Annotated in this window: 49 protein-coding genes, 1 tRNA gene and 7 pseudogenes (2 of these 57 only partly in view); 22 read left to right on the top strand and 35 right to left on the bottom strand. The window is 41.1% G+C overall.

Going from position 1 to position 57671, the window contains the following annotated elements; all coding sequences use genetic code 11:
* The 3 genes in view from AC4MDD_RS02915 to AC4MDD_RS02905 are tightly spaced (at most 35 nt apart) and all read right to left on the bottom strand, a layout consistent with a single transcriptional unit that may run on beyond the window.
* Positions 1-150 carry the beginning of a glycosyltransferase family 25 protein gene (locus AC4MDD_RS02915; protein ID WP_004697713.1) on the bottom strand. Its footprint begins 609 nt before the window's first position, so the window shows 150 of its 759 coding nt (coding positions 1-150); the start codon lies at positions 148-150; the stop codon falls past the left edge of the window.
* A 14-nt stretch (positions 151-164) separates the two neighbouring features.
* A complete protein-coding gene (locus AC4MDD_RS02910; protein WP_004697711.1) occupies positions 165-1148 on the bottom strand; it encodes a Stealth CR1 domain-containing protein in 984 nt (327 codons plus the stop codon).
* A gap of 35 nt (positions 1149-1183) precedes the next feature.
* Positions 1184-1954, bottom strand: coding sequence for a glycosyltransferase (locus AC4MDD_RS02905; protein WP_201952490.1), 771 nt, complete (start codon positions 1952-1954; stop codon positions 1184-1186).
* 174 nt (positions 1955-2128) lie between these two features.
* On the opposite strand from AC4MDD_RS02905, the gene AC4MDD_RS02900 reads away from it, so the two are divergent.
* The 4 genes and pseudogenes from AC4MDD_RS02900 to AC4MDD_RS02885 all read left to right on the top strand — a co-directional run bounded on the left by AC4MDD_RS02900 (position 2129) and on the right by AC4MDD_RS02885 (position 4524).
* The gene (locus tag AC4MDD_RS02900; protein WP_491882262.1) at positions 2129-3298 is read left to right on the top strand and encodes a nucleotide sugar dehydrogenase; all 1170 of its coding nucleotides are present in this window, start codon (positions 2129-2131) and stop codon (positions 3296-3298) included.
* 104 nt (positions 3299-3402) lie between these two features.
* Positions 3403-3651 (top strand): annotated as a pseudogene (locus AC4MDD_RS02895) (transposase domain-containing protein); the annotation flags it as partial.
* 91 nt (positions 3652-3742) lie between these two features.
* Positions 3743-3991 carry a transposase gene (locus AC4MDD_RS02890; protein ID WP_248115011.1) on the top strand — a complete coding sequence of 83 codons (249 nt, stop codon included), beginning with the start codon at positions 3743-3745 and terminating at the stop codon, positions 3989-3991.
* 44 nt (positions 3992-4035) lie between these two features.
* Entirely contained in the window at positions 4036-4524 is a 489-nt protein-coding gene (locus tag AC4MDD_RS02885; protein ID WP_490753591.1) for a transposase, read from the top strand.
* A 78-nt stretch (positions 4525-4602) separates the two neighbouring features.
* Here the strand turns inward: AC4MDD_RS02885 and AC4MDD_RS02880 are convergent.
* From AC4MDD_RS02880 to AC4MDD_RS02865, 4 genes and pseudogenes are all read right to left on the bottom strand, one after another.
* Positions 4603-4962, bottom strand: a pseudogene (locus AC4MDD_RS02880) (transposase); the annotation flags it as partial.
* Positions 4963-4985: 23 nt separating this feature from the next.
* A pseudogene (locus AC4MDD_RS02875) lies at positions 4986-5729 on the bottom strand (IS5 family transposase); the annotation flags it as partial.
* Positions 5730-5794: 65 nt separating this feature from the next.
* A protein-coding gene (locus AC4MDD_RS02870) for an IS4-like element ISAba33 family transposase (protein WP_491882591.1) occupies positions 5795-6885 on the bottom strand; the annotation gives its coding sequence in 2 pieces (ribosomal slippage) (positions 5795-6345 and positions 6345-6885; 1092 coding nt in all).
* 111 nt (positions 6886-6996) lie between these two features.
* A pseudogene (locus AC4MDD_RS02865) lies at positions 6997-7796 on the bottom strand (IS3 family transposase); the annotation flags it as partial.
* 74 nt (positions 7797-7870) lie between these two features.
* On the opposite strand from AC4MDD_RS02865, the pseudogene AC4MDD_RS02860 reads away from it, so the two are divergent.
* Positions 7871-8842: pseudogene (locus AC4MDD_RS02860) on the top strand (IS4 family transposase); the annotation flags it as partial.
* A gap of 44 nt (positions 8843-8886) precedes the next feature.
* On the opposite strand, the gene AC4MDD_RS02855 reads toward AC4MDD_RS02860, so the two are convergent.
* From AC4MDD_RS02855 to AC4MDD_RS02840, 4 genes are all read right to left on the bottom strand, one after another.
* A complete protein-coding gene (locus AC4MDD_RS02855; protein ID WP_004983545.1) occupies positions 8887-9813 on the bottom strand; it encodes a branched-chain amino acid transaminase in 927 nt (308 codons plus the stop codon).
* 33 nt (positions 9814-9846) lie between these two features.
* A complete protein-coding gene (glnE, locus tag AC4MDD_RS02850; RefSeq protein ID WP_491882261.1) occupies positions 9847-12591 on the bottom strand; it encodes a bifunctional [glutamate--ammonia ligase]-adenylyl-L-tyrosine phosphorylase/[glutamate--ammonia-ligase] adenylyltransferase in 2745 nt (914 codons plus the stop codon).
* 123 nt (positions 12592-12714) lie between these two features.
* Entirely contained in the window at positions 12715-13941 is a 1227-nt protein-coding gene (locus AC4MDD_RS02845; protein WP_201953721.1) for a sensor histidine kinase, read from the bottom strand.
* A 358-nt stretch (positions 13942-14299) separates the two neighbouring features.
* Positions 14300-14386 (bottom strand) — tRNA-Leu (locus tag AC4MDD_RS02840).
* Between the two features lie 184 nt (positions 14387-14570).
* Here AC4MDD_RS02840 and queA point away from each other — a divergent pair.
* Both queA and AC4MDD_RS02830 read left to right on the top strand, forming a co-directional pair.
* Complete coding sequence (gene queA / locus AC4MDD_RS02835) at positions 14571-15611, top strand: tRNA preQ1(34) S-adenosylmethionine ribosyltransferase-isomerase QueA (RefSeq protein WP_348959765.1); 1041 nt, start codon at positions 14571-14573, stop codon at positions 15609-15611.
* A gap of 9 nt (positions 15612-15620) precedes the next feature.
* Positions 15621-15797: a hypothetical protein gene (locus AC4MDD_RS02830; protein ID WP_348959800.1), complete on the top strand. Its 177-nt coding sequence runs from the start codon at positions 15621-15623 to the stop codon at positions 15795-15797.
* Positions 15798-15815: 18 nt separating this feature from the next.
* On the opposite strand, the gene tnpA (AC4MDD_RS02825) is transcribed toward AC4MDD_RS02830, so the two are convergent.
* Positions 15816-16283: an IS200/IS605 family transposase gene (tnpA, locus tag AC4MDD_RS02825; RefSeq protein ID WP_010327522.1), complete on the bottom strand. Its 468-nt coding sequence runs from the start codon at positions 16281-16283 to the stop codon at positions 15816-15818.
* Positions 16284-16365: 82 nt separating this feature from the next.
* On the opposite strand from tnpA (AC4MDD_RS02825), the gene AC4MDD_RS02820 reads away from it, so the two are divergent.
* From AC4MDD_RS02820 to secF, 6 genes and pseudogenes are all read left to right on the top strand, one after another.
* Positions 16366-17766, top strand: a complete 1401-nt coding sequence (locus AC4MDD_RS02820; protein WP_058951639.1) for an RNA-guided endonuclease InsQ/TnpB family protein — start codon at positions 16366-16368, stop codon at positions 17764-17766.
* A gap of 36 nt (positions 17767-17802) precedes the next feature.
* Positions 17803-17994 (top strand): annotated as a pseudogene (locus tag AC4MDD_RS02815) (LemA family protein); the annotation flags it as partial.
* A gap of 315 nt (positions 17995-18309) precedes the next feature.
* Positions 18310-19440, top strand: a complete 1131-nt coding sequence (gene tgt / locus AC4MDD_RS02810; protein WP_348959764.1) for a tRNA guanosine(34) transglycosylase Tgt — start codon at positions 18310-18312, stop codon at positions 19438-19440.
* Positions 19441-19544: 104 nt separating this feature from the next.
* Positions 19545-19874 carry a preprotein translocase subunit YajC gene (yajC, locus tag AC4MDD_RS02805; protein WP_004697692.1) on the top strand — a complete coding sequence of 110 codons (330 nt, stop codon included), beginning with the start codon at positions 19545-19547 and terminating at the stop codon, positions 19872-19874.
* 55 nt (positions 19875-19929) lie between these two features.
* Complete coding sequence (gene secD / locus AC4MDD_RS02800) at positions 19930-21831, top strand: protein translocase subunit SecD (protein ID WP_348959763.1); 1902 nt, start codon at positions 19930-19932, stop codon at positions 21829-21831.
* A gap of 8 nt (positions 21832-21839) precedes the next feature.
* Positions 21840-22814: a protein translocase subunit SecF gene (secF, locus tag AC4MDD_RS02795; RefSeq protein ID WP_234304491.1), complete on the top strand. Its 975-nt coding sequence runs from the start codon at positions 21840-21842 to the stop codon at positions 22812-22814.
* Positions 22815-22846: 32 nt separating this feature from the next.
* Here the strand turns inward: secF and AC4MDD_RS02790 are convergent, their stop codons facing one another.
* On the bottom strand, positions 22847-23521 hold the full coding sequence (locus AC4MDD_RS02790; RefSeq protein ID WP_005401701.1) for a 4'-phosphopantetheinyl transferase family protein: 675 nt from the start codon (positions 23519-23521) through the stop codon (positions 22847-22849).
* 46 nt (positions 23522-23567) lie between these two features.
* Positions 23568-24626, bottom strand: a complete 1059-nt coding sequence (locus AC4MDD_RS02785; protein WP_058951462.1) for an RNA-guided endonuclease InsQ/TnpB family protein — start codon at positions 24624-24626, stop codon at positions 23568-23570.
* A 20-nt stretch (positions 24627-24646) separates the two neighbouring features.
* Here AC4MDD_RS02785 and tnpA (AC4MDD_RS02780) point away from each other — a divergent pair, with 20 nt between their 5' ends.
* Both tnpA (AC4MDD_RS02780) and AC4MDD_RS02775 read left to right on the top strand, forming a co-directional pair.
* Positions 24647-25060, top strand: a complete 414-nt coding sequence (tnpA, locus tag AC4MDD_RS02780; RefSeq protein ID WP_005402021.1) for an IS200/IS605 family transposase — start codon at positions 24647-24649, stop codon at positions 25058-25060.
* 157 nt (positions 25061-25217) lie between these two features.
* Positions 25218-26498 carry a transposase gene (locus AC4MDD_RS02775; protein ID WP_490747393.1) on the top strand — a complete coding sequence of 427 codons (1281 nt, stop codon included), beginning with the start codon at positions 25218-25220 and terminating at the stop codon, positions 26496-26498.
* 57 nt (positions 26499-26555) lie between these two features.
* Here the strand turns inward: AC4MDD_RS02775 and der are convergent, their stop codons facing one another.
* The 19 genes from der to AC4MDD_RS02680 form a co-directional block, all read right to left on the bottom strand.
* On the bottom strand, positions 26556-27965 hold the full coding sequence (gene der, locus AC4MDD_RS02770) for a ribosome biogenesis GTPase Der (RefSeq protein ID WP_491882260.1): 1410 nt from the start codon (positions 27963-27965) through the stop codon (positions 26556-26558).
* 168 nt (positions 27966-28133) lie between these two features.
* Entirely contained in the window at positions 28134-29279 is a 1146-nt protein-coding gene (gene bamB / locus AC4MDD_RS02765; RefSeq protein ID WP_058870298.1) for an outer membrane protein assembly factor BamB, read from the bottom strand.
* Entirely contained in the window at positions 29276-29974 is a 699-nt protein-coding gene (locus AC4MDD_RS02760; protein ID WP_005401704.1) for a YfgM family protein, read from the bottom strand. The genes bamB and AC4MDD_RS02760 overlap by 4 nt, the downstream gene beginning before the upstream one ends.
* 27 nt (positions 29975-30001) lie before the next feature.
* Positions 30002-31297, bottom strand: a complete 1296-nt coding sequence (gene hisS / locus AC4MDD_RS02755) for a histidine--tRNA ligase (protein WP_201701617.1) — start codon at positions 31295-31297, stop codon at positions 30002-30004.
* Positions 31294-32409 (bottom strand): flavodoxin-dependent (E)-4-hydroxy-3-methylbut-2-enyl-diphosphate synthase, encoded by a 1116-nt coding sequence (ispG, locus tag AC4MDD_RS02750; RefSeq protein WP_004697677.1) that lies wholly within the window; start codon positions 32407-32409, stop codon positions 31294-31296. Before ispG ends, hisS begins: the two co-directional genes overlap by 4 nt.
* An 18-nt stretch (positions 32410-32427) precedes the next feature.
* Positions 32428-33204 (bottom strand): helix-turn-helix domain-containing protein, encoded by a 777-nt coding sequence (locus AC4MDD_RS02745; RefSeq protein ID WP_004697676.1) that lies wholly within the window; start codon positions 33202-33204, stop codon positions 32428-32430.
* Entirely contained in the window at positions 33195-33995 is an 801-nt protein-coding gene (gene pilW / locus AC4MDD_RS02740; RefSeq protein WP_004983514.1) for a type IV pilus biogenesis/stability protein PilW, read from the bottom strand. The genes AC4MDD_RS02745 and pilW overlap by 10 nt, the downstream gene beginning before the upstream one ends.
* Before the next feature lie 16 nt (positions 33996-34011).
* Positions 34012-35247 (bottom strand): dual-specificity RNA methyltransferase RlmN, encoded by a 1236-nt coding sequence (gene rlmN / locus AC4MDD_RS02735; protein ID WP_004697671.1) that lies wholly within the window; start codon positions 35245-35247, stop codon positions 34012-34014.
* Positions 35248-35369: 122 nt separating this feature from the next.
* Positions 35370-35801, bottom strand: a complete 432-nt coding sequence (gene ndk, locus AC4MDD_RS02730) for a nucleoside-diphosphate kinase (RefSeq protein WP_004983508.1) — start codon at positions 35799-35801, stop codon at positions 35370-35372.
* 110 nt (positions 35802-35911) lie between these two features.
* Entirely contained in the window at positions 35912-36112 is a 201-nt protein-coding gene (iscX, locus tag AC4MDD_RS02725) for a Fe-S cluster assembly protein IscX (RefSeq protein WP_004697668.1), read from the bottom strand.
* Between the two features lie 90 nt (positions 36113-36202).
* The gene (locus AC4MDD_RS02720) at positions 36203-36754 is read right to left on the bottom strand and encodes a phosphatase PAP2 family protein (protein WP_279745521.1); all 552 of its coding nucleotides are present in this window, start codon (positions 36752-36754) and stop codon (positions 36203-36205) included.
* 192 nt (positions 36755-36946) lie between these two features.
* Positions 36947-38227, bottom strand: a complete 1281-nt coding sequence (locus tag AC4MDD_RS02715) for a glycosyltransferase family 4 protein (protein WP_491882259.1) — start codon at positions 38225-38227, stop codon at positions 36947-36949.
* A gap of 140 nt (positions 38228-38367) precedes the next feature.
* Positions 38368-38784, bottom strand: a complete 417-nt coding sequence (locus AC4MDD_RS02710; RefSeq protein WP_004983505.1) for a hypothetical protein — start codon at positions 38782-38784, stop codon at positions 38368-38370.
* Between the two features lie 13 nt (positions 38785-38797).
* Complete coding sequence (locus AC4MDD_RS02705; RefSeq protein ID WP_491882258.1) at positions 38798-41101, bottom strand: fimbria/pilus outer membrane usher protein; 2304 nt, start codon at positions 41099-41101, stop codon at positions 38798-38800.
* Positions 41102-41121: 20 nt separating this feature from the next.
* On the bottom strand, positions 41122-41826 hold the full coding sequence (locus AC4MDD_RS02700) for a fimbrial biogenesis chaperone (RefSeq protein ID WP_029575114.1): 705 nt from the start codon (positions 41824-41826) through the stop codon (positions 41122-41124).
* A gap of 72 nt (positions 41827-41898) precedes the next feature.
* The gene (locus AC4MDD_RS02695; protein ID WP_491882257.1) at positions 41899-42411 is read right to left on the bottom strand and encodes a hypothetical protein; all 513 of its coding nucleotides are present in this window, start codon (positions 42409-42411) and stop codon (positions 41899-41901) included.
* Positions 42412-43585: 1174 nt separating this feature from the next.
* Positions 43586-44602 (bottom strand): ketol-acid reductoisomerase, encoded by a 1017-nt coding sequence (gene ilvC / locus AC4MDD_RS02690; RefSeq protein WP_078425667.1) that lies wholly within the window; start codon positions 44600-44602, stop codon positions 43586-43588.
* Positions 44603-44707: 105 nt separating this feature from the next.
* Positions 44708-45199, bottom strand: a complete 492-nt coding sequence (gene ilvN / locus AC4MDD_RS02685) for an acetolactate synthase small subunit (protein WP_004697653.1) — start codon at positions 45197-45199, stop codon at positions 44708-44710.
* The gene (locus AC4MDD_RS02680; RefSeq protein ID WP_010327538.1) at positions 45196-46923 is read right to left on the bottom strand and encodes an acetolactate synthase 3 large subunit; all 1728 of its coding nucleotides are present in this window, start codon (positions 46921-46923) and stop codon (positions 45196-45198) included. The genes ilvN and AC4MDD_RS02680 overlap by 4 nt, the downstream gene beginning before the upstream one ends.
* A 789-nt stretch (positions 46924-47712) precedes the next feature.
* On the opposite strand from AC4MDD_RS02680, the gene AC4MDD_RS02675 reads away from it, so the two are divergent.
* The 4 genes from AC4MDD_RS02675 (at position 47713) to holA (ending at position 52500) form a co-directional block, all read left to right on the top strand.
* Entirely contained in the window at positions 47713-48057 is a 345-nt protein-coding gene (locus AC4MDD_RS02675; RefSeq protein ID WP_407079386.1) for a DUF4124 domain-containing protein, read from the top strand.
* Positions 48058-48191: 134 nt separating this feature from the next.
* The gene (leuS, locus tag AC4MDD_RS02670; protein WP_491882256.1) at positions 48192-50813 is read left to right on the top strand and encodes a leucine--tRNA ligase; all 2622 of its coding nucleotides are present in this window, start codon (positions 48192-48194) and stop codon (positions 50811-50813) included.
* 178 nt (positions 50814-50991) lie between these two features.
* Complete coding sequence (locus AC4MDD_RS02665; RefSeq protein ID WP_058870310.1) at positions 50992-51501, top strand: LPS-assembly lipoprotein LptE; 510 nt, start codon at positions 50992-50994, stop codon at positions 51499-51501.
* Positions 51502-51510: 9 nt separating this feature from the next.
* On the top strand, positions 51511-52500 hold the full coding sequence (gene holA, locus AC4MDD_RS02660; protein WP_491882255.1) for a DNA polymerase III subunit delta: 990 nt from the start codon (positions 51511-51513) through the stop codon (positions 52498-52500).
* A 169-nt stretch (positions 52501-52669) separates the two neighbouring features.
* Here the strand turns inward: holA and AC4MDD_RS02655 are convergent.
* Together AC4MDD_RS02655 and AC4MDD_RS02650 are read right to left on the bottom strand one after the other, a co-directional pair.
* Positions 52670-53143: pseudogene (locus tag AC4MDD_RS02655) on the bottom strand (IS630 family transposase); the annotation flags it as partial.
* 17 nt (positions 53144-53160) lie between these two features.
* Positions 53161-53508, bottom strand: a complete 348-nt coding sequence (locus AC4MDD_RS02650) for an IS630 transposase-related protein (RefSeq protein WP_039890557.1) — start codon at positions 53506-53508, stop codon at positions 53161-53163.
* A 25-nt stretch (positions 53509-53533) separates the two neighbouring features.
* Here AC4MDD_RS02650 and AC4MDD_RS02645 point away from each other — a divergent pair, with 25 nt between their 5' ends.
* The 3 genes in view from AC4MDD_RS02645 to AC4MDD_RS02635 are tightly spaced (at most 9 nt apart) and all read left to right on the top strand, a layout consistent with a single transcriptional unit that may run on beyond the window.
* A complete protein-coding gene (locus AC4MDD_RS02645; RefSeq protein ID WP_491882254.1) occupies positions 53534-54838 on the top strand; it encodes a MacA family efflux pump subunit in 1305 nt (434 codons plus the stop codon).
* Positions 54839-54840: 2 nt separating this feature from the next.
* Positions 54841-56832 carry a MacB family efflux pump subunit gene (locus AC4MDD_RS02640; RefSeq protein ID WP_491882253.1) on the top strand — a complete coding sequence of 664 codons (1992 nt, stop codon included), beginning with the start codon at positions 54841-54843 and terminating at the stop codon, positions 56830-56832.
* Positions 56833-56841: 9 nt separating this feature from the next.
* Positions 56842-57671 carry the 5' portion of an efflux transporter outer membrane subunit gene (locus tag AC4MDD_RS02635; protein ID WP_491882252.1) on the top strand. 580 nt of this gene lie beyond the right edge of the window, so only the first 830 of its 1410 coding nucleotides appear in the window; it begins with the start codon at positions 56842-56844; its stop codon lies beyond the right edge, outside the window.

The raw sequence follows: 57671 nt of genomic DNA, 5'->3' as shown, positions 1-57671 counted from the left end.
GTAGTTTTCAAATTCAGATAAGGCTTTACCTCGCCCATCATAAGCAGAGAATCGGCTAAAATCCCATCCCGCTTGATTGAGCTGAGCTGTCGCACTTGCTAAACGTTGATCACTGCCGTCTAAATTAATAAGATAAGTCACAACTTTCATTTGCTTTCCTTCGTTTAGACCACAGTAGTCGGTTGAATTTGGCTGGGTAAAAACCCTGTAAATTTTTGAATCAGTGCGGCTCGGATGCGTCCTTCAGCTAATGATTCCAATTGATCTAGACTTTGTATACAGCCAAATTTAATCTCAGAATTAGATAAAGCTAATATAAATTTTTCCAAATCACGACCATCTTTTAAATAAGCAATATCAATATCATCTTTTAAAATGGCTTGATCAGATTGAATTGCTAAATGATTAGACAATCCCACTGGTAACAGTTGATCAATGTTCCTAAATTTGAACTGAATTTGCTGCTCTAAAAGCTCTTTATTATTCTTAAAGTAAGTACTGAGCAAATCACGACTGAGAATATGAGGGCGATGATGAATTTCGTAATATCTAGTCATTCCCACACGATCTGCACTCAGCATTTGAGCCGTTGAATATTTCGCTTCAGCTACCATTCCAAAATTCTGCTGTAAGAATTTTCGGAAAATATATTTCATTTTCTTGATGAGTGTTGCTTGCCAATGTCCATATATCACCATCTGACCATCAATAAGAAAATCACTTAAATCAGACTGTTGATTGAAAAAGAAATCATCATTCAGATAAATAAAATGATTTGAAATCCCTTTAATATTCCACAACATACTTTCAATACTTAATGAATTGAAAGTAGGTAAATACTGTTGGTAATTTCTAAATATTTCTTGATGATCAACCACTTGAATTTGACCAGAGCGACATAGCCCCTGCGCTTCAAACTCCCCAACAAAACTCGGCTGTTGGTGATCAGTTATAATGTAAATCGTTCCACAATACGGAACATATTTCAGAATTGAAGCAATCGAAAAATAGATTTCATCATTATGGGCAAATCGAGTGTCTTCCGCTGCACCTTTTACAACATTTTCAGGTTGAAATTGTTGACGTTTCAATCGATGATTTTCATCACTTCCATCAACCCAAGCAATAACAAAATCTAGTTTTTTCATAATTTTCTAATCAAAAGTAAACCAACATTGGGTTTTTAATGCCAAGCCTCTTTAATCCAATCTGATGGCAACACATAGCGATACCATTTACCACCACCACCATTTACTGCATCAGGTGGATTAATTTCCCCATGGAAAACAATAATTTTTGCACCTTCGGGTTTTACTGGTGGTTTAAAGTACGCCAAAGGTATTTTTTGCAAGCAATGATACTTATAACTTTTACACCAACTGTCAGGCCAGTAAGAGAGCTTTTTCTCTTGATCGATATACCAAGACAAATAAGCTTGCTCATTGCGGAACTTTTGACGAATTTCATCAAAATGCTCACGGAAATAGGGCATCAATCCAGGAAAAGCACCCAACTTAAAACGGTAAACTGAACTATTTCCCGTAATACGCCAAGGGCGCTTCCAGTCATGAATAATCAGAAAATCCCCAGAATGGGTAAAGAAACTATCGATGTTATCAACAATCACTACATCTAAGTCTAAAAAGAGCGCATTGCCTTTTAAACCATACAGATCAGGTTCAAAAGTTGAGAGTTTATTCCATCCGCGCTCTGGACTTCCTGCAGGCAAATCTAATGGAGGAATCGGAAAGCATTGTACATTCGGATCAATACCTTCTGTACGATCCGTTAAGCACACCATTTTAAAGTCAACAGTAGTGTGGCGTTTTACCATGTTATACAAACGATTAACGTAGTCCGAACCATATTTGGTCCCCCACTTCATACACAGCACAATATTCTGATTTTGTTGCTCTGTCGTATTTAAAACGTCATCATTTTCAGGTACAGACATGCTTGAAACTACCAATCTACATAGTATTTTGCATCATAACATAGTCTAGGTTTGATTGAAGATTAGAGCCATAAAATCCCAAGTAATTACACGGTAATTAAACTGAAATGTATTGTTCATTTACATGACATCTTGTTCCTGCACCGTAATAAAAAATAATTCAGAATCAACAGAATGAAAATTACAGTGGTCGGTTTAGGCTATGTTGGACTCTCTAATGCTTTGATTTTAGCGCAGCAGCACTGTGTCACTGCATTTGATCTCGATGAAAATCGTATTCATCAGTTAAATCAAAGAATCTCCCCAATTCAAGATAAAGACATCTCATTATTCCTAGAAAATGACAAGCTTCATTTTAAAGCAACATCAAATAAAATAGACAGTTACATCAATGCTGAGGTTATTCTCATTGCAACGCCCACCAATTACGACACCATTACCAATCAATTTGATACTTCAAGTGTGGAGCAAGTCATTCACGACATCCAACACACCAACCCGCTTGCGACCATCATCATTAAATCAACAGTGCCTGTCGGTTTTACACAAAGAATGCGACTGCGATTTAACACAAACAATATTATTTTTTCACCAGAATTCTTACGTGAGGGCAAAGCACTTCAGGATAATCTTTACCCTTCTCGAATTATTATAGGAGAGCAATCGGAACGTGCTGAAACATTGGCACAACTCTTTCTTAATAGTGCTATTAAAAAAGACTGCCCTGTACTATTTACTCACTCGACTGAAGCAGAGGCTATCAAATTATTTGCCAATACTTATCTCGCCATGCGTGTCGCTTATTTCAATGAACTTGACACCTATGCACAAGTTTTTGATTTAGATACTCGTCAAATTATTGATGGCGTGTGCCTTGATCCGCGTATTGGAAAGTTTTACAACAACCCTTCTTTTGGCTATGGTGGATATTGTCTCCCTAAAGACACTAAACAACTTTTAGCAAATTATGAGCAAGTCCCAAGTAACTTAATTCAAGCGGTTGTAGATGCAAATAGGACCCGTAAGGATTTCATTGCTGAAACGATTATTCATAAAAATCCCAAAGTGGTTGGTATCTACCGGTTGGTCATGAAATCAGGATCTGATAATTTCCGCTCATCCGCAATTTTAGGGATTATGCGCCGAATTAAGGCGCAAGGCATTAAGGTGATTATTTACGAGCCAAATATTTCAGAAAAAAAATTTGCCAATAGTAAAATTATTCGCGATCTAAAAAAATTTAAGCAAGTAGCTGACTTAATTATTAGCAATCGTCAAACATCAGAACTAAATGACGTCCAAAATAAACTCTACACTCGAGATATTTTCGGTATCGATGACTAAACTGAAGACCAACAAAAAAAGGCTCCAAAGAGCTAATGCCAGTCAGTTAAGCAAAAAAAGTTAAAATACTGTAAAAAGAGCGTATGTAAATACGCTCTTTTTTTATGAATTTATCTCAGAATTTAGATTTAACATTAAAACAAACCCTACCTTCACTTTCACAATTCAGTGAATTGATTGATTTAAACTGGATTGAAGATTGCTTAAACCAAACAGGTAAAGCATCAATTCGAAAAAGAAAACTGCCTGCTGAACATGTTGTTTGGCTGGTGATCGGACTTGCTCTATTTCGAAATCAACCGATTTGGTATGTGGTTCAACAATTGCAACTTGTTTTCGGTACGGCAGAATATAGCCAAATACTTAAAAATATAGAACAATAGAAACATGGGATATTCAAAAGATTTTAAAGACAAAGTCATAGAAATTATGACTAGAGATAAAATGTCTGTGCGAAAAGCAGCACAGCATTTTAACGTCTGTATACAGACGATTCAGAATTGGAAAAAGTCCACTGTAACTAAACCTATTCCTGGTCGCCCAGCTAAAATTAGCAAAGAGCAAATATTGAATGATGTTGAACAATATCCCGATGATTACATCAGTGAACGGGCAGAACGTTTTGGTGTCAGTACACATGCAGTATTTAATGCGCTACATGCTGCAGGAATATCGCGTAAAAAAAGACGTTAAAGCACCCTAAAGCAGATCAAAATCAACGTCGGCAATTTCAGAACTTGATTGAATGTTTAGAACAACAATTACCACTGGTTTATATCGATGAAAGTGGTTTTCAAAGCGAAAGTACGAGATCGCATAGTTATAGCCCTAAAGGAGCGCGAGCTGAAGCTGAATTTAACTGGCAGTTAAAAAATTGTAGCAATGCGATTGGCGCATTAATCGAAAATAGATTGCTTACAGTTGGAGTATTTGATTGTTCAGTGAATACCGAGGTATTTGAATGCTGGATTGAACAGGATTTATTGCCAAAGCTGAAAAAAACCAGTGTATTGATTATGGATAATGCCACCTTTCACAAAGGAACAAGGCTTCAGGAGTTGATATGTTGTGCAGGCCATTACATTGTGTGGCTTCCTAAATATAGCCCGGACTTAAATCCTATAGAAAAAATGTGGTCACGAGTAAAAATGATTCGCAATAAATTTAGAGTTAAAGATATTGATAAATTGTTTAAAGATTACTGTAATGATTTATTTAGTATTTAGCTATACTGTGTACCGAGAGAGGTGGTCCCACATGTTTGAACAACTAAAAGCTTATTTATAAGTGATACTCTGCTCTAGTTAAGCTACCTTATTTTGTTGTGGTAGCTGGTCATAGTAAAACTCATCTGGAGTCATTTTGTCCAGACTCGAATGAGGTCGTTTCAAATTATAAAATTCAAAATATGCGTTTAATTGCTTCTTCGCATCCAAAACATTGCTGTAGGCTTTGAGATACACCTCTTCATATTTAACGCTCCGCCATAATCGTTCAACCATCACATTATCAACCCATCGACCTTTACCATCCATACTGATTTGAATGCCATTTGATTTCAATACATCAATAAATGCATCACTGGTAAACTGACTGCCTTGGTCTGTATTAAATATTTCAGGTCGACCATATTTTTCAATAGCTTCATTTAGGGTCTGTTGACATTTACTGTTCATAATTAACCCTATAAAGGTAGCCATAAAAATATACAGGCTAAAGCAACAGAACTTTGATAATTTCTTTTGAGCTTGTCATATCGAGTAGCTATTCCTCTAAATTGCTTTAATCTACAAAACATATTTTCAACTAAATGCCTGATTTTATATAAATACCAGTCCATATGGTCATTGTTCGATTGGCTATTTGTTTTCTTTGGTATATTCGCTTTAGTCCCTGTTTTCCTGATCTGTTCACGCAGTGGTTCTGAATCATAGCCTTTATCTGCACATACCACTTTTGTCTCTTTTAAATCTAATGTTGATATTAAATCAGGTGCAACTTTAACATCATGTGTGGTTCCATCGGTAATCATGAAATCAATAGGATTGCCATGTGCATCAACAATCAAATGTATTTTTGAGGAGTTTCCTCCTACACTTTTAGAAATAGATTGATTCGCTATGCCGGCAGAATGTTGATGAGCACGTACATGAGAGCCATCAATAAAAATCCACTCCATATCGGGGCATGAGGCTAATAATTTGAATAATCTAAGTAACTTACCGCTGCTTGACCAACGATTAAAACGTTTGAAAATAGAGTTTGAATGACCAAAACAACAAGGAATATCTCGCCACGGACAGCCTGTTCTAATTCTATAGAGAATAGCTTCAATAAAATTGCGTAAATTTGAGTTGTGGTGAATGGATAAATTACGCAGAATAACTTTCAACTTTTGCCAGTGTTGATCTGTCAGCATGGTACGAGGCATAGCGAATAGTAAAATTGGGTTTGGCGATTTGATTTTACTACTTCGCTCTCTGTACACGACAAATTTCATAGGATCCTTGTCCTATCAGGCTTTTTCTTTCTTAAAATTGCTAGAATTTTCTTAAATTCCTCTTTTTTTCCAAAACCAATCAAACGTAGAATAGCCATTTGAACATAGTCCAAACCGTAGCGAAATAAACTTACTGAAAGTCGTCCATGCTTCTTTATTTTTATCGCTTTTTTTCGATCATGTTGCCATTCACCTGTTAAATAGCACCAACAGAAACCGATAGCTAGCACTGCTATCAATTTCTTGACTCGTCTAGGGTCTGTTAAACGAGTATTTTCAAGATTGAATCCACGTCCTTTGAGACAACTAAATAAGGTTTCGATTTCCCAGCGTAATGCATAATCACGAATAGCAGAAGCATTAAACATAGGAGAAACAACAAGTAAAAGTTCTCCATCTTCTAATCGTAGCGCACTAATATACAGTTTCACTCGACCAACCCAAATACGTCGTTTACGACATTCAGTTTGACCAACTTGAAGATGACGAAATAAATCACTAATTTTATGATTCTTGGCTAAGTGATTGGTCACAATAAAGTTTTTTTAACACGTATACAGAAGTTAATGTCATTTTCAATTAACCATGTAAACCATTTCTCACCGATAAATTCTCTGTCTGCGAACACATTCACAATACGGTCTTTACCAAAAATAGAGATAAAGCGTTGAATCAAAGCAATACGCTCTTTTGTATCTGAATTTCCACGTTTATTGAGCAATGTCCAAACAATAGGTATCGCTATTCCACGATAGACGATGGCTAACATCAAGATATTGATATCTCGTTTTCCCCATTTCCAGTTGGTTCTATCCAAAGTTAATTGGACTTTATCGAATGAAAATATATAGAAAATTAACTGAGAAATTTGACGATAATCGAAATACTGATCTGCAAAGAAGCGTTGTATACGTCGATAAAATGATTGTGGTAAGCACTTGATGGGTAAGGCTTTAGATGCAGAAGAAAGATTACATGTCTGTTTTACAATTAATGCAAGCATAATCAGTGTAAAACATTTTGCATGTGACTTGTTCCACTTTAGATATTTGTTTAAGATGAGATGTAACTCATTGAAATGTGTCATCATATTCGTCGTCAGAAAACAAGTATTATGCCATTATTTCAATGAGTTATCTTTTTTTGTCGTGTACAAAGTACTTCGCTATTTTTTTAAGCTAAAAGTGTCAACACACCCTAATGTTTCTATGCAAAATGTAACCTCCATACTAATCGATACTCTATGCGCAAGTACCTTGCGGCTATGCCAATCAATCACAGCACATAAATAAACAAAGCCTTTTGCCATAGGGATATACGTTATATCCGTAGACCACACTTGATTACTGCGCTGAATAGCCAATCCTTTGAGCAGATATGGATATTTGCGGTGAGCTTGATTAGCCTGGCTTAAATTTGGTTTGCAATATAACGCATTAATGCCCATTTTCTTCATTAAAGTACGTGTATGACGTCGTCCTATATGATGTCCTTGACGATTCAACAAATCACGCATCATACAGCTACCTGCAAAAGGGTATTGCATATGTAACTCATCCATACACCGCATCAGCTTCAGATCTGATGCACTCACAGGTTTTGGGCGATAGTAATAACAACCACGGGAGACTTTCAGCAGCTGAGCTTGCTTAGATACTGAAATCTGAAGTGAGTCATCGATTAACTTTTGTGGTTGAAGCGGCCCAGTTTCTTCAACACACCTTCTAAAAAATCAATTTCTAATGCCTGCTCACCGATTTTTGCATGTAGTTTTTTTAGATCGATGGGTGGTTCTGTTGGAGCTTTTGATTGATCGAAAGCTTGCGAGGAAGCTGAAATCAGTTGATTTTTCCAGTCGATAATTTGGTTTTGATGAACATCAAATTCAGCACTCAATTCAGCAAGTGTTTTTTCTGCTTTAATCGCAGCAAGTGCTACCTTAGCTTTAAAATCATTTGAATGATTTCTTCTTGGTCTACGTGCCATAAAATACTCCATATATTGATGTTTATAACATCATTTGGGGAGCAAAATATCACTTATAAGTGTTGTTCAAATTTCCTGATCCACCTCTGTTTAAAGACTCACAACAACAATATAGCAACTTTCACGGTCTATGCGTTTGTGCTGTAGATGGTGTTGTTTGGTCTATGCCTCATACAGAAGAAAACTTTAAGCACTTTGGTTCATCCAAAGGCAAAACAGCAGCTGCCCCTTACACACAAGTCAGAGCGACTTGCCTGGTGAATACCAATACGCATGAAATGATTGATGCCCAAATTGGCAGTATGGATCAAGGTGAATTAACCTTAGCCAGTCAATTAAAAGCACCAGTTCGCAGTATTACCCTATTTGATCGTGCTTACTTCTCTGCTGATTTTTTAGTGAGCTGGCAATCTCAGGCAGAAGAGAGTCATTGGTTGATGCGAGCAAAGGACAACCTGCGTTATGAAGTGATTCATCATAATGCGGCCCATGACTTTCAGATCAAAATGCCTGTTTCAGCAAGAGCAAAAAAGATAAATCCGTCATTGGGTGACTATTGGGAAGCACGTTTAATTGAAGTTGAATATGCAGGAAAAATAAGACGTTACATTACATCATTAACAGATTCTAAAGTTTATCCATTCAAAGACCTTGCAATGCTTTATATCCAGCGTTGGGAAATAGAAATGTGTTATCGGGAAATTAAAAGTGATTTACAGGATGCAAGGATTTTAAGAAGCAAACAACCTGATTTGGTCTATCAAGAATTGTGGGGGGTATTTATTGCATATAATATCTTAAGAAGACAGATGAGGTTTATCGCTGAACATGCAAAGGTGAGTCCTTTAAGGATCAGTTTCCATGTTGCATCTATGAGTATTATCAATATCTTAAGGCACACACCTTTAGAATCAGCAGGAAACCTACCCAAACATTTAGCGCAATTATTTGAACAATCTAAAATATTTGTATTACCTGAAAAAAGGCAAAGGCAATGTCCGCGAGTAGTGAAAATTAAAGCACAAAAATATCCAAGAAAATGCCAGTCAATTTCTTAACTGACTGGCATTACTCCAAAGAGCCCTTTTTTTCATCGAACCATTTATTTTACATAAGTCAACCAGTGCGCGTATTTCGGGTCTTTACCCTTAACCGCATTAAAGAATGTGGTTTGAATTTGTTCAGTAATAGGACCACGCGTGCCTGAACCGATTTCACGGTCATCATATTCACGAATAGGCGTCACTTCAGCAGCAGTACCTGTAAAGAATGCTTCATCCGCAATGTAGAATTCATCACGCGTAATACGACGCTCAACCACGTCATAGCCCAAGTCTTTTGCGATGGTAATAATGGTTTGACGCGTAATGCCATCAAGTGCACCACCTGCGATATCTGGCGTATGTAAAACACCATCTTTCACCAAGAATACGTTTTCGCCAGAACCTTGGCATACATAACCTTGAGGGTCGAGCAACATTGCTTCGTCATAACCTGAGTGCGCTACTTCTTGGTGAGCCAAAATCGACAAGGTATAGTTACCTGACGCTTTCGCTTTACACATCGTCACGTTTGGATGGTGATGGGTAAATGATGAGGTTTTCACACGAATACCTTTCGCCATTGCTTCATCACCGAGGTATGCACCCCAGCTCCATGCCGCTACTACTGCATGAATCGTATTGTCTGTTGCAGCAATACCTAATTTTTCCGAACCAATAAAAATAATTGGGCGCAAGTAGCAAGACGCTAATTTATTTTCACGAACCACATCAATTTGAGCTTGCTCTAGTGTTGCTTGATCAAATGGGACTTTCATTTGATAAATTTTTGCAGAGTTCAATAAACGCTTAGTGTGTTCTTTTAGACGGAAAATAGCCGTGCCATTCGGTGTTTCATAGGCACGGACACCTTCAAACACACCCATGCTGTAGTGCAAGGTATGTGTTAATACGTGAGTTTTTGCCTCACGCCAGTCAACCAATTGTCCATCTTGCCAAATAAAACCATCACGATCAGCCAAATTCATGACACACACTCCAAATTTATATACACAGTCATGTTACCCAATGCTCACGATTGAGCTTGGATCAATTAATCTTTGCCATAATTTGCAAACGATCACTCGGGTATCGCGCCAGTCCGCAGCATTTACTTGCATGGATTGATTCGCAAGGGCTAAACGGTGGCTCTCGGCTCGTTCACTGAGATAAGCTTGAATCAATGCAGTCGCATCGTCACTGGATAAGCAACTGGCTTTTGCGGCGTCTTCAAGGATTCGTACATTGTCGGAATAATGGGCAAGATCTGGATGAGATCCGCTCCATGCCAACACAGCATACTGTGCCATAAATTCGATATCGACGATACCACCTGCGTCTTGTTTTAAATGAAAAATTCCATCTTTTTGTTGTTCTTTAGAAGAACCCAAATGGTCTTTCATTTTTTGACGCATCTTCAGCACTTCTGCTCGTACATTTTCTTCATCACGTGGCTGCGTCAAAATCCGACAGCGCAATGCTTCAAACCTATCACGCAAACTTGGCTCACCCGCAATCGAACGAGCACGTACCAATGCTTGATGCTCCCAGACCCATGCATTTTTCAACTGATACTGTTCAAAGGCTTTTAAACTGGTAACCAATACCCCTGCTTCACCCGATGGGCGTAAGCGCGTATCGATTTCATAAACCCGGCCATCGAGGGTCTGCGTGGTCATCAATGACATAAATTTCTGCGCAACACGCATTGCAAACTCGAATCCACTGATCGACTTCAGCCCATCGGTATCGGCTTGCTCATCCATATAATGAATAAAGACCAGATCTAAGTCCGAGCCATAACCCAGCTCAATCCCACCAACCTTGCCATAGCCCACCACAGCAAATGCCAAATGATCAATCGAACAACGCTGCCCTTCTACATCGAGCGGATAACCATGTTTCTTTGCCGTCATTTGATAGGCTAAATTTAAAGTCGTACTGACCGAAACTTCTGCAATATCGGTCAAAGCATCGGATACTTTCATCAATGGACTTTCAGCCAAGACATCACTAGCCGCAACTGCCAAAACATTGGATTTTTTAAATAGGCGCAGCACACGCATCAAATCCTCAACGTCATCAAGCTCAATGCGAAGCAACTGTTGACGCAGTGAATCTTCCAAATCTTGACGGCGCGGCAGCTCAAAGTCCATGGACAAAAATTCATCCAAGAGCACTGGATAATGGGTCAATTCTTCACAAATCCATGGACTTACGGTTGCCATTTTCACTAAGCGCTGTAAAGCCCCTTTACTCTCAATCAACATGACCAAATATACGGTGCGTCGCATCACCGACTCAACCAAAGGCATGAGGCGAAGCAGCGCGGCTTGCGGCTTATCTGACTGTAAAATCGCTTCAATCAAATGCGGCCAAAACATTTTTAAACGCTGCACCGCTTTTGCAGGCAGCTTTTTTAGCGCATGACCATTCCAAAATTCATGGATGAGATTTTTTGCATTCGCATCTAAGACTTCATTTAACCGCGCTTCTAACTGACTAAAACTTTCTACGAAAGGGTCATGCTCTTTTTCTTTAATTAAATGCTCAAACTGGTAAATGACTTTGGCGCGCTTTTGATTTAAATGTTCAATAAATGCATCCCAGCTTACAAAACCCAAGGTGTCAATCATCCTTTGTCTAAGTTCTGGTTCCGTTGGCAAAGACTGGGTTTGTTGATCATTCAGAGCTTGAATGGCATGCTCTACACGGCGCAGAAATAAGTAGGCATCTTCCAGCTCACTGACCGCTTGCCCATCCAGCAAACCCACTTCGCCCAAATGATGTAAGCTCACTAAACATTGACGGTCTTGTAATTCTAATTTTGCCCCACCATAAATTAGCTGAAAAACCTGCACAATAAATTCGACTTCACGAATACCGCCCGCACCCAGCTTAATATCATCTTCGATATTGCGGCGTAATACTTCACGCTCAATCATGGCTTTCATTTCGCGCATGGCTTCAAAAGCGGTGTAATCGACATACTTACGGAACACGAAAGGACGAGTCATGTCCAACAACTCATACCCCTCTTTGCCCCCTGTTACAATCCGCGCCTTGATCCACGCATAGCGCTCCCACTCGCGACCATGCTGGCTTAAATACTTCTCCAGCGCCGCATGACTAATCGCCAGTGCAGAACCATCACCCCAAGGACGTAAGCGCATATCCACACGGAAGACAAAACCATCAGCCGTGATATGGTCCAACAAGTAAATGAGTTTCTGACCCCACAAAATGCAAAACTGTTGTACATCTATGCATTTACGACCATCAGTTTCACCTTGTTCATCAAAAGCAAAAATCAAGTCAATATCACTGGACAGATTCAGCTCTTGTGCACCGAGCTTCCCCATCGCGACCACAATTAAATCTTGAATTTTATGGTTATAACCCACAGGCTGACCATGTTTAGCCACCAATGGTGCTAAGGCAAACGCTTTTGCCACACAAATGGCTGCATCGGCAAAATCAGATAACTCACGCGTTAGCGTCATCACATCGATCAATTGATTGGCATCCTGCCAAATCCAGCGAAACATTAAACGCGCACGTAAAATTCGGATGGTGCGCATCCACGTGATTTCATCACTGATGTCTTTTAAGGTGTTTTGAACGACATCGAAAATTTGTTCGGTGGTCAATGGCTGAGAAAATTGATCAATTGCATAATCTTGTTCAAGATAAACCTGATGTATAGATAGGACTTGTTCCGCATATTGACTTGCGCGCAATGTCTTTTGCAATTGCTCAGCATTCATGATCGACTCTTTCGCATTGTTTTGGTTATTTATAACAGCAGATCATGAGATTAGGTGAATTATTTTATAAGAAAAGTATGATTATTCACTAAATTCTTGCTGGGATGTCTCGAGTGACAATGCTTAATGTGCGCTGTTCGAACGGGGCAGGCTGACGATAAAAGTTGAACCTACACCTTCTTTCGATGTGACTGAAATTTCACCTTTATTCAAATCAACAAAACGCTTACACAACACCAGACCTAGCCCCGTACCTTTCTCCCCAGCTGTCCCCTTAAAACTAACGGTTAGTTTCGGTTCAAACAAAGATTCAATTTGCCCTAAGGTCATACCTAAACCTGTATCTTGAATGTAGATATCGATAAAATCATCACGCTGTTTGGCATCAATCGTCACAACACCTTCGCCATGCATATGGGTAAATTTCAGTGCATTTGAGACCAAGTTTTGGATCACTGAGGTCACCATATTGATATCTGCAAAAATTTTTAAATCATCGGGGACACGGTCAATCAGTTGAATATTTTTATTGATAGCCAACGCATGCAACACATCAAAAACAATTTGAGAGGAGTGCTTAAGTTTGTAATGGATGGGGTGATAAACAAAACGTCCGCCCTCTGCCATCGCCCAATTCAGTAGGCTCTCTAACAAGCTATAAGTCGATTGCGCGGTATCATGCAAATAATCTGCAATGCTTTGCACACCAGACTCATCCAAACTTTCGCGCTCTTCAGCCAACACTTCTGAGAAACCAATTAAGCCATGAAAAGGCGCCCTTAAGTCATGTGCAATAATTTGGAAAAATTTGGTTTTACTGACATTCATAGCCACCTGTTGTTCATATAACTCTTTGAGCTCCGCATTTTCCATGCGTAAATGCAGCAGATTAAGAAACCCAGAGGCCAGTTCATAGACATTTTCTACAGCATCTTGCGTAAAAGCGTCCAACTGTTCATCAAAGAAAATCACTTGCCCTACAGATTTATCCGATACCTTTAAATCCAATGCGATGATCCGCTGATGTTTAAACCCTAAAGCACTCACCTGCTGAGAAAGATGATGATAATGGGAATGCAGGCTATCAATCGCAATCTCCCCTTCAAAATGAGTAGCAAAATTGGCTGCAGCGGGTAACTGAAAAGCATTGAATGCGTGTTTGCCCGCATACCAACTATAAGGTTCATTGCTAAACGTTAAAATTGCGGCATCTGCACCTAAAATTTTTCGCGCAAATTTGAGAAAGCTCTTAATTTTATTGTCATTACTGTTCACGCCCAACAATAAAGATAAGTGACAAGCACTTAACTGTTCTGTATCAGACCCGATATCTAGCAATTGAATACCCATTTCTGCCTCATCTTTTGTGATTTTCGGCACAAACCTATTATTTACTTGTATTTATTAGCAAATTTTCAACATTAAAACAATATAAAAATACAACAATACAAGCGTGGCATTTAAAAAAAAATTAATTATTTCAGAATTTTATATTGTGACTACTTTCTCTTTTTAGAAAACTCGTTATTTATCAGAAGGATTAAAACAAAATTGTGAGTCCATCATATGAGGACATAATTAAGCAAACCCGCAACAAACATTCAATTGCTTTAAGTCATCTGTAATGTTTTATGGCGATTTGATTCAAATCTTAAATTTCAGGCAATAAAAAACCCAAGACTGAATATGCTTGGGTTTTTTAATATCTTGGTCCCGAGGGTCGGACTCGAACCGACACGTCATCTCTGACAGCGGATTTTGAGTCCGCCGCGTCTACCAATTTCACCACCTCGGGAAGGTGTTGATGCGTATATTAAACTTTTTGAAAAACTTGTCAATGCAAGTTGATAGTGATTGGCTATTTTTAAGTCACATTTGATTTTTTAGCTTTATATTTGTGCAATTTCAGCGTTTTTCTGCAAAAACGCATATACTAAGCGCAATTTTGACCTCCCTTATTTTGACGCTGCTTTCCGATCATGCAACTTTCTGATTTTAATTTCGACCTCCCTGATGAACTCATTGCCCGTTACCCTTTAGACACGCGTAGTGCTTCTCGACTGTTACACCTCGATGCTCAAGGTCAGCATCATGACTTTCAATTCACCGACATTTTAAATTTGCTCAATGCAGGTGATTTACTGGTCTTAAATGACACGAAAGTGATGAAAGCACGCCTCAAAGGCAAACGTGCCAGCGGTGGAGCTGTCGAGGTTCTGGTAGAACGCATGCAAGATGCATTTATTGCACACTGCCACATCAAAGCTAGTAACACACCCAAAGCAGGCGCTGAGCTCTTTATTGGCCCAGATGCCGTTAAAGTCACTATACTAGGTCGTCATGAAAATTTATTTATTGTGGAGTTTTCCCAGCCAATTTTAACGGTGCTGGAATTATACGGACAACTTCCGATCCCTCCCTACTTCAACCGTGAAGCTGAAGCCATTGATACCGAGCGTTATCAAACAGTATTTAATGATCCAACCAAGTTAGCCAGTGTCGCTGCACCTACCGCAAGCTTACACTTCGACCAAAAGCTGTTGGATCAACTTGAAGCCAAAGGTATTCAGAAAACCTTTGTCACTTTACACGTGGGTGCTGGTACCTTTCTGCCTGTACGTACCGATGACATTGCCAATCACATTATGCACAGTGAATGGTGTGATGTTCCTGAGCATTCAGTTGAGCTTATTCGTCAAACCAAAGCGCGTGGTAATAAAGTCATTTCTGTCGGAACGACAGCGACACGTGCGGTTGAAAGTGCAGCGCAGGCACATGATGGTGAACTCAAAGCTTGGACTGGAGATACCCAAATTTTTATCTACCCAGGTTATGAGTTCAAAGTGGTGGATCGTCTTATCACCAACTTCCATCTGCCTGAATCGACTCTCTTGATGTTGGTTTCAGCGCTATCAAATCGTGATAATATTTTGATGGCTTATCAACATGCAGTTGCAAACCAGTACCGCTTCTTTAGTTATGGCGATGCCATGTTAGTTGACCAACTTCAACCCAAATAAGAACCTCACATGCCTCTCGATACGATCAAACATTCTATTCATATTCGACGTAAAAAGAATCAGGTCGAGTTTGATAATATCGACAAGCTTTGGGGCATTGCTCGGAGTGCGGACACTGCCCAAGAAATCTTGGATCGGTTGCATCCATGGAAAGCACCGATTACCCTTAAATTTGAACAAGTTTAGTGGCGCATTCTCGCTTCTTTAGGGGCGAGTCAAGCCACTTTTAGCACTCAGGTTTTTTGAGCGTTTAACTGCTATTTCAGATGGTGGTTGTCTTTGGTTTTCAATGTACTGTTTAACCGTTTCAAGGCTTGCACCACCACACGAAACTACACAGTAACTAGGCGACCAAAAATGATTACCCCATAGCTTTGTTTTAATTGAGTCCCAAAAGCTTTTTCGTAGCAAATAAGAACTTTTCCCTTTTAGTTTTCCAGCTAGATTAGAGATAGCAATTTTAGGGTGAACATTAACCATCATGTGAACATGGTCATCCTCGCCATTAAACTCCATCAACTCACAATCCATTTGTTCGCAGGTTTCCTTCATTATTTCTTTTAATGAATCTAACATTTCTTGGGTTAGCACATCTCTACGGTATTTAGTTACAAATACTAGATGAACATAATTCTTAAAAATACAGCTTCTACCTGTTCTCCACTCATACATTTTTATCACATACTAGATTTACTTAAGATAAAAGATAGTATAAAATTCCAGCATATAAATAGCAAGAACACTTCACTTAGTAATGATTTCAGGCATTAAATTTCGAGCATACCCAACAGAGGAACAGAAGTTAATTCTGAGCCAATGGATGGGCTGTGCGAGATTTGCTTGGAATGCTAAATGTGATGAGGATAAGTATTTCCGAGGTTTTGCTCGTAAGTTCACACCGTTTAAGCAGTATTTTGATACTCAAGATCAGAAATACGCTCAGTTTAAGTCAGAAGAACTGACCCCATGGCTTGATAAATGTCCAAGTACCATTCTCAAGAACTCGACTGTGAATTGGTACAACACCCTCAAAAAATCAACCAAGGGGATTTGTGGCCGACCAAAGCGCAAAGCCAAAACCGATAAAGGTAGCATCTACCTGACTCGTGACCTGTTCTCTTTCGAGAAAGATCAATTTGGTAAAACACGACTTCAAATTGGTGGTCGTAAATACAATATTGGCTATCTGAGCTTCAATAAACATGCCGATTTTAATGAGCCAAAATCTCTTTATATCCGTAAAGAGCGTGGTCAATACTTTGTTTCATTCTGCTATGAAGATGGAATTGAGATGGAGGATTTTGATGGCAAAAAATTCAATGAAGATAAGTACCTGGAAAAGCAATTAGCATTATTAAGTGATACTGATGCCAATGAACTAAATAAGCACGTTGTTGGTATTGATCGTGGCGTGGCAATCCCTGTTTGTACACCAGCGCAAGAATTTGATTTTACCAGGGAACAAAAGAACCATCTAACCAAAGCTGAGCGCTACATTAAACGATTACAGCGCAAGTTAGCCAAACAGCAAAAAGGGTCAAACCGTAGAGCTAAAACCAAGCACCGTATTGCGATCCATCACGCTAAGAAAGCCAATATCCGAAAGGATTTCAATCACAAGACTAGCCATAGCCTAGTAAGCAATGAGCGAAATAAAGTATTCATTTTTGAGAAGTTAAATACTCAAAAAATGACGAAAAAGCCAAACCCTAAAAAGGATGAATTAGGTCGATTTATCCCCAACAAGGCAAAGGCAAAAGCAGGTTTAAATAAAGCAATTCTAAATGTTGGTTGGTATATGCTTGAGGCATATGTTAAATACAAAGCCATTCGTTTAGGAAAAGCTGTATTTAAGGTTCAGGCAGCTTACACAAGTCAGGAGTGTGCTTCATGCGGTCACACTCATCCCGACAATCGCAAAACTCAAGAAAAGTTTAAATGCGTGAGTTGTGGTCACACTGATAATGCGGATAAAAACGCATCCAAAGTGATAAAAAGCCGAGCAATAAAATTAATTTTAGACACTGGAACGGTGTTGGAGAAAGGCTTAATGTCTTCCTCTAGTGGGCGTGGAGGTAGTCGTAAGACGAAAAAGAGTGTTAAAACTCTTTCTCGCATTGCCGATGAAACGTCAAAAGAGATGATTGCAGCTTAAGTTGCTTTCAGAAACTCGTTGCTTTAGCTGCGAGTAGTTCATGAGCAAAACGAAAATGTCGGTGCTGCGATCAGCATCTTTAACCGCAATGTCGAACTGTTTAACAACCACATTCAAATCTTTCCCAACAACATTGTAAACACCATGACTGTCGGTAAAAAAGCTGTGCGTCCATTCCGTGACGCTGCTGCGCTGCAAAATTTTGATTACCGTCCCAATTTCAACTAAAAAGATCGCGCTAACACAAAGAACACATCCAAGGCACTCATTTTGATTGCCTTTTTTAATATCTACATTTACTTCACTTCTGGCAGCTATCGCTTGCTATGCCACGGCAATTCATCTCCCACTCTCCCCAACATACTCAAATCAAAACCGTTGTCACCGCACACAATTTCGTACAGAAAAGCTTTGCGTTAAAAGTGTTACAACACTGGTGTTTATTTGCATAATCAAGGAAAATAGCCTCCTTTTAGCGGCGAACTGTTTTTTCGCTCTTGCACTGCAAGCAGAGCAGTGCTTTGCTCTTGTTCAGGATATTTTATGAAGTTTGAAAAATTAGGTCAGTCGGGTCGCGCCCGTCGTGGTCGTTTAACTTTAGAGCATGGTGTGGTTGAAACCCCCGTGTTCATGCCTGTCGGTACTTATGGTACGGTGAAAGGCATGCTCCCGCGTGATATTGAAGACATCAAAGCGCAAATTATTTTAGGCAACACCTTCCATCTTTACCTACGCCCTGGCCTTGAAGTGATTAAAGAGCACGGCGGTCTGCATAAATTCATGAAGTGGGATAAACCCATTCTGACCGATTCAGGCGGCTTCCAAGTCTTCAGTTTGGGCGCGATGCGTAAAATTAAAGAAGATGGCGTAACGTTCCGCTCTCCAATTGACGGTTCTAAAGTATTTTTGTCTCCTGAAATCTCAATGGACATCCAACATACATTGAACTCTGACATCGTGATGATTTTTGACGAATGTACGCCTTATCCTGCAACGCATGAAGAAACACAAAAGTCGCTACAATTGTCATTGCGTTGGGCAAAGCGTTGTAAGACTCAGCATCATGATGTTCTTGAAAATAAAAATGCGCTATTCGGCATTATTCAAGGTGGTATGTATGAAGACTTACGTGATGAGTCTTTAAAAGGCTTGCTTGAAGTTGGTTTTGACGGTTATGCCATTGGTGGTCTGTCCGTCGGCGAACCGAAAGAAGAAATGATTAAAGTGCTGGATTATCTTCCAGAAAAAATGCCAGCAGACAAACCGCGCTACCTGATGGGCGTGGGTAAACCTGAGGACATCGTAGAAGGCATCCGCCGTGGCGTCGATATGTTTGACTGTGTCATGCCTACACGTAATGCCCGAAATGGACATTATTTTGTGACCGATGGTTTAGTACGTATCCGTAACAGCAAATACCGTCATGATCAAAGTCCGCTGGACCCACACTGTGACTGTTATACCTGTACTAACTTTACTCGCGCGTACTTATTCCATTTGGAAAAATGTGGCGAGATGCTGGGTTCAATGCTCGGTACTATTCACAACTTACGTTACTACCAACGCTTCACTCAAGACATTCGTGACGCCTTGGATAATGATCGCTTTGATGCCTTTGTTGAAGATTTTTATGCACGTCGTGGTTTAGAAGTTCCACCTTGCCCCCAAGATTAATTGTTGTGAGCATTTGCGCTTGGTAAAAAGACAAGGTAAATTGCAGAACAAGTCTATTTATGATCAATTCGTTGGTCACCGTTTTTTTAGTTTAGGAATTTGAAATGAGCCTTTTTATTTCTACAGCTCACGCAGCGGGTGAAGCTGCGCAACAACCAAGTATGGTCGCAAACTTATTGATGATTGCTGTTTTTATTGCAATCTTCTACTTCTTAATTTGGCGCCCTCAAGCTAAACGTGCCAAAGAGCACCGCTCTTTGGTTGAAAGTCTTGGTGTAGGCAGTGAAGTTGTTTTTGCTGGTGGTCTCATGGGTAAAATCACTAAACTCGAAGGTGACTTTGCAGTGGTTGAACTGAGCCGTGGTGTAGACGTAAAAATCCAACGCGCAAGTGTGATTTCAGTTCTTCCTGAAGGCACATTAAATAACCTTTAATCAAAAAAATTAGTCGTGCATCCGCACGACTTTTTTCATTTTAAGAAGAAAACAAATGCGTTACCCAGCATGGAAATATCTACTGATTCTCGTGGTTTTGACGATCAGTACATTATATGCCCTGCCTAGTTTGTATCCAGATGAGCCTGCGGTTCAAATTTCTGGTGCCAAAGCTGGTACCCAAATTGACCAAAGCATCGTACAAAAAGCAGAGCAGATTTTAAAATCTGAAAGCATTTCAAGCCATGACAACAGTTTTAGCAATAATGCTGCACTGTTACGTCTTGACTCTAGCGAAGCACAATTAAAAGCCAAAGAAGCGTTACGTCGTGGCCTTGGTGATGACTATGTTGTCGCGTTGAACTTGGCACCAACCACGCCAGAGTGGCTACAAAAAATTGGTGCAAAACCAATGAAGCTCGGTCTGGACTTACGTGGTGGTGTTCACTTCTTATTAGAAGTGGATATGGATAAAGCGATTGCTCAGCGCATGGAAACCTCTGCGACAGATTTACGTCGTCAGTTCCGTGACAACAAAATTAAATTTAACAGCCTTGTATTAAACAACAACACCATTACCGTTCAGTTCGCCAACAATGATGATCGTACTGCGGCTCAAGACTACTTACGTAGCAGTGGTAATGAGTTTAATCAGCAAGCGGTCGCAACTGCGACAGGTTCAACCTTACGCTTAACCTATACCGATGTTCGCCGCCAAGAAATTCAATCTTATGCCGTGAACCAAAACTTAACCACTTTACGTAACCGTATTAACGAGTTAGGTGTGGCAGAAGCCTTGGTACAAACACAAGGTAGTAACCGCATCGTGGTTGAGCTCCCAGGTGTTCAGGACACTGCTGAAGCAAAACGTGTCTTGGGTCGTACAGCAAACCTAGAGTTCCGTTTGGTCTCTGACCAAAATGACCAAGTGATTGACCCTTATACGGGCAAGAGCAATGGTCAACCGCTTCCACCAGGAACCGAACTTTTTGCCTATCAGTCTTTAGACAGCGGACGTGAATTACTTTTAAACCGTAACCGTATTTTAACGGGTGAACGTGTTCAAAACGCATCAAGTGGCTTTAGCCAAGACACTGGCGGTGCTGAGGTAAACATTACATTAGACACAGCAGGTGGCAAACTGATGGCCGATGCAACCCGGAATGCGGTGGGTAAGCGTATGGCTGTGTTGTTCATTGAAAATAAACAACGTATTAGCTATATCACCGATCCTACCACTGGTGCGCAAACTGAAGTCCGTACACCCTATGCAGAGTCTGTCGTGATTAACGCTGCAACCATTCAAGCAGTCCTCGGCTCTCAATTCCGTATCACGGGTCTAGATTCACCTCAAGAAGCGTCTGAACTTGCACTAATGCTACGTGCTGGTGCACTTGCTGCGCCAATGTACTTTGTTGAAGAACGTGTAGTGGGTCCAAGCCTCGGTCAAGAAAACATTGATAAAGGTGTGCTATCAACTCAAATCGGCTTCTTACTAGTCGCAATCTGGATGGTAGTCTTCTTCCGTCTCTTTGGCTTAATTGCTAACTTTGCCTTGGTCTTCAACTTAGCCATGATTCTAACCGTCATGTCATGGATTGGTGCTTCCCTCACCCTGCCGGGTATTGCGGGTATCGTGATTACCATTGGTATGGCGGTCGATGCCAACGTCTTGATCTGTGAGCGAATACGTGAAGAAATGAAGTGGGGAGCATCACCCAAACAAGCCATTGTGGCGGGTTATGACCGTGCTTATAACACCATTTTCGACTCAAACTTAACCACATTCTTGGTTGCGTTTATCCTATTTGCTATCGGTACAGGCCCAATTAAAGGCTTCGCTGTGACCTTAATGATCGGTATTATCTGCTCTATGTTTACTGCTATTACAGTAACACGTGCGATTGTACAGCTCATTTATGGCAAAAAACGTAACTTGAAAAAGTTGAGCATATAAGGAGATCGATGATGACTGATGTGACTCAACAAGATTCAAAAAAATACGGCCGTCCAGATGATGAACGTGTAATTGATTTTATGAAGATTGCGCTGCCTGCAGCCATTCTTTCTATTGTCTTAACCATTGGCAGCCTATTCTTTATTTTCACCAAGGGTCTTAACTTAGGTTTGGACTTTACTGGTGGTATTTCTGCCGAATTGAACTATAGCAAACCCGTGAAGTCGGCCGATGTCTCTGCTGCACTGACCAAAGCTGGCTTTCATGACCCTGTGGTACAAACCATTGGTTCAGATCGTGATTTGATTGTGCGTATGCCTGTACAAGAAGACACAGCCGCAGAAGACTTAACCAAAAGCATTACCCAAGCTGTACAGCTACCGGGTAACTCTGCTTCAGTTAACAAAGTTGATGTGGTGGGTGGACAAGTCGGGAATGAACTCTACATTCGCTCAGCGGGTGCTGTGGCTTTAGCATTACTGCTGATGTTGGTCTACGTAACAATTCGCTTTGAGTTCAAACTGGCAATGGGTGCGGTACTGTCGTTGTTCCATGACGTGGTGGTCACCATCGGTATTTTTGCCATGATGCAGTGGCCATTTGACTTAACTGTATTGGCTGCAATTCTGGCTCTGATTGGTTTCTCACTGAATGACAACATTGTTGTTTCGGATCGTATTCGTGAAAACTTCCGTAAGATTCGTGGCGCTTCACCTTTAGAGATCGTTAACATCGCTTTAACTGAGACCCTACGTCGTACCATTCACACCTCAATGACTTTATTGTTGGTGGTGATCTCGATGATGATCCTCGGTGGTGATGGCCTTAAATGGTTCTCTGTTGCAATGTTTGTGGGCGTTTTTGTGGGTACCTACTCCTCAATCTACATCGGTACAGCTTTTGCTTTATGGCGTGGCTTAAACCGTCAAGACTTCATTGTTCAAGTGAAGCCTGAGTTTGAAGAAGAAAATGAAATTCCATAAATGCACACCATAGTGTGAAAAAAGAAAGCCTCTCAATTGAGAGGCTTTTTTATGTCGGTGTGAAGATGTTGTACCAGCTCTATCTGAGGCAACGCATAGCCACGGCAGGACTGCTCTGCCCGCCAAGCCACGGTCAACATCACATCTCCTAACTCAAAATTTTGATAGGCAAAACTCCCAATCAGCGGATGACTACACATGCCACCATTATGCGTTGGATGTGCTTGGGTGTTCAGTTCATTTAAGTTTAAACGAATGCCTAAACCTGATGCTTTAAGCACCGCTTCTTTGGTTGTCCAGACCTTAAACCAGTATGCTTTGTCCTGATCATACTGTTGCCACACGCGAAGTTCCTCTACGTGAAAAGCATGTTTAGCCAAAGCCTCAAAGCGAACTTTTCGGTTTAACTCCTCCACGTCCACGCCTAGATCCTGCATCCGCTCACTCGTAGCTAAAGCATAGTAATTTTGGCTGTGGCTATGATTGAAATGAAAAGAAGGCTGATCAACCCAATAGGGTTTACCTATCTCACTCAGTGCAATGGAGTGATCATCTACAACCATCTGCCGTTGTTTGGATAAGCATTGATTGCGATATTGATAAATGGCTTGTTTTCGCTGTGCAATTTGCTCGACACGTGACAGGCTGTGATCCACCTGCACAATGTCACCAATCTTTTTCAGCTCAACACGTATTGTCCTTGCCACTTTTCGTTCCTATCATGGTTTCATGCATCTTGACATCCTCCGCGACCTAAAGGACGGGGATTCCTACTGCTAGACGCTCATGTCCGAGCGCAAGAATATTCAGTGCGGAATTTATATCCCTATCATGGAATGTACCGCATTCCATGCACTGCCATTCTCTTATTCCAAGTCCCGTTCTACCTTTCGGACTACTACAGCGTGAGCCACAGCTCGAACAAGTTTGGGTGGTATAGGCTTCATTGACTTCTTTATACCATACACTTGCGTTCTCGCATTTATACTTGAGCATGGTTCTAAGTGTTGTCCAACTTGCATCTAATACAGACTTCGCTAGTTTAGTCCGTGCTAATGCCTTTGCATTCACATTACCAACGAAGATGGCTGCATGTTTATTCACCAATTTATGACTGAATTGATGTAGCGTATTTTGACGTATGTTTCTAATCTTGGCATGAATCGCTTTAACACGCTTTTTATTTCTAGCACGTTGAGCAATGCCAAGTTTTTGTTCGTATTGCCGATAGATTTGAGGGGCTTTGAGCTTTACGCCATCTGAACAGGTTGCAAGGTCTTTTAAGCCCAAATCTATACCGATTGAGGTATTACCCTTTGATTTAACTTGTTTTGTCTTATCAACAACTAAACAAACATACCAACGTCCACGACTGTCTTCTACAAATGAGCCTGTTTTGACGTTGTATTTTGATAGTCCATAGCTATCCCATAGCTTGAATTGATGCTTGCCATACTGCACGTAGCCATCAGCATATTTGATTGCAACCTTTTTGAAGGGTATCCAACCCAAAGAACGTCTTGCAGACTTCTTATTACTCACCCGCCATTTTAGCTTTGCTTTTTTAAACTGCTTTCTTCGAGTAACCAATTCTTCTGTTATCGCTTGAACAGTTTGACTATGCAGATTGCATTCTTTAGATGTGCCTTTCGTGTATTTAGCAATATCGTAAGCTGAAAGAAATTCACCTTTTCTTTTTAGATGTTTAAATCCTAAATCATTCACATAATTCCAAACAAAATTTACTTCCAATGCGAGTTGGTCTAGTACCTTGTAATGTTTGTCTTTTATGCGTAATTTAAGTGTTTTCATGATTAAAATATATTTGGTCTATGAGCAATAGTCAAGAGATTAGAACAGGTCGCCACTGTGTTTTTAATATGCATGTACATTTAGTCTTTGTGGCTAAATACCGTAGAGATGTTTTTACCAAAGCAATGCTTGAAACAATGCGTGAAGTGTTTGAGCGTATCTGCTTAGACTTTGAAGCCGAGTTGGTAGAGTTTGATGGTGAACACGATCATGTTCATTTGCTTGTGAATTATCCACCTAAAATAGCAATTTCTAGCTTAGTGAATAGTTTAAAGGGTGCTTCAAGTCGCATTGTAAGAACCAAACACCCTGAAATTAAAAACAAGCTATGGGGCAGTGCTTTGTGGTCGCCTAGTTACTTCGCTGCTTCATGTGGCGGTGCGCCAATTGGAATTGTTAAACAATATATTCAACAACAGCAAACACCGCATTAATGGCTTACGCCACTCGCTTATATCCTCGGGCTAAACCCATAGGTATCTACACAATTTCCGAGCTTTGCGTTAAATTGAAGAGCATGCTCTTCAATTTAACATCTCTGGTCTGGATCAGCGTCTTGTCAAACGTTATAACAGCCTTGTAAAACTCAATATGAATCCTCTTGCTTCACTTGCTCCCGCAATCAAAGACCTGGCCTCTACCCAAAAGTCGAGTTTCTCAACTACACAGGCTGTTTGGCGATTCCTGAATAATAATAAAATCTCTTTTAGTCAATTAAACCAGCCGATTAAGCTTCTTGCATGCGAACAGATCAAGACATCACCGCATCAGTATGCATTAATCGTTCATGACTGGTCTCAACTGCAGTATGTGAAGCACAGTCATAAGGTTCGGCGTCTTCAAAGAACAGAGGCGAATTCAGGCTATGAATTGCAAAGCAGTTTACTTGTCGATGCGTCATCAGGGCTCCCAATTGCGCCATTAGCTCAGACGCTAACAGATGCATCCGGCTGTTATTCCACATTCAGTGAACAATACAGCGAGCGCAAGTCCCATTTGGACTCACTCGCAGAACAAATCAAAACGATTGAACAGTATCCGATTGAGAAAACAAAAGTCCATATCATTGACCGTGAAGGAGACTCGATTGCCCACTTGAGGGAAATCAGCAGCCATGGTTTCAAATGGTTGATTCGGGCCAAAGAAAGCCATCGGATTGAGCATCAAGGGGAAACCTACAAAGTTGCAGAAGTCGCAGAAAAAGTAGTAACTCAGCAAGTTAAGCCGATTGCTTATAAAGGAAACAGGCATATGCTGCATGTTGGAGAAACCGATATTCGGATAACGCGTGCAGCAAAACCGAAGAGAAAAGATGATTTAGGCCAACGGGTTGCTCCCCAGCCAGGCAAGGCAGTTACAGCCAGATTAATTGTTGCTGTGGTGAAAGATGCTCAAGGTAAAACAGTCGCGAGATGGTCGCTGATCAGCAATGTTTCTTCAGAGATTGATGCGGTAGAATTAACCACCTGGTATTACTGGCGCTGGACAATTGAGTGCTATTTCAAGCTTCTGAAGCAGGCAGGCCATGACGTTGAATCATGGCTTCAGACCACACCTGCAGCGATTTTAAGACGGCTCCTGATCAGCAGTATGGCGTGTGTACTGACTTGGCGAATACAGCGTTCTGAAGATGAACAAAATCAGAAAATTCGTATATTTCTGGCCCGTCTTTCAGGCCGACAGCAGAAGAGAGGTAAGTTGGAAAGTGCACCTGCAATATTGGCAGGACTTTCGATTTTACTGAACACTCTTCAACTGCTCTCAGAATATTCAATAGATGAACTGAATGAAATCGCAACAATTGCATTAGGTACATCAAGATGTGTAGATACCTATGGGCTAAACCCCGAGGTTTTACGCTCCAATGGATAAAATAAAAAAGCCCAAAAATCACTTTGGGCTTTTCAGCATCAAAAACTTAATGCCAGATTAGCGCTTGAATTTCTTCTCAGCTTTCTTAAACTTCTGAACATAACGACGCTTACGCGCTGCTGTACGTTCATCCACCTGTGACTTACGTCCTTCAAATGGGTTTTCAGAGGTTTTAAACTCAATACGTACTGGCGTACCTTCAAGTTTGTACACTTTACGGAATACGTTTTCTAAATAACGACGATAATCCGCAGGCGTTTTATCAACTTTGTTACCATGCACCACAATCGTAGGTGGATTTTGTCCGCCCATATGGGCATAACGCATTTTAATACGGCGACCACCGACCATTGGTGGTTGGTGCGCATCTGTAGCATCATTTAAAATTTGTGTGATTTTTGCAGGTGAAACTTTCAAATGTGACGAATCATAAGCACGGTGAATCGATGGATATAGATCCCCCACCCCCGTACCATGCAATGCAGAAATTAAATGTACTTTTGCCCAAGGAATAAAGTCAAAGCGACGATCGACATCCAATTTACATTGTTTGCGATCATACTCAGACATGTTGTCCCATTTATTAATCGCAATCACCATCGCTCGGCCCGCTTCAAGCGCATAACCAATCAAATGTAAATCTTGCTCAACCACACCTTCACGTGCATCAAGTACAACCACAATGACATGGGCATCTTTAATGGCCTGTAGCGTTTTCACAATTGAGAACTTCTCAATCATTTCATCGACTTTACCTTTACGACGCACACCTGCAGTATCGATTAAGGTGTACTGACGGCCATCACGTTCATACGGGATATAGATCGAGTCGCGGGTTGTACCCGGTTGGTCAAATGCAACTACACGCTCTTCACCCAATAAACGGTTCACTAGCGTCGATTTACCGACGTTTGGACGACCAATAATCGCTAAACGTAAGCCTGTGTTCTTATCGTGCTCATCTGCATCTTCATCTTCAGGCACACTTGAAAGCACATCTTCAAGCATTTGCTGTACACCGCGACCATGGCTCGCAGCCACTTGCATAGGTTCGCCCATACCCAACTTGTAAAATTCAACAAGTGCAGCTTCGGCATGTACACCATCAACTTTATTCGCCACAAGGTAAACTTTCTTACCGAGTGTACGTAGCTCACGCGCAATTTGCTCATCCGATGCGAGCAGGCCTGCGCGTGCATCAACTACGAATACAATAATATCGGCTTCATTGATGGCAGTTTTAGACTGTTCTGCCATGTAAGAGTCGATACCACCTTCATTTTCGCCAATACCACCAGTATCAACCACAATGAAAGACTTATTTTGAAATACAGCATCACCATATTTACGGTCACGAGTCAGACCGGCAAAGTCAGCAACAAGCGCGTCTCGGCTTTTGGTGATCTGGTTAAATAGCGTTGATTTTCCGACGTTCGGACGACCAATGAGCGCAATTACGGGTTTCATAGATTAACCTTTATTCAAGATCAGCCAGTGAGACTGGTCTGAACATCAGAAACTGGAAGAAAATTAGGTGAAAAACCTGAATAAAAACTCGGGGTTTTGACTAAGCAAACACCCCGAGGAATTTAAAAAAATACGAATTTCGACTAGTTTAACATAAGTCGAACAGAATTAACGATTCTGCCAAATGCTTAATGCACCCTTTCGTGTTGCAACATAGAGTTGATCATCAATCACACGTAAAGTACGCACTTCACCAGACGTCTTCGCACGACCGATCAATTCACCTGTCGCAGGGTTCAGCATGTGCAAAACGCCATCTAGATCACCAACAATTAGGTCTTGGCCCAACATCACAGGATTACTCAATTGGCGGTTCAGCAGGCTGTCATTTTCCCAAAGCTTTTGACCCGTGCTAATTTCATAAGCCACCAACTTGCCGTCAGTTTGCGCTACAAATACACCATTACCCACAACTTCAGGGCGCTGCGTACTGCTTGAGTCTTCACTCCACACCACCTGCTGTGAAGCCAAATCTGTCATAGTCACTTGACCTTGATAGCTGGTCGTAATCAAGTACTGACCTGCCACTACAGGATCACCATCAACATCATTCAAACGTTGAATATCCGAACGACCATCCGACACAGCCACACGGCGCTGCATACGTGGCACACCTGTGAGCACATCTAAAGCATAAACATAGGCATTAGCTGAAGAAATCAGCACTGTACGTGCATCGACAGGAACAGGCGCTGCGTTGCCACGCAAGCTAAGTTGCACATTCGGTAAGTTATAGGTCCACACTTGCTGGCCTGTTGCCAAATCATGCGCAAAAACAGTACCATCATTACTTACAGAAATAACACGACCAGCTTGAATCAACGATGGCGCAAGAAGTGCACCCGTTAATTGTGCTGTCCATTTTTGCTCGCCAGTTGCTTGATCTAAAGCAAACAACTGACCTTTGGCGTTACCTACAATGACATGACCATCTGCAGCTTCGACGCCTGAACTCAAACCGGCTTTAGATACTTCTTTCTGCCATAGTTTTTGTTTGCCTTGATATGCCGTCACTACACCTTTAGGATCAAGTGCAAAAACTACACCGTTGTCTGCATCTAGGCGTAAACGTAAAGGATCAGCAGTCGAAGTTGAAGACACACTTTGAGAAAATACAGGAGTCAGAGTTTTCGCCTGAGTCAATTTTGGAAGTGGGTTCGGCTTAACTTCTTCTACTTTTCCACTACTTGCACAACCCGCAAGCGCTAAAGTTAATACGGTTAATGCGCACGAAATTTTGTATTTTCTATTCATTCAGTTTCTTCCGCTGCTGTTTCTATAAGTGGACGTTCGATTTCAGGATCATCAACTAAAATACCAACACTTTCGAGTTTAATTTGTAAAATTTGGCGTTCTTGTTTACGTTCAACCAACTGATCCCATGCACTTTGGTAGGCTTTTTTCGCATTTTCGATGTCGTTTTTAGCCACATAGACATCACCCAAAGCTTCATCGGCTGTCGCTTTAAAAGCAGGATCTTTTACCAATGCGAGGTTTTTAATCGCATCATCAAACTTCTTTTGAGCCAGTTGTGCATACGCTAAACGCAATTTCACAATTTGCACTAAGCCGTCGTCATCCACTTTAGAGTTTTCAACTTTCTTCAACGCTTTTTCAGCACTAGCATAATCCGCTTTGTCATAGGCCAATTTTGCCATCAACAATTGCGTTTGAATGGCTTGCGCCGAATCTGGTGCTTCTTTCACAATTTTGTCCGCAGTTGCAGACAAGGCTGTAAATGCATCGCCTTGCGTTGCACGTGCTTCATCCATCAATTGCTGAACTTTAGCCGTGTTCATTTGGTTCTCGGCCAAAGTTTTCTTCTGCCAGTATTGCCATCCAAAAAAGGCAATCAGCGCAATTAAAATCCCACTAATAATGGCTGAACCATATTTCTTAGTGAAAGACTTTAAACTATCAAGTTGTTCTTCATCACTTAATGCGCTCATGTGACTACCCTTTCCTTATATTTTGGCTTATTTTGAAGAAAATTTTTCAATCATAAATGGCACGATGTCATCCACCGCAACCAAAGTTTGTTCAGCTGTTGCCAACTCTTTTACGGCAAACTGTGCAGCTTCCACCTCGCGCTCACCCAAAATGAGGGCAAACAATGCGCCAGACTGATCCGCTTTTTTCATTTGCGACTTCATTGAACCATGTGAACCAACTTTCAAACGAAGCGTACTTGATGCAGCATCTAACTGGTTACGAATTTGTTCTGCAAAGACCAAAGCTTTGCCTTGAGAAGCAGGATCTGCCAATAAAAACATTTCGCAATCACGTATAGGTGTAGCGTCTTCGACTTGCTCAAGCAACAACAACAGACGCTCCATACCCATCGCAAAGCCAACTGCAGGTACAGACTGATCGGCCTTGCCTTTAAGCTGACCCACTAAGCCATCGTAACGACCGCCCGCACAGACTGTACCTTGTGAGCCCAAATGCGTGGTGGTCCACTCAAAAACTGTTTTGTTGTAATAATCTAAGCCACGCACCAATTTCTGGTTAATCACAAACTCAATGCCTGCATCGGTTAAATACTGCTGCAAAGTGGCAAAGTGCTGTAGTGTCTCTTCCCCCATAAAGTCATGCAACTTCGGCGCATTTTCTAAAATGGCTTGGGTTTTTGCATCTTTAGAGTCAAGGATACGTAGTGGGTTGGTGGTTAAACGACGCTGTGAATCTTCATCCAAATCATTTTTATGTGATTCTAAGAACTCCACCAATGCCGCACGATAAGCTGCACGCTCATCAGACTCACCTAAAGTATTCAACTCAAGTTGAACTTTATCTGCTACACCCATGCGTTTCCACAGACGTGCCGTCATCAAAATCAGCTCCGCATCCATATCTGGGGTTGCAACACCAAAGGTTTCCACGCCGAACTGGTGGAACTGACGGTAACGACCCTTTTGCGGCTTTTCATAACGGAACATCGGCCCAATATACCAGACACGAGGCGTTGCACCGCGAAGCAAGTTATGCTCCAGCATGGCACGTACACAGCCTGCTGTTCCTTCAGGACGCAAAGTCAAAGACTCAGGCGGATTACCTTTGTCCAAGAAGGTGTACATTTCTTTTTCAACGATATCCGTTGCATCACCAATCGAACGTTTGAACAAATTGGTTTGCTCAACAATAGGCAAACGAATTTGCTGGTAGCCATACGCATCCATCAATGATGCGAGATGCTGTTCAAGACGTCTCCACGCTGGTGTTTGCGTAGGAAGAATGTCATTAAAACCTTTGATTGCGACAATTGAACTCATGATGAACTACGGATGATCTCTTTAGATTTAGCTTCTTCAAGCTCTGAAACACGCTGACGAACCATCGTTTCGATTTCGTCAACCAACTGATTTGTGTCAATTAAATGACTCTTTTCACCATTACGATACACCAGTGAACGGGGACTTGCACCAACTACACCAATATCGGCTTCTTTGGCTTCACCCGGACCATTCACTTTACACCCAATCACCGACACATCCATTGGGGTACGAATATCTTCTAAACGCTCTTCTAGGGCTTGCATCACTGAAATCACGTTAAACTCTTGACGTGAACAACTTGGACAAGCAATGAAGTTGATTCCATTTGAACGAAGACTGAGTGATTTTAAAATATCAAAACCAATCTTAATCTCTTCTTCAGGTTCCGCTGCCAAGGAAATACGCATGGTGTCACCAATGCCATCCAATAACAAACCGCCCAATGCAATCGCAGACTTCACTGAACCTGTACGGTAAATCCCAGCTTCCGTTACACCCAGGTGTAACGGATTATCAATTTGCTGTGAAAGTAGGCGATAAGCGTCCATGGTTAAAAACACATTGGATGCTTTCACTGAGACTTTGAATTCGTGGAAATCTAAACGGTCTAGAATATCAATATGACGCATCGCCGACTCAAGCAATGCCTGACCAGTTGGCTCACCGTATTTCTTTTGAATATCTTTTTCCAGTGAACCTGCATTCACCCCAATACGCATAGAAATATCGTTATGACGCGCTGCAGCCACCACTTCACGGATTTTAGCTTCAGAGCCAATATTTCCAGGGTTAATCCGTAAACAGTCCGCACCCAAGTCTGCAACACGCAGTGCAATCTTGTAGTCAAAATGAATATCTGCAACCAACGGCACTGATGAACGCTTACGAATTTCACCAAAAGCCTCTGCCGCTTCCATCGTTGGTACAGAAACACGCATGATGTCCGCACCTACATCTGCACAGCGCTGAATTTGCGCTAGCGTTGCTTCCACATCACAAGTTTCAGTATTGGTCATACTTTGAATGCTGATGGGTGCATCGCCACCGACATAGACTGAACCTACACGAATCTTACGAGTAGGCTTGCGTTTAATTGGATTTACAATCATTGCTTTTCCTTGATCCCATTAACGTGACAAGCGGAAATCTGCTTTTCCACCGACGGTATATGGTGACAATGAAATACTTTCATTATTTAAGCTGAGTGACACAGCAGCGGCATCATCGATACGAATTTGAAAAGGTGTCTCACCCGCAAGCTCAAGTGTAGAGGCTTGACGCCCTGTTGCCAGTACTTTCCCCGTTGAATCAACAATATGTACAGAAGTAGGACGATTGAACTCAAGTTTCAACTGATCCCCTGTGGTTGCAGCAGCCCCATTCATATTGATGATTTGTACATCAGATTCCGTCTGCGGAGTCGCAGCCTCATCTGTACTGCCTGACCAATTCTGAATCATACCGAACAACGCTGCCAAAATCGCAATTACAACAATTGCAATCAGCCCACGTTTCAACCATTTACGGTTACGGTCACGGTTAGAACCGGGTAATTTACCCATGATTTTAATCGGTGAATTATTCAATGCGTGATTTGGCAATAGCCCCGTATCATTGGCATAGATGTCATCAAAACGCTGAATAATCGTAGTAGCATCCACTTTTAGGAACTTCGCATAAGTACGATAGTAACCCTTAATGAAGGTTGCTTCTGGAAGCGCTGTATATTCGTCCTGCTCAAGCGCAGTTAAGGTCTTGAGTGGAATATTCAACTCTTTGGCAACGTCGCTTAATTCACGTTTTTGTGTAATACGAATTTGACGAAGATAATCACCCGGACGTTGGATATTTCCTAAAGCATTGCTAGAACCATTCGATTGTGGTGAATTAGGATTTACTTCCATACGGCCTCAGTAGTGTACTGTAATTGCAAATAACGTTTGTATTCTTGACTGTCTGGATACAATGCACGTAGCTGGTTGACCAGTACTTGCGAACCCATCGTGTCATGATTTGCTCGCGCAATTCGGATCCCAATCCAAAGCGCACGTGCATCTAAGTTTTTCTCGCCAACCGCTCGCACAAACTGTTCATAGTACTGCGTAGCTTCAGCATTTTGCTGACGTAAATATGAAATTTCCGCCATTTCGATCATGGCAAGATAGGCACCTGAGTTTACCTGTAGGGCTTGTTTAAAAGCAGCTTCTGCTTCCGCCACTCGACCTACTTGTAGATACGCACGACCTAAATTTTCCAATGCTCGATAACGTTGATCATACCCTAAAGTTGAACCTGCAACTTGAAGTTGATCAATCGCGTCATTATAACGCCCAATTTGATATAAATACGTACCGTAGTTGTTACGAGCCTGTGCATTTTTTGGCTCAGCCGCAATTGCATGCTTAAAATAACGCTCTGCCTTTTCCACATTTTGTGGACTGCCTTCACGCTGTAACAACACGCCCATCATCATATTTGCAGATGCATCACGAGAGTCGATGTCTAATGCTTGATCCAATGTACGTTTCGCAGCATCGTAATCATTCGACTTAATATATTCAGCCGCCAACTGCGTTCTAACTTGTACCGCTTTACTTGGATCACCTTTCGTATTCACGGTTTGGCAACCCACCAAGTACCACACTGACACACCCAGTGTCAGCGCAAGGCAAAGTTTAGAAACGGGTTTTTTCAATTGGCATCCCCTTATATTATCCTTGTGAACGTAGAATCTCGTTTTTCTCTGCTACTTTCTTTTTCCACTGCTCAGCACGACGTGTTCGATCGGCCACTTGACCGACCAATTGTCCGCAGGCAGCATCAATATCATCACCACGCGTTTGACGAATCGTACACACAAATCCGGCGTCAGACAAAGTTTTTTGGAAAGAAATAATGCGGTTGCGACTTGAACGACCATAAGGCGCATGTGGAAATGGATTAAACGGAATTAAATTAATTTTACTTGGTAAATTCTTCAACAGTTTAATCATCTGCTGTGCATGCTCAGGATGATCATTCACCCCATCCAACATCACATATTCAATCGTGACATGCTTACGCGCACTTTCATTACCGTCTTTAGCGATATAACGCTGACATGCTGCAATCAGCTGTGCCAATGGATATTTTTTATTGATTGGAACCAATTCATTTCGCAGTTCGTCATTTGGTGCGTGTAGGGAGATTGCCAATGCAACATCAATATCTTGTGCCAATTGATCAATTTTCGGCACTACACCTGAAGTTGACAAGGTCACACGGCGCTTAGACATACCATAAGCAAAATCGTCTAGCATAATACGCATTGAGCTCAATACGGCATCATAGTTCAGTAATGGCTCGCCCATCCCCATCATTACGACGTTGGTCACCGAGCGCTCACGCTCAGCTACAGGCACATCTTCCATATAAGAATAGTTTGCGACCCATAACTGACCAATAATCTCATCTGGGTTTAAGTCGCGCTGAAAGCCTTGTTTACCGGTTGAACAGAATGAACAATCCAGTGCACAGCCTACTTGAGATGAAATACATAAAGTACGGCGTAAACCACTGCGATGTTCAGCAGGAATCAATACGGTTTCAACCAAAGAACCTTCGCCCTCACCGACACGAAAGACCCACTTACGCGTACCATCTTTAGAATAGTTTTTATGCACCACTTCTGGCGCTTTAATTTCACAGAGCTTTTCAAGTTTTTCACGCAATTTACCTGAGATATTGGTCATCTCAGCAAAATCAGTCACAAAAAACTGGTGAATCCATTTCATCACCTGTCCTGCACGAAACTTTTTTTCTCCCATATCTTCGAAGAATTTTTCAAGCTGCGGACGTGACATGCCAAGTAAGTTCACTTTCGCAACAGAGTTTTGCTGTGCAGGAGCGGATGGAGATTGTTGCTGTTCAGCCGAAACTGTAGAGACAGCGACCACTTCAGTACTCATGTGTATTACCTAAACCATGTCTAACGATGAAAGGAGAAGCTCAATAAACGAGCAGAAATTTATTCAGGGAATAAAAAAACCAGATAAGTATAATAACACTTATCTGGTTTGAATACTTCGAATTAACGAGTACGTGGAGCAATCTCAGTTTGAGCGAAGAAGTAGTTAACTTCACGATCAGCAGATGCTACAGAGTCAGAACCGTGAGCAGCATTTTCGTCGATGCTTACAGCGAAGTCAGCGCGGATAGTGCCTGGAGCAGCTTCTTTAGGGTTAGTTGCGCCAAGAATTTCGCGGTGAGCAAGAACTGCGTTTTCGCCTTCAAGAACTGAAACAACAACTGGACCAGAAGTCATGAACGCAACTAGGTCAGCAAAGAAACCACGTTCTTTGTGCTCTGCGTAGAAACCTTCAGCTTCAGTTTGAGTCAAGTGTTTCATTTTAGTTGCAACGATTTGAAGACCAGCTTTTTCAAAACGAGCAAAAATGTCACCGATGTGGTTTTTAGCAACTGCGTCTGGTTTTACGATAGATAAAGTACGTTCAATAGCCATGATTGGCTCCTTAAGTCAATGTAGACATGAAAATTTTGGCGCATTATACCGACATAATGCACAATTTTCTGCTTTTACTCTGTAAAAAGTTGCTTTTTTCGATGCAAGGATTATCGTGCTTCGTCAATCCATGCCATTTGAATTGCTTCAAGCAAACCTTCAGTCGACTTGGTCGGATCATCACTAAAGTCTGGTAAGGCACACACCCACGCATGTAAGTCTGTAAAGCGAATCCACTGCGGATCGACATCTGGATGAGCTTCATACAACTCAATAGCAATATCAATAGTGTCTGACCAACGTAAGCCCATGGTGGAGTCTCATCACAATGTAGAAGATCCTGTACTGTAGCAAACTCTGAAATTTAAGCGCTAGTTTGTTTGAGATAAAATTGGGCTTTTTTACAACACGATATTTAAAAATGGTGCACTACAAATTAAAGTAACAGCTACCACAGCACCTATAGCCGCTCCCACCAACACATCACTTGGATAATGTAGCCCTAAAATCATGCGTGACGCGGCAACCAAAACAGTAAAAGGCAACATGAGCACCAATAAAATTGGCTGTACAAAGCCCAATAACGTACTGACCATCACTGCATGTAGAGTATGACCTGAAGGAAAACTAAAATGGTCAAGCGGTCGCTCACCCATTCGAATCACCTGATGTACTTGATAGGGTCTTGGGCGAATAGTTTTGATTTTTAAAACTTTATAAATTAAAGTCCCACACAATGAACCAAGAATCAAATACACGATTTGTAAACTGTAGACCAATCCTTGCAACAACCAAGTTAAGGCCAACATGATGTACCAAAAGATGCCATCTCCCAATCGACTGATCCGCTTAAAAAAATTGGCTACAACATGCGAATGGGAAAAATGATTGAGATAGACACAGCCTTTTAAATCTAAATCTAATATTCTTATTTTTGCAGTTTTAAGATTCATACCACTTCTCCTTAACAACAATGTTGAAAGTTCAGCTGGAAAATCATTGTTCTATGACGATTTAATTCATCAAAATCGCTTCTCGTTAAGCTCATAATAAAGGGTGTTTTTGACAGTTTGATGATTTAAGTTAAAACCCATCAAAATTACCCAACTCGTCTTTATCACTGACACTTTTAAAACAGCTATTGGCTAAAGTGCTGCCTTAATATTGGCCACATGATATAAGGCTTGCTCAAACTGTTTCACAGGATACTGCCAGCCTACACTTTCAATATCTTGGCGTGCTTGAGTTCCCATACATCTAAGCACCTTTTGCTCTGGCAGTTGAATAATAGTCTGCATAAAGTGTGCCACTTGTCCAAAAGGACTCAACCACCCTGTTATACCTTGCTTGATATAACGCTGCGGACTGGCATAGTTATAGGCCACCACAGGTAAGCCACTGGCCATGGCTTCGAGTACCACATTACCAAAAGTCTCTATTTGACTGGCAAAAACAAAAGCATCTGCACTGGCGTAGGCTTGAGCGAGTGACTGCCCTGTTAAGCTTCCTGTAAAAATAACATCTGAGCCATTTGCCATATCAGTTAAGCGCTTACGATCCGGGCCATCTCCCACAATCACCATTTTCAACTTGCGCGATTGCTGCTTCTTGATATTTAAATAGCTTTCAATGAGCACATCGACTTCTTTTTCTGGAGATAAACGTCCCACATATAACAACACAGAAGTATTGGCATCTGCTTGCCAACGCTGACGCAATTGTTCTGAGCGATGCTCTGGATTGAAGCGAGTTGTATCCACCCCTCGGCCAACCTCAACCAAAGGACAAGTCACTCCAAAGGCCTGGAGTTGATTTAACGTCGTTTGACTCGGCACACAGGTGAGTACCGTATGGTTATGAAACCAGCGAAGATAGCTTTCAATTGGTTTGACCAGCAAAGCCAAATCAAAAAAACGGCTAAAATCATGAAAAGTTGAATGAAAGCCACTAGATACTGGAATTTGGTGTGCTTGAGCTGCATACAGTGCAGTCAGACCTAGAGGACCTTCCGTCACAATATGGACCACATCTGGTGCGAAGCGCTCAATCGCTTTGCTGACTTTAACATACTGAGGCATACCAAATTGCATGTCAGCATATTTAGGAATGCTCTTTGCCCAGACCAAACACTCCTGCTCTGCCTGAAAGTCGGTACATATGGTTTTTTGTATTGGGCGGATGAGCTGAATACGATGCCCCAGTTTCTGCAAACCTTTACACAGTTGTAATAAAGAGTTCGCAACACCATTGATTTCTGGTGACCATGTTTCCGTCACGATGGTTATTTTTAACTTAGGCTTGAGTGTTTCTTCAAGGATAGAGAGTTCTTGCTGAAGATCATGCCGATGTTGTTGTTTGAGGTAAAACCGCTGAGGTTCTGGGAAATTGTGCTGTTTGAATAATTTTGTTGTCATTGAACCGATCATGTTATTCCAAACTTTTCTTATTTTCCTCCAAGTTTAGTTAAACTTTTTGACAGTTTTATGATAATGAATACAATAAAATAAAAAGACACCTATGATTAGTAGGTATCTTTTTACATATTAATAGTTTAAATGCCTAAAATTTAAAACATCAAATTAATATACAAGCTATCCTTATACACACCTGCTGGGGTTAAGGCAGTTGGGCGTTCCATCAATTGCACCAAGACTACAAACTTATTTTGCTCAGTTGCTGGTTGAGCAATAGGGCTATTCCAACGTGATGCACTTGCTCCTGAAATATTCATTTGAGTTCTCAATTTATAGTTTTTCTCATTGACTAAATAACTACTCCCTGTTGCATTAGTTAAATTACGCGAATTGAATTTGATCGCGTAATTACTATCACAAGCCACTGAGAAAGAAGTTGCAGCTTGACTAAGATACGATGAACTTAGATTCAACTGGCTTGAAGTTAAACGCTCAATTTGACACTGTTTTGCATAAGCTATTGGGGTAGCCGCCACACAAAACAGCAGTATAATAATGTTCAGTTTCATGGCTCTACTCCATTTATTTACACTGAAGATCCAGTACTGATGAGTTGTCATCATTCTTAGTATCTGTAATTGTAAGTTCTGCCGAACAACTGCGTGCTTCTTTAGTTTTAATTTGTATCTTATATGTTCCCGGAATCAAACCATAAAGCGTTACGCTACCATCGGTAGAAATCGGATAAACCTCTCCTTCACCATTATTATCAATATAAAGCTCTGAACCAGCAGCAAAAGACCGATTGTTACTGTCTACTGGCTTAACAGTGACTTGTTTCGCATGGAATACTGGGAAATTGATTATATAGCCGCGTTGATTTAAAGCTGTTAATTGTTTGCTTGAATACTGTATTTTATCTTCGATAGGTAGTTGATTTTGATCAAATGCAATGTCGTATTTAACATAAGGAATAACATCATGAATAAAGGCATACCCCTTTTTATTAGTTTTATCAACATAGGTCAGCGATCTTAAAATATCAATATCTTGGTAATCCCCTACTTTGACTAGAGTAAATGCATTATCAACCATTTTAGTAAAACTGATTTTATTACCCAACCAAACAACTGCTCCTCGATAATTTAACTGTGATTCACGATCTTCACGACCTTGCACATGATAGAAATCTAAATCTCCTACATCTGTTTTAACAACACCATTAAAGTTAAACATCGTGTCTTCACTACGACGGTTTACGCCAAGAGAATAATCAAAACCGACTTGATTGGAGTCATATTTCACTAACTGGAGGTTTGTATTTTGGTCAGCTGATTGACTAAAGTAAACGGACTTATTATCAAAACTGTAGCTAAGTGAGAAAATGCCGCCTGAGCCTTTCCTGTCACCAAAAGAGTTGAAATAACTCAAACCAAATGAAATTCGACGACCAAAATTCCGATTAAACCCAACATTTATTACCTTTTGGTTACTATTAGGAAACTCAGGATTTTCATAATATTTTTGTTCTGCATAGTTAATATTTAGATTATGCAAATAGGGCACATTACTCATACCAAAATATGCAAGATTTTCAAACTTCGGATAGTTAGAATTGGCACCTAACTCATCTCCTAAAAATTTAAAATCTTTTTCTGTATATTTTGAACTCGCCCCCATTGAAAATCGACCAAAGTCTTTACTTGCGGATAACCCATAGGAATAATTAAATTGGTTTTCATCATCATGAGAAGCAAGAACAACACTATCGAGAACAAAAATATTACTAATCGCTTGTGTCCACATGAACCCTATATTTTGTATATCTTTACTGTAAGATAAATTGCTTCCTAACGTAGTTGAGTTTGACATACCTCTGCGAAAATAAGTATTCACAAAGAAGTCCCTATAATCACTGCTATCCACATTATAGTTATAACGAAGTTTACCTGCTGCAACACTATATTCATTCAAACCAGATCGTAATAGTCTATTGGTCACCATAATAGGAAAGCTTTGTACACTTCGATTCCCGAGTACATCCTCAACTACAATTTGCGCATTACCAGCTTGTTGGATTTGTGCCCCCATTAGTAAGTTATAATCACCAGGGCTCACCTTCTGATTATAAATATTTACGCCATTTATATATAAATCAACAGTAGAAGGAACGCGCGCACTCCCTTGTAAACTTGGCATATTCCAGTACACAAAATTCGGTCTTTCAGTGTAATTCGTCCCCCAATTTAAACCTGCAAAACGTAAAGAATTAATCAAAGGGTTATATGTAGTTGTAGTATCCCCTACCGTTAAGCGGGTCATGTGTTTAGGAAATTCAAAATCGACACTACTACTTAAGCGAACCACTCGCTCATCTGTGGGGGTATTCTGATACAACATCGAGTTTTTCATGATCCAATAATCTTTGAAAACCCCTAACTCCATCAGTCCACTATAAGAGTTATTAGAATTACTAGTTGCATAAAGAAAATCATAATTTATGAAACCGCCAAAACTGGCCTTTTCAGGAATGATGCTATTGTTTAATGCATTAAAGTCCGTTTCAAAAAGTTCTGTTGGAATCGTGAGCTTAATGGATTGCGATGAATCATCAAAAGTTGACTGAATTACTCCTGATGACACTGAACAAAACTCTGGCCGAGAGGAGAGCGTTTTTAATTGGCTCGTTGTAATTTGACGTTCTGCCAGTATATTACATTCAATATAGTATTGATCGCCTTCTTTTAATAAGGCGACATCTGTATGATGATCTAGATCATTAATCCAAAGATTCGCAATATTTTCTTCCAGCATACCCTCACTGGCATTCACATTTAGTGCAAAAAAAATATGAATAGCGATAAGTATTCTTATTTTCGTATTCATCGTAAACTCCCCACCTCAAACTAATCCGAGAATTTGAGCTCCACCATTTTATCGTTCTTATCAGTAAACAATTGAACATAATAATTTTTAGGATTTGATATTCGTATTTTGTTTAAATCATAGGACGCGCTTTTATTTGCAAGCAAATAATTCATGGTTTCCGTTTTAAAAACTTCTTTTTTATTTGCATCTACAATTTTCAAATTTGCGATTTGAATATGCGATTTTGCATTATTTTTAACAATCAGCTTATTATTTTCAACGTTGAAATTTAGTTTAATATCTTCCTGCTTACCAACAAAGAGGGGTAAATTAAAGCTAACCAGAAAATTTACTGAAGATTCTTTTACAGCCTGTGGAATTTCATCAACAATCACACGCCATGTACCTTCTTGCTGTCCACTTAAAATAGACTCAATGGGACGGTTAAAGCCCACACGAATAGTCTGTTTACCATTCGGCTGCAAAATAAAGTTTTTAGGATTAATAATTAAGGAGTTATCAGGCTCCAGTACGTTTTCGCCATTTTCTTTTTGCGTCCACTTAAATGCTTTTACTTCAAAAATTCTCTTTTCTGTCTCATCTTTAGATTCTAGGGTTAATGTTGTTGTTCTTTGCTTTGCGGGATTTTGAATATACATTTGAACTGGGTCAACTGAAACACCAGCATGTGTTCCCGACATATACAGCATCGAAGACACCAAAATTGATATTATTCTTTTCATATTACACCCCTTATTATAATTTTAAAAAACCTAACCTGATACTGTAATCAAGTTAGGCTTAGTTTAACTAAATTAGTAGTAAACTTTAATTTTATAAGTATCGTTGTATGTACCCGCACGTTGGAAGGCACTGACTGCAGAGTTATTCACTGTCACTGTGTAGATATCATCCGCTAATCCTGCATGGTTTGAATTACCCCAACCAACACTGCCGCCGCCTGCTTTAGCCGTAGTAATTGTTGTTGGAACTTTAACGTTAGCATCATCTTCGTGCTTCACAAAAGTAGTATTTGAAGTTCCAGCATTCGCTGTTTGAATGTTAAGCGTATAGTGGGTATTACTACGCACAGTATAGCTTGAAGTTTTTGGACCACCATCTTTACTTAACGTAATGGCACTACCGCCAAGCACTTCACATTTTTTAGGGATTTCTAATTTAATAGGAATATCTTTTTCACAACCTAGAGAAGTACAGTTCCCCCAGTTATAACTAGGGCGTGATGCTGTATCATCCTCTGCATAAAGGGCTGTAGAACCTGCACCTAATAGTGTTGCAACTAGCGATGCTTGTAGTAATTTATTCATAGCTACTCTCCGAGATTTTTCTTTTAAAACCTGATCAATTGTTATGGTTACCCTTAATTAAACTGGACCTTGTTTGGCTACCAAGCTTTTCTTAAGTGTGTTTTTATTCTAGTTGTTCTGTATAAAAAACCATCTATGCAGCCTTTTTCACTCAAATAGAGACCCAACTTTAAAACCTCAAAAAAGTAAAATTAAAATAATGTTTTTATTTATATTTTATTTACTCATTAACTTTGTAAATCCCTAAAAATAGTTACACTACTTTCAGTGATGCACAATTTTAGTGCTTTTTTATATTTTAAATAGATCTCTGTTTTATCTTAGAAATTTTCAATATTTCAAATTTACATTTAATTACATATTTGGGTGAATAATTTCTTAACCCGCTAAAAAATCCATTTTCCATCTTTTTTTTACTTTACATTTCTACTAATTATTCAATTTAGGTCGATCATCTCGCTAAAATTCAAAGTTTATTCACATGCTATTTACCCAATTTCAGTGATTGAACAATATGACTAAAATCACATAATCAAGCCTTAAATTTACATGACCTACTATTTTAGAAATCAAAAACTCACACTAAAAACCCAAACGTAATGATAGGTACACTTTTTTGAGAGTTTCATTTATTGCAATAAAGCCCATGGATACGTTATTAATCCAATAGTTTTTTGACAATATATGCTGCCCATATATCTAGCACTGAAATGGAATTCTCGTTGACTCCATATAACGATTTTGAACACGGGTAAGATCAACTTATAGCTGTGTACCTATAGCCATATCATGGCCCTATTTATACTCACATCTTTTTAATTAATAGCTTTGCCCTACATAAAATATAATAGTAGATCAATAAAAAACCCTGCCGAGGCAGGGTTTTAGTACTTAAAATCAGCTAGATCAGAAACTTAGTTCTTTTCTTTATCTACAATTTTGTTTGCTTAAATCTAAGGTACGAAAAAAAAGGGAAAGCATTGCTTTCCCTTTTTTAAAGGCACGTAACGTAACCTTAGTTCTTTTCTTTATCTACAATCTTGTTTGCTTGAATCCAAAGTACGAAAAAGATGAAAGCACTGCTTTCATCTTTTTGAGGCACGTAACAATAAAAATAGAAAAAACCCACTCAAATAGAGTGGGTTTTCGCATTCAAATCAATTGATTCGAGAAATTAATTCTTCTCTTTATCAACGATTTTGTTCGCTTGAATCCACGGCATCATTGCACGAAGTTTATTACCTGTTACCTCAATACCATGCGCTGCGTTTTGACGACGACGCGCAGTCATTGATGGGTAGTTCAACGCACCTTCGTTAATAAACATCTTCGCGTATTCACCAGATTGAATACGTTTAAGTGCATTGCGCATCGCTTCACGAGACTGTTCGTTGATTACTTCAACGCCAGTTACGTACTCACCATATTCAGCGTTGTTTGACACTGAATAGTTCATGTCCGCGATACCACCTTCAAACATCAAGTCAACGATTAACTTAAGTTCGTGTAAGCATTCGAAGTAAGCCATTTCAGGTGCATAACCTGCTTCTACCAAAGTTTCGAAGCCCATTTTCACAAGTTCTACCGCACCACCACAAAGAACTGCTTGCTCACCAAATAAGTCAGTTTCAGTTTCTTCACGGAAAGAAGTCTCGATAATACCTGTACGACCACCACCTACGCCTGAAGCATAAGAAAGTGCTAGGTTACGTGCATTACCAGACGCATCTTGATGAATCGCGATTAAGTCAGGAACGCCTGAACCACGTTGGTATTCAGAACGTACAGTATGGCCTGGTGCTTTTGGTGCAACCATGATTACGTCAAGATCAGCACGTGGAACTACTTGGTTGTAAAGAACAGAGAAACCATGAGCAAATGCTAAAGTCGCGCCTTCTTTGATGTTTGGCTCAATCACGTCACGGTAAAGTTGTGATTGAAATTCATCTGGAGTCAAGATCATGACTACGTCAGCTTGTGCTACAGCAGCAGGAACTTCAGCAACTTTAAGACCTGAATTTTCAGCTTTTTTCCAAGAAGTAGAACCAGCGCGTAAACCTACAGTTACGTCTACACCAGAATCTTTAAGGTTAAGCGCGTGTGCGTGGCCTTGTGAACCGTAACCAATGATCGCTACTTTCTTAGATTGGATGATAGATAAGTCGCAGTCTTTATCGTAAAAAATTTGCATTGCTGTCTCCGCTAAAATGCTTGGTATTCTGTAATTCCATCAAGGGATTTATTGTTTGATGAAATCCCCCTCTTACTCAAAAGGAGGTTGAATCGTGTTAATGAATTAAATGGTTAAAACTTTTTCGCCACGCGCGATGCCTGAAACACCTGAGCGTACAACTTCTAGGATAGTGTTTTCTGCGAGTGCATCAATAAAACCATCAATTTTTTCAGTCGTACCCGCGATTTGAATGGTGTAAGTCGTTGGGGTGACATCAACAATTTGCGCACGGAAAATGTCCGCAGTTCGTTTGATTTCAGCACGTGCCGAGCCAAGTGATTTGACTTTAATCAACATCAACTCACGCTCAATGTGCGCACCTTCAGACAAATCAACCACTTTCACCACTTCAACCAATTTGTTGAGCTGTTTGGTGATTTGTTCAATTTTATGGTCATCGCCATAAGTCGTTAACGTCAAACGAGATAAGGTCGGATCTTCAGTTGGCGCAACGTTTAAGGTCTCAATGTTATAACCACGTTGAGAGAATAAACCCACCAAACGAGAAAGCGCACCAGCTTCGTTTTCTACAAGTACAGAGATAATGTGTCTCATGACGTGCGCTCCCCTTTACCTAACCACATATCTTGCATTGACTGACCTGCGATAAGCATTGGATAAACATGCTCTGTACGGTCAACCATCACATTAATAAATACACATTTATCATTGATCGCCATTGCTTCAGCAAGCTTCGACTCTAGCTCATCCGCATGGTCAATTTGGATGCCAACATGACCATATGCTTCCATTAATTTAGGGAAGTCAGGCAATGAATCGATATAAGAACTTGAGTGACGTCCTTCATAGTTCATATCTTGCCACTGCTTCACCATCCCTAAAGCTTGGTTATTCAAGCAGAGGATTTTTACGTTTAGACCATATTGCTTACACGTCGAAAGCTCTTGGATACACATCTGAATCGATGCTTCACCTGTGATACACACTACTTGTTGGTCAGGGAAAGCCAATTTCGCCGCCATCGCATAGGGTAAACCAACACCCATGGTACCTAGGCCACCTGAGTTAATCCATTGGCGTGGACGTTTATACTTATAATAGTTCGCACCAAACATTTGATGCTGACCTACGTCAGAAGTAATGATCGCATCACCATTGGTGATTTTATCCAACGCTTCCACCACTTGTTGTGGTTTCATTACCCCATTTGCACCTGACTCATAACGCATGCCATGAACTTTACGCCATTCATTGATTTGCGCCCACCAAGCAGCCATGTCTTCAGGATTTGGTTTAGACACATTCATTTGTTTCAACTGTGTCAACATTTCTTGAAGGACAGGTTCTACCGCACCCACGATCGGGATATGCGCCATGATGGTTTTTGAAATCGTCGCAGGGTCGATATCAATATGAATCACTTTGGCATTTGGACAGAATTTTGCTGGATTATTGGTTACACGGTCATCGAAACGCGCACCGATACACAAAATAACATCAGCATTGTGCATAGTCATATTGGCTTCATAGGTACCATGCATACCCAACATGCCAATAAACTGCGGATCATTGCCAGGAAAGGCACCAAGCCCCATCAAGGTATTGGTGACTGGGAAGCCCAAAATATGTGCCAGTTCAGTTAACTGAGCAGAAGCATTACCTTGAACCACGCCACCGCCAGTATAAATCACAGGACGTTTAGCGTGAATCAGCTCTTCAATCGCTTTACGAATTTGACCTGAGTGACCACGATGCGGCGGTTGATACGAACGCATCTTCACTTTTTCTGGGTATTCGTAAGCAAATTTCTCAGCAGGATTGGTTGCATCTTTTGGAATATCGACCACAACTGGACCTGGACGACCTGAAGCTGCAATATAAAATGCCTTCTTAATAATCGAAGGAATTTCGCTGGCATGGCGCACTTGGAAACTATGTTTTACGATCGGACGAGAAATACCGACCATATCTGTTTCTTGGAATGCATCTTCACCAATTAAATGTGACGCAACCTGACCGGACAAAATCACCATTGGGATTGAGTCCATATAAGCCGTTGCAATTGGAGTCACAGTATTGGTTGCACCCGGACCTGAAGTCACGAGAACCACACCCGTCTTACCTGTTACGCGTGAGTAAGCATCTGCCATATGACCAGCAGCTTGTTCATGGCGCACGAGGTAATGATTGATTTTGTCTTGTTGAAAGAACGCGTCGTAGATATGTAAAACTGCGCCGCCTGGGTATCCAAATACATGTTCAACGCCTTCGTCCGCCAATGCGCGAACGAGCATTTCACCACCAGATAAAAGTTCCAACGTGATTCACCCTAATCTTTATCACTGCAATGGTGGAAGGCACCAGCAGTGTTTCATTCATTGATTGTCTGCACTGTTATAGCACACATATTTCTTAGTTTTCATAGCAATAGGAAAAAATTCTGATCTGTATGCTGTTTGAGCAATATGAGATCTAAAACGTGTTGGGATAAACACATTTTTTTACTTTGTTCACGGTCTCGGCTAGAAAGCGTGTCCATTGCATGAAATGACACTTTATCGAAGGGTGATCGAGTAAAGGCATATAAAACTAAAGACAGCATTTTTAGGAGTTTCGTGACTAAAGTCAAGTTTAAAAATTAGCTTTTTTTGTTTATTTACAGAGCGTTTGTTTTTTATTCATCGCGAACAAAGAAAACTGAACCGCTTTTTCTTGGTTTTTTAGTGCAAAAACAAATAGATTTCTATTTGACTGAATTTATTAATAAAAAAACATAATAAAACCCATAAATAAGTTTAATAAGATATTCCCCCCAATTTACATCCAACATCTATCTCAGATTTTTTCAGTTTTAAATATAGATCAGCATTTGCTCATCAGGTTTTAACACAACTTTCTTATTTTGATACTTTGTCATAACACATATTTCACGCGTTAGACTGAGGATTTGACCTGCAAAATATTTCAAAAAACTCAGATGAAAAACACATCAAACACTGCTTATTGCTCTAAAATTGGCATAAAATAACGACAACGATAAACCCGATAAAATCTAATGATTACGGATATAAAAAGGACAATGGTAGATGAGTATTCAGTTTGCAAAAATGGCAGTATGTTTGGTGGGGATGGCGCTTGCAATGGGCAGTACACAAAGCTTTGCCAAGACGTATTATAAGTGGGTTGATAGCCAAGGCTCGACACATTACACCACGACACCTCCACCCAAAACAGCAAAGAAAAAAGGCAAAGTCGATACCTATGGTTGGAAAAATTCGCCACCAGCTGCTTCACCGGAAGCACCTCCACCTGCCAATATGCCAAATACCGTACCAGCTCCCCCCAATGCTGTACCAAGTGCTGCCCCAGCACCAGCGGTTGATTTAGAAAATCAACGACGTGAAGCGAATGAAGCACTTCAACAAGGCCAACAAGTCCGCCCTGCGGTTTAATCATTCCGTACGGTTCCAGATTTATTTTCAGCTTGTTTAATTTCCTGCACAAAACATAGCGCAAAATTCACTTTTAGGTGCATTTTGCGCTATGCTGTGCAACAAACTTTTTAACCATTGTTCTACATACGTATATGACTACTCACATTGACCCTGAATATCAAGCGAGCGCGATTGAACCTACCGTCCAACAAGACTGGGAAGCTCGTAAAGCCTTTAAAGTTGCCGACTCTGTAGAAGGTCCACGTCGTTATATCCTCTCGATGTTCCCTTATCCAAGTGGCAAACTGCATATGGGTCATGTGCGTAACTACACTATTGGTGATGTCATCAGCCGTTTCCACCGTCTCAAAGGGGAAACTGTCCTGCAACCTATGGGTTGGGATGCTTTTGGTTTACCTGCTGAAAACGCTGCGATTGCACACCAAGTTGCACCTGCGAAATGGACCTTTGAAAACATCGCATATATGCGTGACCAATTAAAAAAATTAGGTCTATCAGTCGATTGGGATCGTGAATTTGCAACGTGTACCCCTGAGTACTACCGCTGGGAACAGTGGTTGTTCGTGCAACTTTATAAAAAAGGCCTTATTTACCGTAAACTTTCAACAGTAAACTGGGATCCTGTGGATCAGACGGTACTGGCCAATGAACAAGTTGAAAATGGTCGTGGCTGGCGCTCAGGTGCATTGGTTGAAAAACGTGATATTCCAATGTACTACTTCCGCATCACCGACTATGCACAAGAATTATTAGACGATTTAGACACATTAAAAGACGGTTGGCCACAGCAAGTCTTGACCATGCAACGCAACTGGATTGGTCGTTCACAAGGGATGGATATTACCTTCCCTTCTGCAAATCCTGACGTATATGCAGATGGCTTAACAGTATTTACAACACGTGCTGACACCTTAATGGGTGTGACTTATGTTGCTGTTGCAGCAGAACATCCAATGGCGCTGAAAGCTGCGGAAAATAATGCTGAACTTAAAGCATTTATTGAAGAATGCCGTATGGGTTCTGTGGCTGAAGCGGATCTTGCCACTGCCGAGAAAAAAGGCATGGCCACTGGTTTGTCTGTGAAGCATCCTGTAACGGGTGAAGCGGTTCCAGTGTGGATTGCGAACTATGTATTGATGTCATACGGTTCAGGTGCAGTGATGGCAGTTCCAGCACACGACGAACGTGATTTTGAATTTGCCAACAAATATGGTTTAACCATTCAGCAAGTGATTGATGCCAAAGGTGCAGACGATGCTGAATTTTCTGCAACTGAGTGGCAGGAATGGTATGGCTCGAAAGAAGGCAAACTGGTTAATTCTGGCGAATTTGATGGTTTAGATTTCCAAGCTGCATTTGATGCGTTTATTACAAAATTAGAACCACAACAACTGGCAAATACGAAAGTTCAGTTCCGTCTACGTGACTGGGGTGTTTCGCGTCAGCGTTATTGGGGTTGTCCAATTCCAATGATCAACTGTGAAACTTGTGGTCAAGTACCTGTACCAGAAGAACAACTTCCAGTAATTTTACCGACTGATGTGGTGCCAGATGGTTCAGGCAACCCACTCAATAAAATGCCTGAATTTTATGAAACCCAATGTCCATGTTGTGGTGCAGATGCACGCCGTGAAACCGATACTTTAGATACGTTCGTAGAATCATCTTGGTATTATGCTCGTTATGCATCTCCAGATTTCACCGGTGGTTTAGTTAAACCTGAAGCTGCAAAATCATGGCTACCCGTCAACCAATATATTGGTGGTGTAGAACATGCAATCTTGCATTTATTGTATGCCCGTTTCTTCCATAAATTGATGCGTGATGAAGGCGTCGTTGAAGGCAATGAACCTTTCGCCAACTTGCTGACTCAAGGTATGGTTTTAGCTGATACCTTCTACCGTGAAGCCGAATCAGGTAAGAAAACGTGGTTTAATCCTGCGGATATTGAATTAGAAAAAGACGAAAAAGGTCGTGTTCTTTCTGCCAAATACACAGGTGATGGTCAAGACGTTGTGGTTGGCGGTCAAGAAAAAATGTCGAAATCGAAAAATAATGGCATCGACCCGCAATCGATTATTGATCAATACGGCGCAGATACTGCACGTGTATTTATGATGTTTGCGGCCCCACCCGATCAATCGCTTGAATGGTCTGATGCCGGTGTGGAAGGTGCAAACCGTTTCTTAAAACGTGTATGGCGTTTAACCACAGGTTTCTTGGAAAAAGACAACCATGCCGCTGCAATTGATGCTGCGAATTTGTCATCAGCGGCACAAGATTTACGTCGTAAAACCCACGAAACCATTCAAAAAGTGGGTGATGACATTGAACGTCGTCATGCTTTCAATACGGCCATTGCCGCGCAAATGGAATTATTGAATGCCTGCAATAAATTTGAAGCCAACGATGATAATGACGTTGCGGTTGAACGTGATGCCATTATTAGCTTGCTCACTTTGCTTGCACCATTTGCACCACATTTAAGTCAGACCTTATTGGCTCAGTTCGGTATTGAGTTAACTGAAACCCTATTCCCTGTTGTGGATGAGTCTGCGCTAACCCGCAACACGCAAACCATTGTGGTACAGGTCAATGGTAAACTTCGTGGCAAGCTGGAAGTGTCTGTTGATCTGTCTAAAGAAGATATTTTGGCTCAAGCCAAAGCATTGCCTGAAGTACAACAATTCTTAACCGGTCCAACCAAGAAAGAAATTGTGGTGCCAAATAAATTAGTCAATTTGGTGGTTTAATTCAATCTCCCCTAACCCCTCTTTATTAAAGAGGGGAACTCCTCCCTTTTCAAAGGGAGGTCGGGAGGGATTTCTAAACAAAACCCAAACAAAGCCCGTTGCCAGTCAACGGGCTTTGCACATACAATCACGACATATTATTTTTCTTTTATCAAAAAGAGCAAACAGAGGACAACACATGCATTTAGGCAAACGTTTGGCAGCTATTGTTTTAACTTGTGGCCTAAGTGCTGGCTTGGTCGGGTGTGGCTTTCATTTAAAAGGCACCAATCCAAGCGCAACACCGATTGCTTATTCAAAAATGAATTTGGTGCTTCCGAAGAACACCGATGAACTGCATGAAAAATTGGCCATTTATTTAGGTGCGTCGGGTGTACAGCTGAGCAGTGGATCAGATGCCTATGTGCTTCGCGTGCTAGACTATAAACCACAGCGTTTAGAGCTGAATGGTAAACTGATTGAAGTATTACTACGCCTCAATGTCACCTTCCGTATTGAAGACGCACAAGGCCGTCCAATCACTGAACCACGCACCGTAGTTGCAACGCGTAGTTATCAATACAACGTTGAAACCGTCAACACCGATGACCAAGAGAAAAACTATTTGAATCAAGTCATCGTGGATGATGTCGCGCAGCAAATTGTGCGTCAGATTTCTTCGAACCGCCTACCACCAGCACAGCAGTAAGGTTTAACAATGAAACTTGACTATTTGCAGGCCCTAAAACGTGTCGATGAAGCTCGCGGCGCGTGGATTATGCAAGGTCAAGAACCATTGCTTGAGCAAAATTTACTGGATGCATTTCGAGCAAGTTGGCAAAAGCAAGAAATTGAACGACAACGGCATGACATCAGCAATGTCAATGACTGGAAAAATGTCTTTAATGCACTCAACAGCTTGTCCTTATTTTCAAGTCAGCTTGCCATTGAAGTTCATGGCAATATTAAGCCCGATGCTAACGCTTTAAAGTTGCTAAAAAGCTATATCCAAAGCAATGAACAAAACTTGCTTTTGGTGGTGATGCCAAAACAGGACAGCGCCAGCCTAAAAACGGGCTTTTTCCAAACGGTTGAAGCCAATGGAGTGCATGTTGCCCTGACCGCGAATTATCCGCGTGACCGTCAGCAGATTTTAAGCATTGAAGCAGATAAGCTTGGGGTTAAACTGAGTCAGGATGCATGGCAGTGGTTAGAACAACACCATGAACACAACTTACTCGCAGCTAAAAATAGCTTAATGCGTGTCAGCGACACCTTTGCCGAGGTTGAGCTGATTCAGATTGATCATTTACATACCTGCTTACAAGACCAGTCCCGCTATAGTACTTTCGATTTGAGTGATGCTCTGCTCGAAGGCAATTTGGCACAGTCCATTAAAATTTACCAATACCTGATTGCCTCCGGTGAACCCCTCAGTTTGATTTTGTGGAGCATCAGTAAAGAAATGCGTTTACTCATGCAACTGTTTGAGCAACCGCAAAATGCACTGCAACTGGGGATTTGGAAGAATAAAGTCAGCGTCTATCAACACGCCTTACGTCGACTGAACCCGCAGTGCTTTTTAACGTGGCCCAGTCTCCTGCTTCGCATTGATGCTTCGATTAAAGGTTTGGGGCATGAAAATGCTGAACATGTCGTGATGCAAGCCATTGCAACGCTGTGTGGAAAGTCACTCTTTCCCGCTTAAATTACCGCAACGAGTCTTTTTAAAATAATAATCATTTCTATTTGTTCAAAAAATTCACGATTTATCCGTATTTCGCTTTTATACTATCTGCAATTCTGTTTACTCCCTGATTCCAATGCAAAAAATAAAAGCTGTCAAAATGGTTATCGCGGTACTATAGTCAAACCGCTTAATTACCCATACACTCGTTAAAGAAACGACTAAAAAGCTTATCTATTGAGTTAACCAACCATTTTTTCCTTTTTGCTTTCACCCATGCCCACATTTTTTCAATAGGATTAAGGTCAGGACTATAAGGTGGTAACCAAAGTATTTGATGCCCATGTTGGCTTAATAGATCTTGTATATCTGGTCGTTTATGGAAGGCTGCATTGTCCATGACAATTACACTATTCGAGGGTAGTTCTGGTAATAAAAACTGATCTACCCAAAAATAAAATACATCCGAATTTACTTTGCTATCAAATAAACCCACTGCAAATAACTTACCCTCATGGATTGCTCCTATTGCATTGGTTTGATTTTTTAATTGCCAATTATATGTTCCATAACAAGGAGTTCCCTGTTTTGAATAACCATGAGGTCTATGTTCATGAGATTTAAATCCACTTTCATCAAGATAGATGATCGGGTGTTGATACCTTAATCGGTTTAAATCTTTTAAATACTGCTCTCTGAGTTCTGTTTTTGCTTTCGGGTGCCGTAAGGTCTTTTTTTAACTGTAATATTTAGACGCTTGAGCGCATCTCCAATTGTAGAAGTAGCACAACCAAAACGAGCAGCGCGTTCATATTGATAATCATCGGGATATTGCTCAACATCTGCACGTAAGGCATCATCATCAACTTTAGATGGTTTTCTTGGTCGAGTTCTTTTTATTTCGATTCGCTTTTTCCATTCGACAATTGTATTTTTATTAATTTCGAAGTGCTGAGCAACCGCTCGGATAGATTGACCTTCTTCAAGCTTGGCTAATATTTTTTTTCTAAAATGTATTGGATAACTCATATCAGTATTGTATTGGTTTTTTGACGTGTTGACTATATGTGTTGCCGTACTTGCTTATGTCGCGTGGACATATTTCAAACCAAAACAAGAACAACCACAATATATTAGCGAATCTGTCACTCGTGGTGATCTTGAAAATACGGTATTGGCGACAGGTACTTTAGATGCAACCAAACTGGTGAGTGTCGGCGCACAGGTCTCAGGTCAAGTACAGAAAATGTATGTGCAACTGGGTGATGAAGTTAAACAAGGTCAATTGATTGCGCAAATTGATTCAACCACCCAAGAAAACAGCTTTAAAACAGCAGAAGCCAACATTAAAAATTTGCAAGCACAGCGTCTACAACAAGAAGCCAGTCTTAATGAGGCGCAACTGGCATATAAACGTCAACAACAAATGTATGCACAAGATGCTACATCAAAAGCAGAATTAGAATCGGCTGAGGCCAGCTATAAAACAGCACAAGCACAAATTAAAGCGATTGATGCACAGATTGAATCTGCAAAGGTGACTAAATCGACGGCACAAACCAATATCGGTTATACCCGCATTGTGGCACCGACTGATGGTACTGTGGTGGCGATCGTGACTGAGGAAGGTCAAACTGTAAACGCCAATCAAAGTGCGCCGACCATTGTTAAAATTGCAAAATTGCAAAACATGACCATTAAGGCGCAGGTCAGTGAAGCGGACATCATGAAAGTTGAAAAAGGCCAACAGGTGTATTTCACCACTTTAGGTGATGACAGCAAGCGCTATGCTAGCCTACGTCAAGTTGAGCCCGCGCCAGACTCGATTACCGATGAAAGTACCACCAGCACATCAACCAGCACCGCAATTTACTACAATGCGCTGTTTGATGTACCCAACCATGACGGCAAGCTACGTATTGATATGACTGCACAAGTCTACATCGTGCTCGATTCTGCAAAAAATGCGTTATTAGTCCCTTCTTCTGCGATTTCCACTCGCCCTGCAAATGCAAAGCGTAACAGTGGTTCAAACACGCAAGCAGCGTCATCGACACAAAGCAAATCAGACTCAGACCGTCCACAAGGTCCTCGTCTTGAACGTCTAAATTTAAATGCAGCACAACAACAATTGGTTAAAGAAGGCAAAGCTACGCTGAGCGTGGTTCGTGTCTTACAAACGGACGGCTCAGCTCAACCCAAACAAATTTTGGTGGGGATCAATAACCGCGTCAATGCACAAGTGCTTGCAGGCTTAAAAGAAGGCGATCAAGTGGTGATTGCAGACAGTTCGGAGAACTCTGCGGCTTCTGCCAATAGCAGCAACCGCCGTCGTAACAGTCCACCAATGGGAATGTAAGCATGACCAAAAAAGCCTTGCTTAAAGTCAGTAATTTGGTGCGAGAGTTTCCAGCTGGCGAAAGTACTGTCCAAATTCTCAAAGGCATTGATCTGACCATTTACGAAGGTGAATTGGTTGCCATTGTCGGCCAGTCAGGTTCAGGTAAATCGACCCTGATGAATATTTTAGGCTGTCTCGACCGCCCAACCTCAGGAAGTTATCAGGTCAATGGTCGCGAAACTGGTAAACTCGAACCGGATCAGTTGGCCGAATTACGTCGTGAGTATTTTGGTTTTATTTTCCAGCGTTACCACCTTTTAGGCGACTTAACCGCAGAAGGTAATGTTGAAGTCCCTGCGGTTTATGCAGGGGCAACACCATATGCGCGTAAACAACGTGCCACTGCTTTACTGACAGAATTGGGATTGGGTAATAAAACTCAAAACCGACCAAGTCAACTATCTGGCGGGCAGCAACAACGTGTCTCGATTGCACGTGCCTTGATGAATGGCGGTGATGTCATTCTCGCTGACGAACCGACAGGTGCCCTAGACTCGCATAGTGGCGTGGAAGTGATGCGGATTTTGCGTGAGTTAAATGCCGCAGGCCATACCATTATTTTGGTCACCCACGATATGCAAGTGGCGAAAAATGCCTCACGGATTATCGAGATCAGTGATGGGAAAATCATTGCAGACCGTGTCAATCAACCTGAGCATGACACTGAACTACACAGCGACCCTGATGCAGAAACTGCGATTTCTGCCCAGCAAGAAAAAAATAAAAGTGTCTCTGCATGGCGCTCCCTACTCGACCGTTTAGGTGAAGCCTTCCGTATGGCACTTTTGTCCATGAATGCACACCGCATGCGAACCTTTTTGACCATGCTCGGCATTATTATTGGGATTGCCTCGGTCGTAACGGTAGTCGCCTTAGGAAATGGATCACAACAGCAGATTTTAAGTAACATCAGTAGTTTAGGTACCAACACTATTACGGTGTTCCAAGGTCGCGGTTTTGGTGACAACTCCAAAACGGCCAACTTTAAAACTCTTGTTCCTGCCGATGCTGAAGCGCTCGCCACCCAACCGTATGTGAGTGCGGTTAGTCCCATGGTGAGTTCATCCAAAACGATTCGCTATCAACAAAGTGAAGCCAATGCCACCATTAATGGTGTCGGTGGCGATTATTTCACAGTGAAAGGCCTGACCTTCAAAAATGGACAAACCTTTGACCAGCGAAGTGTCCGCGACCGCACCCAAGACGTGGTCATTGACACCAATACACAAAAACAGTTTTTTAGTGATGGTAGCAGTCCGATTGGGCAAGTTGTACTTTTGGGCAGTGTTCCTGCACGAATTATTGGTGTAGTCGAACCACAAACCAGTGCTATGGGTTCCGATGATACTTTGAATGTATATATGCCCTACACTACGGTCATGAGTCGTATGCTCGGTCAAAGTAATGTGCGTAATATCGTGGTGCAAATCAACGATAAGTACTCCACCAGCGCGGCTGAAAACGCAATTGTGAACTTACTCACCTTGCGTCATGGTCAACAAGATGTGTTCACCATGAACAGTGACAGTATTCGCCAAACCATTGAAAAGACCACCAGTACCATGACTCTGCTGGTTTCCGCAATTGCCGTGATTTCTTTGGTGGTAGGTGGTATCGGTGTAATGAATATTATGTTGGTTTCAGTGACCGAACGGACGCAAGAAATTGGGGTTCGGATGGCAGTGGGTGCGCGTCAAAGTGATATTTTGCAGCAGTTCCTGATTGAAGCCATCTTAGTCTGCCTGATTGGTGGGGTTTTAGGCGTGTTGCTCTCTCTGGGTCTAGGACAAATCATTCAAAAATTTGCTGGGGGTAATTTCGGGGTTGCTTACTCAACCACGTCTATTATCGCCGCATTTGTATGCTCGACTTTAATTGGTGTGGTGTTTGGTTTCTTGCCTGCAAAAAATGCAGCCAAACTCGACCCTGTTGCAGCACTTGCCAGAGAATAAGGAAAAAATATGCCTTTTTTATTAACGCGCCTTTGTACCGTGATGCTGCTTGGCAGCACGTTGGTTGGCTGTGCAGCTGTGGTTAAAACACCTTATCAAGCACCAGCAGTACAGACGCCGACTCAGTTTCAATACGACAAAGCAACATCGCAACAACGTCAACAAGCCTTGTATGCCGATCAATGGTGGACGTTATTTGGTGATGCACAACTCAATCAACTGGTCGATGCCGTGCTAGCAAAAAATGCTGATTTGGCCGTTGCAGGGATGACCTTAAAGCAAGCGCGCTTACAAGCAGAACTGGCTGAGAATCAGCAAAAGCCACGAGTGAACTCTACGGTGTCTACAGGCCATCAGTTTGACTTAAACTCAGGCAATGACAGCTCAAGTGGTCTGTCTTTGGGTGCTGGCTTAAGTTATGAAGTCGATTTATTTGGTAAATTGGCCCGTCAAACTGAAGCAAAGAGATGGGAAGCACTGGCAACTGAGCAAGATTTACAAGCCACTGCTCAAAGCTTAATTGGTACCACGGCGAAGCTATATTGGCAGTTGGCCTATTATAATGAAAGCCGTACAACTGCCGAGCAAAGTCTTGCCACCTCACAAAAACTCTACGATCTGGTTAAAGTTCAGTATCAAGCTGGGGCTGTATCAGGACTGGACTTAACCCAAGCTGAACAGTCAGTACAAAGTCAAAAAGCCAATCTGAGTCAAATTCAGCAAAGTCTGGTCGAGACCCGTACCGCAATTGCAGTGTTACTCCATATGCCTGTACAGCAGTTAAGTATTGATGAACCTCAGCGTTTACCACAATTAGCTTTGCCTAGTATTGTTGCGGG

The sequence above is a fragment of the Acinetobacter sp. CAU_H_29a_1 genome (assembly GCF_058599505.1).
The sequence above is the reverse complement of the archived record's forward strand: the minus strand, read 5'-3'. Positions and strand labels throughout refer to the sequence as shown.

What these genes read in the sequence shown, in the direction of transcription:
- AC4MDD_RS02910 (WP_004697711.1), bottom strand. Translation starts at nt 1,148, where the DNA reads ATGAAAAAACTAGATTTTGTTATTGCTTGGGTTGATGGAAGTGATGAA.
- AC4MDD_RS02905 (WP_201952490.1), bottom strand. Translation starts at nt 1,954, where the DNA reads ATGTCTGTACCTGAAAATGATGACGTTTTAAATACGACAGAGCAACAA.
- AC4MDD_RS02900 (WP_491882262.1), top strand. Translation starts at nt 2,129, where the DNA reads ATGAAAATTACAGTGGTCGGTTTAGGCTATGTTGGACTCTCTAATGCT.
- AC4MDD_RS02890 (WP_248115011.1), top strand. Translation starts at nt 3,743, where the DNA reads ATGTCTGTGCGAAAAGCAGCACAGCATTTTAACGTCTGTATACAGACG.
- AC4MDD_RS02855 (WP_004983545.1), bottom strand. Translation starts at nt 9,813, where the DNA reads ATGAATTTGGCTGATCGTGATGGTTTTATTTGGCAAGATGGACAATTG.
- glnE (WP_491882261.1), bottom strand. Translation starts at nt 12,591, where the DNA reads ATGAATGCTGAGCAATTGCAAAAGACATTGCGCGCAAGTCAATATGCG.
- AC4MDD_RS02845 (WP_201953721.1), bottom strand. Translation starts at nt 13,941, where the DNA reads ATGGGTATTCAATTGCTAGATATCGGGTCTGATACAGAACAGTTAAGT.
- queA (WP_348959765.1), top strand. Translation starts at nt 14,571, where the DNA reads ATGCAACTTTCTGATTTTAATTTCGACCTCCCTGATGAACTCATTGCC.
- AC4MDD_RS02830 (WP_348959800.1), top strand. Translation starts at nt 15,621, where the DNA reads ATGCCTCTCGATACGATCAAACATTCTATTCATATTCGACGTAAAAAG.
- tnpA (WP_010327522.1), bottom strand. Translation starts at nt 16,283, where the DNA reads ATGTATGAGTGGAGAACAGGTAGAAGCTGTATTTTTAAGAATTATGTT.
- AC4MDD_RS02820 (WP_058951639.1), top strand. Translation starts at nt 16,366, where the DNA reads ATGATTTCAGGCATTAAATTTCGAGCATACCCAACAGAGGAACAGAAG.
- tgt (WP_348959764.1), top strand. Translation starts at nt 18,310, where the DNA reads ATGAAGTTTGAAAAATTAGGTCAGTCGGGTCGCGCCCGTCGTGGTCGT.
- yajC (WP_004697692.1), top strand. Translation starts at nt 19,545, where the DNA reads ATGAGCCTTTTTATTTCTACAGCTCACGCAGCGGGTGAAGCTGCGCAA.
- secD (WP_348959763.1), top strand. Translation starts at nt 19,930, where the DNA reads ATGCGTTACCCAGCATGGAAATATCTACTGATTCTCGTGGTTTTGACG.
- secF (WP_234304491.1), top strand. Translation starts at nt 21,840, where the DNA reads ATGATGACTGATGTGACTCAACAAGATTCAAAAAAATACGGCCGTCCA.
- AC4MDD_RS02785 (WP_058951462.1), bottom strand. Translation starts at nt 24,626, where the DNA reads ATGAAAACACTTAAATTACGCATAAAAGACAAACATTACAAGGTACTA.
- tnpA (WP_005402021.1), top strand. Translation starts at nt 24,647, where the DNA reads ATGAGCAATAGTCAAGAGATTAGAACAGGTCGCCACTGTGTTTTTAAT.
- AC4MDD_RS02775 (WP_490747393.1), top strand. Translation starts at nt 25,218, where the DNA reads ATGAATCCTCTTGCTTCACTTGCTCCCGCAATCAAAGACCTGGCCTCT.
- der (WP_491882260.1), bottom strand. Translation starts at nt 27,965, where the DNA reads ATGAAACCCGTAATTGCGCTCATTGGTCGTCCGAACGTCGGAAAATCA.
- bamB (WP_058870298.1), bottom strand. Translation starts at nt 29,279, where the DNA reads ATGAATAGAAAATACAAAATTTCGTGCGCATTAACCGTATTAACTTTA.
- AC4MDD_RS02760 (WP_005401704.1), bottom strand. Translation starts at nt 29,974, where the DNA reads ATGAGCGCATTAAGTGATGAAGAACAACTTGATAGTTTAAAGTCTTTC.
- hisS (WP_201701617.1), bottom strand. Translation starts at nt 31,297, where the DNA reads ATGAGTTCAATTGTCGCAATCAAAGGTTTTAATGACATTCTTCCTACG.
- ispG (WP_004697677.1), bottom strand. Translation starts at nt 32,409, where the DNA reads ATGATTGTAAATCCAATTAAACGCAAGCCTACTCGTAAGATTCGTGTA.
- AC4MDD_RS02745 (WP_004697676.1), bottom strand. Translation starts at nt 33,204, where the DNA reads ATGGAAGTAAATCCTAATTCACCACAATCGAATGGTTCTAGCAATGCT.
- rlmN (WP_004697671.1), bottom strand. Translation starts at nt 35,247, where the DNA reads ATGAGTACTGAAGTGGTCGCTGTCTCTACAGTTTCGGCTGAACAGCAA.
- ndk (WP_004983508.1), bottom strand. Translation starts at nt 35,801, where the DNA reads ATGGCTATTGAACGTACTTTATCTATCGTAAAACCAGACGCAGTTGCT.
- iscX (WP_004697668.1), bottom strand. Translation starts at nt 36,112, where the DNA reads ATGGGCTTACGTTGGTCAGACACTATTGATATTGCTATTGAGTTGTAT.
- AC4MDD_RS02720 (WP_279745521.1), bottom strand. Translation starts at nt 36,754, where the DNA reads ATGAATCTTAAAACTGCAAAAATAAGAATATTAGATTTAGATTTAAAA.
- AC4MDD_RS02715 (WP_491882259.1), bottom strand. Translation starts at nt 38,227, where the DNA reads ATGATCGGTTCAATGACAACAAAATTATTCAAACAGCACAATTTCCCA.
- AC4MDD_RS02710 (WP_004983505.1), bottom strand. Translation starts at nt 38,784, where the DNA reads ATGAAACTGAACATTATTATACTGCTGTTTTGTGTGGCGGCTACCCCA.
- AC4MDD_RS02705 (WP_491882258.1), bottom strand. Translation starts at nt 41,101, where the DNA reads ATGAATACGAAAATAAGAATACTTATCGCTATTCATATTTTTTTTGCA.
- AC4MDD_RS02700 (WP_029575114.1), bottom strand. Translation starts at nt 41,826, where the DNA reads ATGAAAAGAATAATATCAATTTTGGTGTCTTCGATGCTGTATATGTCG.
- AC4MDD_RS02695 (WP_491882257.1), bottom strand. Translation starts at nt 42,411, where the DNA reads ATGAATAAATTACTACAAGCATCGCTAGTTGCAACACTATTAGGTGCA.
- ilvC (WP_078425667.1), bottom strand. Translation starts at nt 44,602, where the DNA reads ATGCAAATTTTTTACGATAAAGACTGCGACTTATCTATCATCCAATCT.
- ilvN (WP_004697653.1), bottom strand. Translation starts at nt 45,199, where the DNA reads ATGAGACACATTATCTCTGTACTTGTAGAAAACGAAGCTGGTGCGCTT.
- AC4MDD_RS02675 (WP_407079386.1), top strand. Translation starts at nt 47,713, where the DNA reads ATGGCAGTATGTTTGGTGGGGATGGCGCTTGCAATGGGCAGTACACAA.
- leuS (WP_491882256.1), top strand. Translation starts at nt 48,192, where the DNA reads ATGACTACTCACATTGACCCTGAATATCAAGCGAGCGCGATTGAACCT.
- AC4MDD_RS02665 (WP_058870310.1), top strand. Translation starts at nt 50,992, where the DNA reads ATGCATTTAGGCAAACGTTTGGCAGCTATTGTTTTAACTTGTGGCCTA.
- holA (WP_491882255.1), top strand. Translation starts at nt 51,511, where the DNA reads ATGAAACTTGACTATTTGCAGGCCCTAAAACGTGTCGATGAAGCTCGC.
- AC4MDD_RS02650 (WP_039890557.1), bottom strand. Translation starts at nt 53,508, where the DNA reads ATGAGTTATCCAATACATTTTAGAAAAAAAATATTAGCCAAGCTTGAA.
- AC4MDD_RS02640 (WP_491882253.1), top strand. Translation starts at nt 54,841, where the DNA reads ATGACCAAAAAAGCCTTGCTTAAAGTCAGTAATTTGGTGCGAGAGTTT.